Source organism: Cyanobacteria bacterium GSL.Bin1, from assembly GCA_009909085.1.
GTDB lineage: Bacteria > Cyanobacteriota > Cyanobacteriia > Cyanobacteriales > Rubidibacteraceae > Halothece.
The window spans coordinates 1-54,588 of the sequence record JAAANX010000057.1 but is presented as its reverse complement, the minus strand read 5'-3'; the positions used below and the strand labels follow the sequence as shown (position 1 = coordinate 54,588).

Genomic DNA, 54,588 nt, shown 5'->3' with positions numbered 1-54,588 from the left:
CGAATGGCTTATGTGTAGCCTAAGAAAATGTGAGTCTCAACCGCATCGAGCGGTATCGACTCACCCGCTTTCCTCCCCCACCTGTTCCGAGGTGGGGGAGTCCCACGGATCTTTTGTTGAAGATTCGGCACTCTTCAAAGACGTTCCGAAATCTTTTGAGGTTGGTCGATACCACTCCCTGTTTGCTCAGAAAGACTGTTTACCCGAGCAACTGCAAGTAACCGCACTGTCGGAAGATGGAGTAATTATGGCAATTGAACATAAAACTCACGCGATCGCTGCTGTTCAGTTCCACCCAGAATCGATCATGACCCTTGCTGGCGGAGTGGGCTTGTCAATTATTGAGAACGTGCTCCAAGCCTACGCCAAATCCACACCGACCAAGGCGGCTATATCTGCCAGCTAATGAATTTGTCGGCAGTTTGCTATCAAATGACTTCGTAGAAAAACCGTTTTTCCAACTATGCAGATTCGTCGTCAATCCCCTGACCAAGCAGTAAAAGACTACCCAATTGCAGCTCCCAATACTGAACCGCGTCATATCCTGGAAAAAATTGTTTGGCACAAAGAGCAAGAAGTGGCTCAAATGAAGGCTTCGCTTCCTCTTTCTAAGCTACAAAACCAAGTTCAGGCAACTCCGCCAGCGCGAAATTTTCTGCTCGCTTTACATTTACAGGTTTTACCGGAAAGCCCTAGCAAACCCAGCTTAATTGCTGAGGTCAAAAAGGCTTCACCCAGTAAGGGGGTCATTCGAGCCGACTTCGATCCCGTTCGTATTGCCCAAGCCTATGAAAAAGCCGGAGCTGCCTGCTTGTCGGTGCTAACGGATCGCCATTTTTTTCAGGGTAGTTTTGACAATCTGCGCTTAGTTCGCCGTAGCGTGTCCTTACCGCTGCTGTGCAAGGAGTTCATCATCGACCCCTACCAAATTTATTTAGCGCGAGCGGCGGGAGCCGATGCGGTGCTGCTCATCGTTGCTATTTTGCGCGATCGCGATCTGCAAGACTTTTTAAACACGATCCACTCTCTAGGCATGACCGCATTGATAGAAGTGCATACAGCAGCAGAACTGGATCGCGCCCTGTCTCTATCTGACTTGCGCCTGCTCGGAATCAATAACCGCGATCTAGAAAACTTTACTGTCGATCTTGAAACCACTAAGCAATTAATCCAGCAGCAGCAAGAACAAATCCAGAGTAGAGGGATAACGGTCGTCAGCGAGTCAGGTTTGTTTAACCGAGCCGATTTAGAGCGGGTGGCACAAGCGGGAGCGCAGGCTGTTCTGATTGGCGAGTCTTTAGTCAAGCAGCCGGATATAGAGCAGGCTGTTCGCAAAATTCTGAACGAAGAAAAGGAGGCAGTACAGTAAGTAACCCAATCGTACCGCCATTGTTCAAGATGCAGGAATTCAATCTTAATTCATTTCTGCAGGCGTTAATCAATATTGAAATTAACAACTAACAGCAACTCATCATACAAATGACTTCAATTTCTCAACAGTTTCAAACGTTGCGATCGCGCCAGCAGTGCGCTCTCATTCCCTTTATTACCGCTGGCGATCCAGACCTGGCAACGACAGCCGAGGCGTTACAGGTATTAGACCGCAATGGAGCTGACCTAATTGAGCTAGGGGTTCCTTACTCAGACCCGCTAGCCGACGGACCGGTGATTCAAGCAGCCGCTACCCGCGCTTTAAAGAAAGGCGTTAACCTCGAGCAGGTGCTAAAACTGGTCGAGTCTGTGAGTCCTAACCTACAGGCCCCCATAATACTCTTTACTTACTACAACCCAATTCTGAACCGGGGTATCAAGCCGTTTATGGAGCAAATCTCCCAAGTGGGAGTAAAGGGATTGGTCGTTCCCGATCTCCCAATCGACGAGTCTGCTGAGCTACTAGAAATGGCTGCCAGCGCCGGCGTTGAAGTTATTTTGTTAGTTGCTCCCACCTCTTCTAAAGAGCGGATCGAAAAGATTGCCCAAAAATCTCAGGGATTCATCTATTTAGTCAGCGTTACGGGCGTTACGGGCGTGCGGTCGCAAGTCCAGGGAAAGGTTAAAGACTCCCTAGAGCAGATGCGCCAAATAACCGATAAACCAATCGGTGTTGGCTTTGGGATCTCTAGTAGCGAACAGGCTCGTCAGGTTAAGGACTGGGGAGCCGATGGGATCATTGTTGGTAGTGCTTTCGTTAAACGGTTGGCTCAGGACACGCCAAGTGAAGGCTTGCAGGGAATTGAGTCTCTGTGTCAAGAACTGAAAGCGGCGGTTGCTCCAGAAAAGCAAGTCGTTTCCGCCTAGAAGCTTTGGTTTCCTTGATGCCAAGCCTCCCCTTTCATGCACATAGGTCTCTTACTCATAATTTTTTTACACACAAATTAGAGGATCAAAAATGGTTAGTACGCAAGATATTGAAACTGCAACATCACAACTTTATCCCGATGCAATGGGTCGATTCGGACAGTTCGGCGGTAAGTACGTGCCGGAAACGCTGATGCCTGCTCTTGCCGAGCTAGAAACTGCGTTTAAGCAGTATCGCGACGATCCGAGCTTTAACGCAGAACTACAACACCTCCTACAAGACTACGTGGGTCGTCCCAGTCCGCTTTACTTTGCCGAGCGACTCAGCGCTCACTACGCTAAACCAGATGGCAGCGGACCCCAAATCTATCTCAAGCGCGAAGACTTAAACCACACAGGGGCTCATAAAATCAACAATGCCATCGCCCAGGTCCTTCTAGCTAAACGCATGGGTAAGGAGCGCATTATTGCGGAAACCGGAGCTGGACAGCACGGAGTCGCTACTGCCACCGCCTGCGCCCGGTTTGGGTTAGAGTGCCTTGTCTACATGGGCATCCACGACATGGAGCGCCAGGCACTCAACGTATTCCGCATGAAGCTGATGGGCGCAACCGTAACTCCTGTAGAGGCAGGCACAGGAACGCTTAAAGATGCTACTTCCGAGGCAATCCGCGACTGGGTAACCAATGTAGAAAATACTCACTACATCCTTGGTTCCGTTGCTGGACCGCACCCCTATCCTCAATTGGTTCGGGAGTTCCACGCCATTATCGGTACAGAAACCCGCGCTCAGACAGAAGAAAAATGGGGAAAATTGCCGGATATTTTATTAGCCTGCGTCGGCGGCGGTTCTAATGCGATTGGACTCTTCCACGAATTTGTCAACGAACCGGGAGTGCGTCTCATCGGCGTTGAGGCAGCCGGGGAAGGCATTGAAACAGAAAAGCATGCCGCGACCCTAACCAGAGGGCGAGTTGGCATTTTGCACGGTGCCATGAGCTATCTCCTTCAAAGCGATGAGGGTCAAGTAATCGAGGCACACTCGATTAGCGCTGGACTAGACTATCCAGGCGTTGGACCCGAACATAGTTACCTGAAAGATAGCGGACGGGCTGAATATTACAGCGTCACTGACAAGCAAGCGCTAGAGGCTTTTGAGCGTCTGTCTCGGCTAGAGGGAATTATCCCGGCTTTAGAAACCGCTCATGCCTTTGCTTATTTAGAAACCCTCTGCCCGCAGTTAGAAGGAAGTCCTCGCATCGTTATTAACTGTTCCGGGCGCGGCGATAAAGATGTGCAAACAGTTGCCCAATTCTGGGATCAAACTAAGAAATAGAGGACAGCTTTGCGCTCGCATGGGCATTCCCTACCCCTCATCTCCTAACTAGAAACACAATCAGTAGTGAACGTAAGACCTATGGTAGAAACTCCCATTGCCCAAAAGCCATCTTTAACCTCTGACTCCACCATTTGGTCGAGTTTGTTGCAACAATTGCTAGCCAGACAATCGCTTTCGGTTTCCCAAGCCGCAGATTTGATGCAGGGTTGGCTGACAGAAACAATTCCGCCAGTCCTATCAGGGGCTATTCTGGCGGCGTTTCAGGCCAAAGGCCCGTCTACCGAAGAACTGATCGGCATGGTCCAAGTTTTGCACTCCCAATCAGTCCGACTCCAAAACTCTGCAACGGATACTTTGCCGTTAATTGATACCTGTGGAACAGGAGGAGATGGAGCTTCCACCTTCAATATTTCTACAGCGGTTGCTTTTGTGGCAGCAGCGTCCGGTCTTAAGGTGGCTAAGCATGGTAATCGCTCCGCCTCGAGTAAAACTGGCTCAGCAGATGTCCTGGAAGCTCTGGGCGTGAATCTTAAGGCTGAGCCAGAAAAAGTTCAGAGGGCAGTTGAAGAAGTCGGCATTACGTTTCTGTTTGCTCCGGGCTGGCACCCAGCGCTTAAGGCGGTCGCTCCCCTGCGAAAAACCCTAAAGGTCCGCACCATTTTTAATTTGCTCGGTCCGCTTGTCAATCCTCTCCAACCGACCGGACAAGTGATTGGCGTTAGCGATCCGGCATTGGTAGAAACGTTTGCAGACGTTTTATCTCAACTGGGAACCAGAGCGGTTGTGGTTCACGGTCGAGAAAGATTAGATGAAGCAGGACTAGCAGATATTAGCGATCTCGCGATCGCGACTGACCAAGTCCGTCTTATTGAATTAGACCCACAAGAACTCGGGATTAAAAGCGCTCCTACGGCTGCTCTACAAGGCGGTGACGTACAGGAAAACGCGGACATTCTCAAGGCCGTGCTTCAAGGTAGCGGCACTCAGGCACAACAGAATGTCGTTTCTTTAAACGCTGCTTTGGCCCTCTATGTAGGCGAAGTCGTTGCTGGTGAGCCTAACTCTGATACCTTTGCACGGGGTTTTGCTCAAGCTCAAGAAGTTTTGCAAAGTGGGGAAGCCTGGAGAAAGTTGGAGGAGCTAGCTCAATTTCTCAGGTAAATAAAGACCCAAAAATTGAATTGCGTTAGAGCGCACTGAATTTAAAGAATAAGCAAGAGGAATCCAAACATGATCGTTGTCGTTAAATCCGGTACTCCTGAACAAGAAATTAATCGTATTTGCTCAGAACTGAGTAACATTTGGAAGGTAACGCCAGAAAAAATTACTGGCAAGCATCAAGTCGTGATCGGCATGATTGGGGATACAGCGCATTTCGATCCCCTACTGGTGCAGGAAATCAGTCCTTGGATCGATCAAGTTCTGCGAGTCGAAAAACCCTTCAAGCGAGTCAGCCGGGAATATCGCTATGGCGAAGCCAGCGAAGTTACTGTGCCGACCCCCAATGGTACTGTTACTTTTGGGGAAAATCAACCTGTTGTAATGGTCGCGGGTCCCTGCTCGGTAGAAAACGAGTCTATGATTGTAGAAACGGCACAGCGAGTCAAGGCAGCCGGAGCTAAGTTTCTTCGGGGTGGGGCGTACAAGCCTCGCACATCCCCTTACTCCTTCCAAGGCCACGGCGAAAGCGCTTTGGGTTTACTGGCAGCAGCACGAGAAGCATCGGGACTAGGAATAATTACAGAGGTAATGGATACCGCTGATATTGACAAGGTCGCCGAAGTGGCTGATGTTCTGCAAATTGGTGCTAGAAATATGCAGAACTTCTCACTGCTGAAGAAGGTGGGAGCGCAAGATAAGCCAGTGCTGCTCAAGCGTGGTGTAGCTGCCACCATTGATGACTGGCTGATGGCAGCTGAATATATCCTGGCAGCCGGCAATGCCAACGTCATTTTATGCGAACGGGGGATTCGTACCTTTGATCGCCGCTACACTCGCAATACCTTAGACCTTTCCGTAGTGCCGGTATTGCGTTCTTTAACTCACCTACCAATCATGATCGATCCCAGCCACGGTACAGGAGTATCGACGTTAGTTCCAACGATGGCAAAAGCGGCGATCGCGGCCGGAACAGATGCTCTGATGATTGAGGTCCACCCCAACCCGGCTAAAGCACTGTCTGACGGACCGCAATGTTTGACTCCCGATCGGTTTGACCAACTGACTCAGGAACTGGCTATTGTTAGTCAAGCAGTAGATCGCGGAGAACAACTTGTCGCAGAGCTCGTTTAATAAAAAGCTAAAGGTCGATCTTGGGTTGATCGTTGGGTAGCAGGTGGGAGTTGAAGGTTGAAGGTTTAAAAAATAACCTTCCAGCGGCTCATCTGTTGCCTACAACTCAATCAGTCACTAGCTGGAACTTCCAGTGGGTGCGATACTAACTTTCAGCTTGCTTCAAGCGTTATCAGGAGAGGTAATTGCAGTGTCAGAAACCCTAGAGCAAATTGATCGCGAACTCATTAAACTGCTGGGCAAAAGAATTTCTTGTTTAACGCATTCCCAAGAAAATGGTTGTCGCGATCGCGCAGAAGTTACTCGCTTGCTTGCTCAAGCAGGCATTCCCGAATTTGTTTGGCAAAACCTAACCATCAACTGTGCTGCTGCCAGCACAGTTACCGCTTCGTCTGCGACCGTTAAGCCGCGGCGAGTGGCAGTAATTGGCGGGCATGGCCAGATGGGACGCTTTTTTGTCAAGCAGCTCTCATTATCGGGCCATCATGTAGATATTCTTGGACGGGATGGTTGGGGTAATGCTCAACAGCTACTAGGAAGAGCAGAGTTAGTAATAGTTAGTGTTCCTATAGAACAGACAGTACCCATTATTAAAAAAACTACTCAATACCTCACCGCTTCGACAGCACTACTAGACATTACTAGCATTAAAACCCCTATCGTGCAGGCAATGCTCGATTATCATCAGGGACCTGTACTTGGCTTGCATCCCATGTTTGGTCCGGGAATTGACTCATTTTTATCGCAAAATGTCGTCGTTTGTCCCGGTCGGCAGCAGCAAGCCTATCAGTGGTTTCTAGATTATATCTCCAGTAGAGGTGGCAAACTGATCTGGTGTACGCCCGAGGAACACGACCAGATGATGGCTATTGTGCAGGCAGTCAGACATTTTTCTACTTTTAGCCTGGGTGCTTTCTTCGCAGAAGAAGGAATTGATTTGTCTCGTACCCTAGAATTTGCTAGCCCTCTCTACCGGATGCAGCTTGATCTCGTTAGTCGCTTGTTTGCTCACGATGCGTCCCTGTATCTGAATGTGATATTGCAAGGGGAGCATCCCCAAGTCATTGGTCGATTAGCCGCTACCTATAGGCGTCTGGCGGAACTAGTAGAAAAAAGAGATTGCGCTGCTTTAACCAAAGAGTTTGAAGTAGCCTGTCGTTTCTTCGGACAAGAAACCTACCGTGCTTTAGAGGAAAGTAACTATATGATTGATAGTCTAAGCCGTTTCTTGGCTGCTAACGAAACCGTAGCGAAAGCAGATCAAGCCTTATTAGATGAATAGGAGTCTGTTCCTCCTGCCGCTACTTAAACAATTTAGCGATCATCCTAGTGCAGCCTGGCGAAAATAGTTGACCAGTTAGCGAATGCTCGAAGCATTGATTTTGGTTCAACTTTAGTGGTCAGTTACTTCTACCGCGCTGCACTAGCCAATTTAAACGTTTGTGTGGGGTGAAACCCGAGCTGTTTCAGGAAATGGTTTCTATAACCGTGGTCTTGAATTAGCCGGCATTTGATTCATGCAAGAGGTCTAATGTAAACTTATCTAAAGATAAGTTGTCTTTTCTATTCTAAAATAATTACGATTATTTTCAATAATAACCATAGCTCAAATGCTCTATTACACATACTCTAGGGAATCATAAAAATTTGATTTTTGTTTCGTGATATGGCTAAATTAATTATGTATTGATTCGTTGATCAACTTATAGTATATTCTAGCTCTTCTAGAGGAGCCAATAGGATGATGAGCTAAAATCACTAGATGCTGAGCTGAGCTATATTTTATAATTTCTGCCTTTAAATGAAGAGAGGAATGGATAGTGTCTTGTGCCTGTCAGCAGCGCGGTGTCTTTCTGCTCACTTCACTCAGTCTCAACTAGTTAATTGGAGGCGTAGCCTTTTATACAGTTGCCTATGTCAAGAGTTGTTAAGTTCTAAACTCCTAGCTTATGAATTTTTTAAAGATCACCAAAAATATCTAAGCTGATGAGATGTGCAAGCTATTTGGGTAATATTAAACTTAAGTAATGTTATGCAATATTTAAATTTAAAAAACATGACGCGGGGCGCTACAGAGAGTAATTTTGATGATTCATATACACTAGAACAAATGGTTTCAGTCAGTTCTGGATGGAAGGTCGTTTATCAAATCAACGAAGAAGAATACTTTGTTGAAGAAATTATAGCATATGCATTGATTAAAAACGGTCCTTATTGCGAATTGATTCCTATTACTGTCCAAGAATTACATCTTGCTCAACCCCTACAAGAGTACATCTTGAAAGATGACTATGTTGGTTTGATCACGCCTGAGAACGAGTTAATAGTCAATGAACATACTGTAGAAGATATTAAGGATTTAAACATTCAAGCGATTCAAGAAGCCTTGAGAAAAAATAGAGTTAAATTAGGTTAATTTAAGGATTAGGTTGTCAATTTTCCCTAACATTTCTTTTCCCCTAACGCCTATTTTTTAATGCTTCTTTCTCCAGGCTTGAGGGGTTGATCCCTCATATTGACGAAATTGGCGGTAGAAATGACAAGTATTTTGATATCCAACTGTCATCGCTATTTGTTCTATTGATTGATTAGTACTGTGGAGTAGGAAACGCGCTTGAGCCATACGACGTTCAATAATCCAGCGGTTTACTGTCCGTCCTGTTTGTTGCTTAACTGTGTTCGTTAAGTAAGCGGGAGAATAACCTACTGCTTTAGCGACATCGCACAAAGTAATTCCCTGATTATAGTTGGCTTCAATAAACTCAAACACTTCACTAAACTCTGGAACACTCGGAAAAAGCAAATCAGTCTCGCACTCAGAAACTGCAGAGGTTTCTGAATCTTTGAGGGATTGGCAGTTAGTAGCATAGTATTGTTGCAAGAGAGCTTGTTTTTCTAGTCGAGCCGCAACCGTTTCTAGTAACTCTTCTGCTGTAGAAGGCTTAACAAGATAATCATCAGCTCCTAGTGACATCCCCCGGCGGCGATCAGCTTTTTCTGTTCTAGCAGTAATAAAAATAAAAGGAATCGTTGCAGTCGTAGCATCTTGGCGGAGCTGGCTTAAAACTGTGTAACCATCAAGTTTAGGGATAACAAGGTCGCAAAGTACCAAATTAGGGAGATGTTGTCGTGCTTGCTCGATGCCAGCTAAACCATCTTCAGCCCCAAGAGTTTGAAACCCCTCAGCTTCTAAACAGTCCCGAAACATATCGCGAGTAAGCGCTTCGTTTTCAATAACTAAAATTTTTGACATGAGTTCGCATTTAACTTAGTAACATAGTGAAATAAATTGAGATTAAGCAGGTTTCGCGTAACTGAAACCATTACCGAGCGAACGCATATCGACCATACCTACAACTTACAATATTAAAGGATTTTTGTTAAGATTTATTTAGCGAAACTTAGTTTTGGGAACTTTTAAGACAACCGGTTTAAATCACATATTTTAATAAATAATAATCTGCATTTAATTTCGATTATCACCTCAGCGACGGCGCCCGGTTTCGGGTCTGGAAGCAGATCGCTTTCCGAATTTATCTTGGGCAAGAGTAAAGTTGCTGGGATACACTTTAGTCATACCGAGTAACCATTTTTACGGACTGATCGGCTTTTCAAATTGCCTCTTAGATTAATGATGCCTGAATCTCCAAAGCTTCTAGAAGAAGAACCGTTTTTCTCTAGATACCTTCTCAACCAGCTCCCAGATGCGGTTTTTTGTCTAGGATCAGATGCTCGGTTCCTTTACCTTAACGATGCTGCCTGCCGCCAATTTGAGTATTCTCGCCAGGAATTGCTAGCCATGAGGCTGCGGGACATAGACGTAAACTTTTCCCAAAAGAACTGGTCAGAGCAATGGCAATATCTTAGCCAGCAAGGTTCTCTTGTTGTTAAATCTCAATATCGAACTCGGAGCGGTAAAGTCTTATCAGTAGAGCTTACCCTTACCCATGTAAAAGAGCGAGATAGCGAATTTAGTTGGGCTTTTGTTTATGGAGTAGAAGAGACGAAACCTGGTCAAAATGCAAACCAGTCTGATAGCAATGGTAACACCAAGAATCTTTACCAAGAAATTTCTCAACTAAAAAAAACAGAAGCTCAACTGGCAAAAACTTTATCTTTGGTGCGCGGAACCTTAGATTCGGCTGCTTATGGTATTGTTGCTGTTAGTTATGAGGGAGAGGTTCTTAGCTACAACCAAAAATTTTTAGAGATGTGGAAAATTCCCGACTCGCTGGTTTTAGCAAAAGACTCTGATGAATGCCAAAATTTTTTCCATCGTCAGCTTAAAAATCCAGAAGTCTTTCGCCGTTCTGTTTGGGAAGTTTCTAGAGAATCTGAAGCTGAAACCTACGATATTCTAGAGCTAAAAGACGGTAGAGTGTTCGCGCAATACTCTAAGCCCCAGCGACTAGATGACAAAATCATAGGTAGAGTCTGGAGTATCTGGGATATTACCGAACTCAAACAGCAAACCCAGCAAGAACTGCAAAACAATCAAGGTGAGGTTGAGACTTCCCAGGCAATAGAAGAAGCTAAACAACTAAGCGAACTGCGATCGCGCTTTGTTTCTATGTTATGCCATCAATTTCGCTCCTCATTAAACATTGTTTCATTCTCTAATAGCTTATTAAAACGCTACATCAACAAATGGAGTGACGACAAAAAAGTACCGTATCTCGATAATATTCAAACAGGAGTCGAAGAAATCAGCAAACTATTGGATGAGTTGTTGTTTTTTGGCAAGTCAGAAGTTGGACAAATTAAGTTTGAACCCAAACCAATCGATCTAGCTGACTTTTGTCGCTCTCTCAGATCACAAATGCAGCCCCTAAGCGACGGCAAACAGCAAACTATTGAATTTTTTAGTCGTGGTAGCTGCAACGCTACTTGCATTGATGAAAATCTATTGCATCATATTCTTTCCAACTTGCTCTCGAATGCGATTAAGTATTCTCCAGACGGCAGTAAGATTGAGTTTGAAGTTTTATGCGAAAAAGAACAAGCAATGATTAAGATTAAGGATCCCGGAATTGGTATTACAGAAGCAGACCAGCAAAAAGTATTTGACCCGTTTTTCCGGGGGAAAAACGTTGACAGTATATCGGGTAGTGGTTTAGGTCTATCGATTGTAAAAAATCTTGTAGAGATACAAGGCGGCAAGATTGAAGTAGAAAGTAAAGTTGGGGTAGGTACTACGTTTTTGCTTATTCTGCCAGCTAGGAGTTTAGAAGATGGGTAGTGATAGAGACGTAATTGATCGCCCACTATGTCGAAGGCTCAGTTCGCCAAACATCTGCATGGTCGCGAATGTAGGTTTCAATAGTTCGACCTTTGCGCCCAAGAAGCATCTCTAGATCGGAAGAAACGAACGCCCCCTGACCGTAGCGAAGCAGCGTGTGCAGAATGGTTTGCACAATGATCGCTTTGAAGTGAAGTCGCCGGCGATGAAGGTGGAGGAAATACGCCGGCACGGACACGGCTTCATATCGGATCAATCGCCCAACTACTGCCGAAAGGACTTCCGTCACATGTGACCAGCTCACTGGTGCGGGTCCGGTCAAGGTGTACCCCATCCCCTGATGTCGTTTGGGGTCTTGAAACACGCTTGCGGCCACGTCTGCGACATCTCGCACATCGATCCAATTCACTTTGGCATGACCGGCTGGAAGGATAATTCGATCATCTTCATTGATATCACGCAGATAGGCATCCTGGAGGTTTTGCGCGAAAAAGCCAGGTCTGAGGTTGGTATGGGACCCCCCTTTCGCACGAAGGTATCGCTCGACTTTCGCGTGCGGCACGAACCTATTTCGTCCAGCACCGGCGACTGAGAGAAACACAATGTGCCTGATGCCGTTTTCGTAAGCTAGGTCAATAAATGGGTTGAGCGTCTTCTCAACATTTGCAATTGCTGGAGGCCGCATCAAAAAGAGGTAGTCCACTCCTTGAAGCACGGTGTGCCAAGTATCTGAATCTTGAAAATCCAACTTAAAAGTCTCGACTCCTTCTAGAATTCCGCTACTTTCCTCCGGTCGTCGCATACCTGCACGCGGCAAGAAGCCTGAACGAGCAACTGCAATGAGTACTTCGCGACCCACATTGCCGGTTGACCCAGTGACCAAGATTCGTTCACCTGACAATTGTCATCTACTCCCACTGTCTAAGTATACAGTTTAGACTATCGGGTAGTACTCAAGATGTAATGATAGAGAAGTAGAGCCTTTGTTCTTTACTCACTATGCCTGCCCTATGTGCGCATCCGCCAAAACGGTCAAGAATGGTCGCATCCACAACGGTAAACAGCGATTCAAATGCCACGACTGCGAACGACAGTTTATTAAACAACCCACTAAAAAAGTCATCGACCAAGCCACGCGGGAACTGATTGACCGCTTGCTGTTAGAGCGGATCTCTTTAGCGGGTATTGCTCGTGCTACTCAGGTTTCTGAACAATGGTTACAAACCTACGTCAACGAAAAATATGCGAAGGGGCTTCGGCAAGTGCAGGTGGCACCCAAAAAAGCGAGTGTGTAATTCTGGGGTTTCCCTACGGGGCTTTCAAGGTGCGGAAGTAATTCCGCACACAGCCCCTCCAGAATGCAAGACACACTCAAGACAGGGAGACTAACGATCCAATTTGATGAGCTTTGGTCATTCGTGGACAACAAGGGGAACAAGCAGTGGGTCTGGTTAGCACTCGATGCCAACACTCGTGAAATTGTTGGTGTTTATATTGGCGCACGCGATGAAGCCGCTGCTCGCAAATTGTGGGAATCTTTGCCGCCACTCTATCGCCAGTGTGCAATCGCCTACACTGACTGCCGACCCAGCTTGAATGCATTCAAGCTGGAAAGCGGGCTGGAGCGAGGAGCGAAGCGACGCAGTCAGGCTTGTGAGCCGGAATTCAATTCCGGCTCACAAGCCTGACCGTTGGTGAAGATGCCTTCCGCACTTTTGGGCAGCCTATGCAGCAGTTCTACCTAGCAAGCGTCATCGAGCGGTGGGTAAAGAAACCGGAAAAACCAGCTATATTGAGAAGGACACGGGGGGCGAATTCAATTCGCTCCCATAAGATGTCCGTCGATTCAACAACACATTGCGGCAAAGAGGGTCTCGGTTAGTCCGAAAAGCGGCGAGACCCCGCGTCGCCGTTAGGCGCAAGGGAATGCTCGCCAAGACACCTTGTCCTTTTCCAAATCCTTAGAGAATCACATCGGTGCTATTTGGTATTTCATCCATCACTACAGCGCATCATTACTTGTATAGCACTACCGGAAATCTTACTTTTCCTTTTTTAGATTGTTGTGCAACTATCACTCTCCTCTCCCTCTGCCAAGTAAAATTAGTTTATTGAGTTTTCGCTCAGTTGTTTTTGAAATTTATGTATGATTAAATCCGTATTTTAATAGTTCAAATCTAATTTTTTATCATTAAACCAATCTTAAGAAAAACCTCAGATAATCGTGGCGATCGCGTAAGGGACCAATCTCATGTTGCTGACGAAAATATCAGCACTGAACGATAGGAAGTTCTCCCCAAAAGATGGTGTAGCGAAAACAAACGCGCTTTCGCCTTCATCTGCCATTGTTGGTTAGTCCCAGCAATCAAGCCAATTGTTCCCGGTCTCCAGCATTAGTTAATCACATTCCTTAATGCGCGATCACGCACCTATCTTTCCAATTCATGATTCCTCCAAGCTTCACTTCACCGCCAGAACACTGTTCTCGTAAAATGTGAAAATATTCTTCTGGCGCGCGATCGCCGAGCAAGAATATTAATCCCGCTTTGAGTTAGGGCATAATTGGCAATTTGGTTATATTGGTTCTGACGATACCCCAGTTTTTTCAAATAATGGCGCGGGTAAATAGGGTGGCGATCGCGCTTCAATTTCACCAAACCGTCTCATGATCGTTGTGGGAAGCATTCTCGCTTGATTGCCGATTTTTTCAGTAAATTGGCAGTCGGAATAGAATGGACTCGTACCTTAATTCGCAAATATGGCTGACCCATCTCCTAATCAAGAGACCCAATCCTCCCCGAAACGTCGGAAATGGCTTGATTTTTTAGGGTTGTTCGGTTTGGGAATGATCCTTGTCCTGGGGATCGCGCTCGTCCAGCAAATCGGGATTGAACAAATCCGCGCTCAGGTGAAGCAGTTGGGCGTTTTAGCCCCCTTGGCCCTCTGGCTGTTGCGTTCGGTGAGTATCGCGATTCCCGCCATTCCCAGCACCGCTTATTCGGTGTTAGCAGGGACTGTGTTTGGCTTCTGGCAAGGCATTCTCGTCATCGCGATTGCAGATTTAGTCGCCTGTTCCCTGAATTTTTATCTTGCCAAACGCTACGGTCGCGGGCTTGTTCAACGGTTAGTGGGTCAACGGTTTATGGGAAAAGTGGATTCTTTTTCCTCCAACTATCTCGAAACCAATCCTTTCCTAGTGGCAGGCTTTTTGATGACAGGACTATTCGATTTTGTCTGCTATGCGGCGGGGCTGACACAAATGCAGTGGGGTAAGTTTCTGCCCGCTTTAGGTCTTGGCATTGCCGTTTCCACTCCTCCCGTTGTGGCTTTAGGGGCAGGAATCTTTACCGGCGGACAATGGCTGCTGGGCTTGGCGCTGTTGGGAATGTTCGCTTTAGCCTTGCTGAGGGGATGGTTGGATCGCCAACACTCTAAAAATCAATCATAGGGCGTTACTGAATCCGAGTATGACCGCGATTCTTGCGAAACGTAAGAATTTAGGTATGGAAGCAGAGTCGTGATGGCGCGATCGCGTCCCAAAAGTTGTTTTTTAGCTTTTTCTGAGACATCATGACAGCTTTCTCTAGTTTAAAAAACGCTGTAACCGACTCTATATAAAAGTTACAGCATTTCAAGATTTTGAATTTTGGACAATAATTCTGTAAATCTGGACAATAATTATTTAATGTACAATGTACAAGTACAAAATGACTACCAAATCGGGATGGCGGGATTCGAACCCACGGCCTCTTCGTCCCGAACGAAGCGCGCTACCAAGCTGCGCTACATCCCGATAATCTCCCCACATCATACCATAAGATTTCGGCAGGCGACATTGCTTGTCTGGGAAATGACGAGATAAGATAAGAAAGCGTAACCCAAATTCTGGAGCAAATATAGCGTGACCGTAAAGCCTGATTGGTTAAGAGTAAAAGCCCCTCAATTTGAGCGTGTCGGAAAAGTTAAAGAGACGCTACGTGAATTAAAGTTGAATACCGTTTGTGAGGAAGCTTCTTGTCCTAATATCGGCGAATGTTTTCAGAAGGGAACCGCAACCTTTTTAATTATGGGTCCGGCTTGTACCCGCGCTTGCCCCTATTGTGACATTGACTTTGAAAAAAAACCGCAAGCCCTCGATCCTTTAGAACCCTTGCACCTGGCAGAAGCAGTGGAGAAAATGGGGTTGAATCATGTAGTAATTACTTCAGTCAACCGTGATGATTTACCGGATGAGGGGGCATCCCAGTTTGTCCGTTGCATTAATGAAGTTCGTAAAGTTTCTCCCCAGACAACGATCGAGCTGTTAATTCCAGATTTGTGCGGCAATTGGGATGCGCTGGCAACTATTCTTGAAGCGCAACCCGATGTATTAAATCATAATATTGAAACGATTCCCCGCTTATATCGCCGAGTTCGTCCGCAAGGAGATTATGCGCGATCGCTGCAACTTTTACAAAAGACCCGCGAACTTGCCCCTTGGATTTATACCAAATCAGGTTTAATGGTGGGCTGGGAAGAAACAGAAGCAGAAGTGAAATCGGTTATGGATGACCTGCGTCATGTGGACTGTGATATTGTCACCATCGGACAATATCTACAGCCAACCCAAAAACATTTAGGCGTCAAACAGTTTGTTACTCCAGAAACGTTTGCCCAATGGCGTCAATATGGAGAAGCAATTGGTTTCTTACAAGTGGTTTCTTCTCCGCTGACGCGCAGTTCTTATCATGCAGAACAAGTTCAGGAATTAATGAAAGCCTATCCGCGCTCAAAACCCTGACTCAACGCTTAACCTCACTTCCTAACGACTCACTTTGATTAACCTCAGAACTAATACTGCCTTCGGCCACTGGTTCCCCTTCAATTAAAGGAGGGCGAGTGCAAAAGTAGAGTAAGGTTCCCAATAAGGGAATCCAAATCAATGTATTAAAAAAGTTAGAATCACTAATACCACGGCGACTGAGATCGGTGGTGAGAATGGCAGGAAAGAGTAAAACCAATAGGCAAAAATCTAAACTCATAACGTGAATAAAACGACTATTTTGCCACTGCGCAAAAAAGTCATTCCAATTCCCATTACTTAATCCAGGTAAAAGAATGAGTAGAAAGACAGTTGTTAATAAAATTCCAAAAACGCGAGAATCTAAAACTTTAAGTAACCAGCTTTTTTCTCCGGGAAAGGGGAGTTGAGGTTTTCTAAAAGCAAAGTAAGGTAAAAGGGCAAAGGCTCCAACCGCAAACGATAAAATCACAAATGGCGATGCCACCAGCTTTTGTCCTTTACCATCAATTAGTAAAAGTGGAGCATACATTAAAGGCAAAACGCCCATCAAATTAAATAAGGAAACAATCAGAGGATTAATTCCTTCTATTTCCATTGTTGATAGTTTTTGAATGAGCTCAGACGTATTCGGATCTTCAGGAGGAGCTAACAAAAAAGCATAGGAAATAAAACCGATCCAAACTAGTAAAAAGCCAATTTTTTTCGTCATTTAAAAGCGCACTCCTGATCATTTCAAGCTATAAATCGTAAAAAATTCCCCTCTCCTCAAACTTGGGAAGGGGAACAAGCATTCGGCTTAACTTATTCGTAAATCCATTTTTGCAAAGCAGGTTCCCAACTTGCCAGTTCGGTTTCTTCAAACCAGAGGGCAATTTCTCGTTGTGCTGTTTCCACAGCATCAGAACCATGAATTAAATTGCGACCAATGCTAATGCCATAATCACCGCGAATTGTTCCCGGTTCAGCACTAAGCGGATTCGTCGCACCAATAATTTTTCTCGCTGCAGCAACCACACCTTCTCCTTCCCAAATCATAGCAACCACTGGCGCAGAGATAATAAACTCAACGAGGTTACCAAAGAAAGGCTTGTCCCGATGAACGTCATAGTGCTTTTCTGCTAGTTCTCGTGAGACCTTGATCATTTTCATTCCAATGAGGCTAAATCCTTTCTGTTCAAGGCGTTTGATGATTTCTCCAGTCAAGCCGCGTTGGACACCATCGGGCTTGATCATAATAAATGTGCGTTCCAAAATGATCTCCTTAATTTCTTAACAAAACGATACACCAAAGACAGGTTATATCATTTTGGGGTGCTGTGGTTAGCTCAAGTGTTTAAATTTTATTCTAGAGATAGTTATTTCCTATCGCTTTAGCTCTTAATCCCAAGAAAATGGTCAAACCAGAACCGCTCTCGGTACTCATCCCAAATGGGTTTCTCATGGCATGATTAAACGGCTCATGGTACGATGACTTTCTGGTTTAGGAAATGTAGAAGACATGATCACTGTTGCTTTACCCAAAGGGGCTTTACTTGAGGAAAGTATCCGTTTATTCCAACATATTGGCTTAGATTTTAGTGCGTTTAATGACCCAAAAAATCGCGCCCTACAAATTATTGATCCGACCAATACGGCCAGAGCGTTATTAGTCAGAGCATTAGATGTTCCTGTCTATGTAGAATATGGACAAGCGCAAATGGGCATCGTTGGTTATGATGTCTTGCGAGAAAAGATGCCCAAAGTAGCTGACTTGGCAGATTTAAAGTTTGGTTATTGTCGATTATCTGTAGCGGTCAAATCGGATAGCAATTATCAGCGATCGCTAGATTTACCCGCTCATGCACGAGTGGCATCAAAGTTTGTTCAGTGTGCGCGCGAGCATTTTCATGGTTTGGATTTACCTGTCGAAATTGTCTCCTTGTATGGTTCTGTGGAATTAGGACCGATTACAGGGATGTCAGAAGCAATTGTTGATTTAGTTTCCACAGGACGCACGCTTCGTGAAAATGGTCTGGTGGAAATTGATTTGCTATTTGAAAGTACGGCTCACCTGATTGCTCATCCCTTGAGTTACCGTTTGAATCGCAATCACCTTGCCGATTATTGCCAGGGAATTCGAGAAATCATTGCTCTCAAACAGCAAGAGCTCACTGCAACCCAATAACAATAAACAATGATTTAAGTCATTCATTATTGCTAACTGCTAGAACTCCCACTAAAGACTCGTCCGAGCTGTTTGAAGTTTTCAAGAACATTTCCTGTTCCCAGAACGACGCATTTTAGAGGATCAGGAGCGACATGAGTGACAATTCCGGTTTCGTGACTGATTAAGGTATCCAGTCCACGCAGCAGCGCCCCTCCACCCGCGAGCATGATACCACGATCAATGATATCCGAAGCTAGCTCCGGTGGTGTGCGCTCTAAAGTCCGTTTCACTGCTTCGACAATTACCGATAAGGGTTCTGACATACTTTCTCGAATTTCTGGTGCTTTAATGGTGACCATACGCGGTAATCCTGAGAGCAGGTGTAATCCTCGGACGTCCATTGATAAGTTATCATCACCCTCTGTTGGATAAGCCGAGCTAACGCGAATTTTAATTTCTTCAGCGGTCCGTTCGCCAATGACTATGTTATGTACCTTTTTCATATATTGAGTAATTGCATCACTGAGTTCATCCCCAGCAACACGGACTGATTCACTGAGTACCGTTCCTTGCAAACTGAGTACAGCAACTTCTGTGGTTCCCCCTCCAATATCAATTACCATGTTTCCTGTTGGTTCGGCAACGGGTAAACCCGCTCCGATCGCAGCTGCTACCGGTTCATCAATCAAATAAACATCCCTTGCCCCAGCTTGTAGGACTGCTTCCATAACCGCTCGCCGCTCAACTTTGGTAACGCCGGAAGGAATGCCAATAACAATGCGGGGTGAAACTAAAGTTCTTCCCCCATGTACCCGCTGAATAAAATGTTTCAGCATGAGTTCAGCATTGTCAAAATCAGCAACGACGCCATCTCGTAAAGGACGTACTGCGATCACATTATCAGGAGTGCGCCCTAACATTTGTTTCGCATCTTCTCCAACAGCGAGGGCTTCTTTGCTTTCTTGATCGATCGCGACAACCGAGGGTTCTTGTAGCACAATGCCTTTCCCGGAAACATAAACTAAGGTGTTGGCTGTTCCCAGGTCAATTCCCATATCCCGTGAGAGGGATAACCGACTCCAAAAACTCACTGGTTTCTTTGCCCCCAAAGTGACATTGATTGTCCTATTTTGTTAGAGCCATACGCTCTAATTAATCTGGATTTTATTCCCTTTTTTACGGTTACGTCTACTGGAAAAACGACAGTTTCTAGAAAAAGATTGATTAAGGTTAAACTAAGAGCAGTATTTTGGGTTATTTTCTTGGACTTAAGTTTGGAGGAACAATTTATGAATCTTAATGTTATTCACCTTGTTGGTCGGGCTGGTGTGGATCCAGATGTGAAATATTTTGAAAGCGGTACGGTTTTATGTAAATTTCCGATCGCGGTTGATCGACGAAGCAAAAGGGATGATAAACCTGACTGGTTTGAACTCGAAATGTGGGGACGTACAGCAGAAGTGGCTTCTGAATACGTGCGCAAAGGAAAACAAGTGGGCATCCAAGGAAAATTAAAAATTGAGAGTTGGCAAGACCAAAATGGGAATAATCGTTCTCGTCCAGTTGTTCGTGTAGACCGCTTAGAATTACTGGGCGGCAAAGGGGATCAAGGGGGATCAGCTCCCGATTACACACCGGATGAATTTTAAATTATTACCCTAGGAATTTGGCGAGTCTTCCATAAGCCTGTAGTCTAGAACTTGTAGCATTGGAAGATTAAAAAATTATGATGAGTCGTTTTCGTCAAGCTGTCGAAGCGAAAGAATTTTTAGTAACGGCTGAGGTCACTCCCCCAAAAGGGGGGAACCCAGAACGGATGCTACGGGTAGCACAATCCTTAAAAGGGCGTGTTCATGCTGTCAATATTACAGATGGCAGTCGCGCTGTTTTGAGGATGTCTCCTCTAGCAGCATCAGCGGTTCTCTTAAGACATGAAATTGAGCCGGTTTGTCAGGTGGCCTGTCGCGATCGCAATTTGCTCGGGATTCAAGGTGATTTGATGGGGGCCCAAGCCCTGGGGATTCGTAATATCTTAGCCTTAACGGGCGATCCGGTTAAAGCCGGGGATCATCCAAAAGCCAAAGCCGTTTTTAACTTAGAGTCGGTTCGCTTATTGAAGTTAATTGCAAAACTCAATGCGGGAACAGACTTTAATGATAAGAGCCTCCCTGATGGGGCCTTAGATTTGTTTGCTGGCGCAGCCGTTGATCCTCAATCTGACAGTTGGTCCGGTTTACAAAAACGTTTTGAGCGCAAAGTTGAAGCAGGAGCACAATTTTTCCAGAGTCAGATGCTGACTGACTTTGATCGCTTAGAGAAGTTTATGAATGAGGTCGCTTCTTCAGTGAATAGACCGATCCTGGCCGGAATTTTCTTATTTAAGTCAGCGAAAAATGCGCGCTTTATTCAAAAATATGTCCCCGGGGTTCATGTTCCCGAGGAAATTATCCAACGTTTAGATAGAGCGAAAGACCCTTTGCAAGAAGGCATTAAAATCGCTGCTGAACAAGTGCAAACTGCTCGTGAACTTTGCCAAGGTGTACATATGATGGCAATCAAGAAAGAAGAAGTCATCCCAGAAATTCTAGATTTAGCTGGGGTTCAGCCAGTGGAAGATGTCAAACTTCCGACGGCAGCGCAAGTTCGCTAAACGCCGCGATTGGTGCTTGATCGCTAAAACTAGAGTGATCTCAGTTTAGTGTTAGCACTTTAAACTGTAAGCTACTCCTCGAAATCTGATTTCGGGGAGCAGTCGTCTATCCGTCTTGTCATCACTAATGACTAATGACCAGTGACGAAGAACATGAAATCCCTCGACCTTCAGGAGTGGGATGAGTTAATGTTTTTGTTTCATTTCTCCTAACTCTTGTTCGACTTCCCAATTGCGGAATTCTTCTTCTAAGGGATCGAAGGTGCGGTTATAGCTCGAAGAATAAATTGCATCTGTATTCCAACTACTCGCAACCCCTGAATTAGCTTTTTGTGACTGCTTCACTTGCTGGGCTTTGGCTTTCACTTCTTGCTGCCGCTGTCTCACTTGGTCCACTAATTCTCTCGCTTGGCGAATTTGCTCTTTAATCCCCTTCATTTGTCCCCAACGCTGATTGCCTAAGCGTAGCAAACTAGCTTCCTTTTCTTGAGCCGCTTGAGCTAAATCTTGGCGATTGGCGGCTTTTGCTTTTTCGATTCTTTGGTGCCATAGTTTAATATCTTGGGCAAGGGAAAGAATCTCATTTTCAATTTTCTTTTCTTGCTTTTGCAGATCTAAGATTAAGCGAATTGCATCTTTTTCTTGTTCTCTCAGTTGCTCTTCTAGAGCCTGTAACTCTAATTGGGGATTATTCTTTAAAAATTCATCTAGGCGCGTTTCTAAAAAGCGCGTTAAATCCTCTAATATACCCACTGAATCGTACTCCTTACTGCACTGACATTTGTTCACCAACAAACATGACTTTTTGCTGGTCTTGATTGGTAAACGTTGCTTTTTGATTGGCAACAGACACTAACTTCCAGTTACTTCCGGGAATGGTCTCTTCTAGCATAATCCTTTGGGTTGCCCCCTCAAATTTTAATAATGCTGCTGAGTGGTCTCCTAATTCTAATAATCCCACGAGAGTATGAGCAGAACGTTGAGCAGTGGTCTCGGGTGCAATCGGTTGAGTTTCAGAGGATGGGGCAGGTTCTGCTTGCGGTGCCGGCGATTGAGTCGAGGGAACGGTCTGATTTTGAGGACTGGGTTCAGGGGTTGAGGAAGGAGAAGGGCTCGGCTGAGGGGCAGGAGGGGTTGCGTTTTGTAGAGGAGGGGGCGGCGGAGGAAGCGCAGGTAGGGTCGCAATTGTTTGGGGAGGGGCTGTGTCTGCTGCTGGCGTTGGATTAATTTCAGGTGTAACAGTAGCAACGGGTTGGTTTGTTTTTTGAGCAAGATCCTTGGCTTCACCTGTCTCAGCAAGTTCTTGTTCGCGATCAATTTCGACTAATGCTCGCTCCATGTAGCGAATAAATTGAGCGTTGGTATCCACTGGGGTTGTTCCTTGAACATCAGAACTGGCGACTGCGGTTTTAATTTCTTGGAAGCTCGCTAAAGAAAACTGATGATCTTTTTCTAAGAGCAGTAAACTGCTGATTAAGAGAGAACAAGAAGAGAAAAAAATAATTTTATCGAGATGACGTTGCCAGAAAGGACAGTTTTTTGGCTCTCTGGGTTCATCAGAAGCTTCTTCTAACTCAGGGGCATCTGGGAGAGCAGAAAGCTGACTCTTAGAAAAATCACTTTTTTGGATCGCAACATCTTTCTTTTCTGTCTCTTCTACACTGTCTAAACTGCCGTTTGTTTGCAGAATTTGATCAATGTCGGTAAATAACGTGTTGATCATTAAATCAGCATTTGATTCAAGTCGTCGCGAGAGATGAGATAGTGTCATGATAGTCTCTTACCGTAACTTAGAAAATCCCTAATCATTCAGGCACATGTCTAAATAGAAGAGTGAGAATGATCTTTAGTTCCAAGTTAAGTAATTTCACTAAAAAAAGTGACCAAGACTAGACACCAATTTTACAAAATATTTTCTAATCCGTACACCAACGATTTGAGTTCTGTTACTTTACGGATCGCCAAAATGACACCGGGCATATAAGCAGCGCGATCGCTGGTGTCATGACGCAGGGTATAAGTTTGTCCGCTCGCACCAAAAATGACCTCTTGGTGAGCAATTAAACCGGGTAAACGAATGCTATGGAGATGAATGTTATTGTTAGCTAGGGCTCCTCTTGCTCCGGCTAGGGTTTCCTGTTCCTCGACTTGTGACGCGTTATAATTTTTACCACTCCCACTGAGCATTTGGGCAGTTTTAATGGCAGTTCCGCTTGGTGCATCCGCTTTTTGATTGTGGTGCAGTTCGATAATTTCGACATGATCAAAGTATTTAGACGCTTGAATTGCCGCTTGTTGCAGTAAAACAATGCCAATGGAAAAGTTGGGAACAATTAACACCCCTGTGGTTGCTTTTTCCGCAAAATCGGTCAGATCTGAAAGCTGTTTATCCGTCAAGCCAGTTGTGCCGACCACTGGGCGTACCCCATACGCGATCGCGGTGCGGGTATTTTCATAAACACTATCTGGGTGAGTGAAGTCAACCATTACGCCTTGTGTAGGATACTGCGTTGCCATCACAAGCGTTCCTTGTAATTCGTTGAGTAAAGGAACCTCTAGTGGACCACATCCCACAACTTCGCCAATATCTTGACCCACATAGGCTGGGTTTTGGTCAACAGCTCCCACTAGCGTCATTCCTTCCGCTTCGGAAACTGCTTTGATCACTTCACGACCCATTTTTCCCGCAGCGCCATTGACCACGACGGGAATTACTGATTCCTCACTCATTACTTTATTCTTCCTTTAACGACTCGTGAGCATTTTACAAGATTAGCGCTGCTGCAACCTAACGTAAGAAGCTACTGCTTAACCAAAACAGAAACAGAGCGGTTAATGCGGTAAATTGTTCTGAGGGCATTCCAGCAGCTACAACGGGCGCGAGGGCTGCGCCTAAGCCAACACCAATTAATAAACTAGCCAAACTAATCAGTAAAGAACGACCCAAACGATTTTCTTTACGGTTCAAAAGATAAGCACTCGCTGCAAACCCTAAAGCCAGCATAACCGAGGCACTCTCCCCAGAAGAAAGGGTAATCGCAACCAACAAAATAAAAATACCGGCAGCAATTAACAAATCATTTCGGGAGGGAGTGTCTAGCAGTCTCTGTAACCAAGCCGGAGAGCTCGCAGGGTTGGGCTGTTGCGGTTTGGGTTTGGCTGGTTTTGCGCGTTCCGGGAAGCGAATCCGTTCGGGAACTTTAATTTTTCCTTCTTGGCGTAAACGGAGTCGATCCATAATAATGGAATCATAGGCCGCTTCTACGGCTTCTTTCTGTCGCTGATCGTCCTCGTACTCTTTGGTTAAACGAAGCTTTGCTTCCTGTATCTCTTCAAACGATGCATCTTCTGTGACGCCAAGTTGTTCATAAGGATTTTGCTCACTCATTCTTTTCTCCTTTTGTGGGGCTGATCCAACGTCATCATAGCTTGATCCAGTAGTGCTCTCATCTATCCTTTTTAAGATCAGACGACTGTGCCCAAATTAGCCATTCACCTGAGATTGTTCTTGGTCACTCGTGGCTGTTTTTTGGGTCGATTCTCCGTTGGAGAGCGTTTCTGCTGTTGAAGAACTCGGTTCAAGTTGAGCATTCATTTTTACCGAGTCATTACTTTGTGCCTTATTGGTTTCCCGCTTAAATTCATTTTCAAATTCTTTAGACGCATCTTGAAAGCCACGAATTGCTTTACCCAGACTACTCCCAATTTCCGGTAATTTTTTCGGGCCAAAAACGAGTAAAGCGATGACGAAAATTAACGCCATTTCAGGTAAACCGATACCAAAAACATTCATGAGAAATTCTCCTATGAGGCTTGCTACTGTCTAGTGTATCTTTTCAATCTTCAGGGAGTTCGTATTGTTCAACGATTCGCTTTGCGTACTCCGGAACATGGTCTTCTAAGTGATCCGGATAGTTGCGCTTCACATATAAATAGTTGCGGGTGAAGTGAGAGTCAATGGAGAAACGAGCGTATTCTAAACCTTTCGGACCCACTTTTTCAATTACCACACCCATTAACTTGGCAGCCCACATCGGAAGGGTGACCCCTTGATCATAAGCAGGGATACTTTGCTGGACTGCTGCTTTGCGGTTCCCTTGAGAACTGACGGCTTGCGTCTCCAGTTGATCCTGAACCAGATCTAACATTTCTTTTCCAGTATCATTGCGAACAACAATCCATTGATAACCAAAGGGAGCCCCCATGTAACCAACCACTAAATCGGCAAGGGAGTTGACATAATCAAAACAACTCATGCACGATGGCGCAAACACATCTTTCAGTTCTTTTGTATTTAAGCCAAAAAAGGGAACTTTCTCAATGCTGCCATCTTCGTGTTTGAAGTGAACCCGAAAATCTTGCATAAATTCGTAGTGAACAACGGTTTCGGGAGATTTGCTTGTGGTTTCAAGAAATTTTTGTAGTCCCTCCCGGGTCACATTATCAACGCAGGGGGTGCCTAAAACATAGAGCTTTTCGAGACCCATTTTATCTTGAACCGCTCGTAGAGCTTGAATTTGGCAACCCACGCCAATGACAAGGAGACGTTTAAAACCCGATTGCTCAACTTCTTCTAGGATGGAAAGATTGGGGGAGAGGGTTGGTTTATTCACCCGTGCGGCTAACACTTCTTCCGGGGTGCGCGCTATGATTGGCATAGGTTGAAAACGATCCTCTAGGGTGTTTTGCACACAGACCACCCCTTCTACTTTCCCTTGCGTGAGCATTTCACACGCGATCGCGCTTACGATTCCGGTCCACTGGGCGCCGGCAATCGGTTCTTTTTTCCGAGCTGCCATCATTTCTTGATGAACACCAAAATAAAGGTCGTCTTCTTGGTCTAAATCGCGACTCTGTCCATGGGCTTGCGCTTCTAATTCGGCAATTTGCTCATTGAGAAACGCACAGGCTTCTTTGACATAGTGGATGTAGTAGGTATCGCACAACCCACATTCGCTACAAAGAGCTTTAGCAGGACGGGGGCTACCGGGTTTCAGAGCTTTGGCTTTACGATGGGAAGAAACAGTACTCATCCTAGGTTCTTAATCAGCTAATATTGAGAGTCCTTTCATTAGGATAATTCAGAATTGGAAAGGAAGCTAGGATAAGCAAGAGCAAAAATTAATGATTAACAATTGATAATTATTTATTGATTAGATAAGTATGTTTCAAATAAATTGAGTGTTTTCATGGTAAAAGAGAGCATCCGGATTTTATTTTTAATGGTAATCGTTGGTTTAATTAATAGTAGCTGTACTGCAAGCAAAAACAATCAATGCCGAGAAATTATTAAAATTGCTAATGAAACAGTGACTGAAGCCAAAAGTTTCACTGATGGTGGGAAAAGTACTGATCCAGAACAGGCTTTGTTGGCAGCCGATACGATGGAATTAGCTGCCGAGAAGATGGCAGATTTGGAGATTACAGATGAACAGTTAAAACAGTATCAAAAAGATTTTATTGTTATGTATCAAGAGACAGCAAGGGCAACACGAGCTTTTGTTCAAGCTTATGAAAAAACGGATCGAATGCAATTAAAACAAGCTCGACAGCGCTTGCAAAAAGCGACCGCTCCTGAGAGGAGGTTAGTGACAAAAATTAATCAATATTGCGTAGAATAGGGAAAAAGAGAATCCAGAAAAAACTTTCTTTTAAGAAGAAGCAAACGCAAAAGGTGGCATGAAAGTACAAGCAACAGACAAAACAACATTAATGTGGAGTGGCGATACGCTAGCAGTCGGGCTTTTCGTGGGTGGCGTAACCGTCACCGGGGAACTAGCGGAACTCGATGAAAAGTTAGCGGGAACCATTAAAGAACTTATTGCCGAAACGGAATTTGACGGGAAAGCTGGCAATAATGTCGTGACTCGAGTCGGTGGTGATGCGCCTATTCGTAAAATTATGTTAGTGGGGCTAGGAGAAGCGGAAGCGCTAACCTTAGATACAGTAAGGGTTGCCGCGGGCGCGATCGCGCGACTCGCTAAATCTCAACGCAGCAAAAACCTTGCGATTAGCCTCCCCATTTTCGATAATAATCCTGCTCTCACTGCCCAAGCGATTACCGAAGGCATGACCCTTGCCCTTTATGAAGACCGTCGTTTCAAATCGGAACCGGAAGAACATCCCCTCAAGCTCGAAACGGTGGCACTACTGGAGTTAGGAAACCAAGAGGCTGCCATTACCAAAGCCCAACAGATCTGTGATGGCGTCATTCTCGCCAAAGAACTCGTCGCAGCGCCCGCAAATTCCATTACCTCCGTTACTCTTGCCAATATTGTTGAAGAATTGGCAGCCGAACATGGCCTAGAGGTAGAAATTTTAGAGAAAGAAGAGTGTGAACGATTAGGCATGGGGGCTTATCTTGGCGTTGCCCAAGCCTCTGATATCCCACCGAAATTTATTCACCTTACCTACAAGCCAGAGGGAACGCCGCGGCGGAAAGTTGCCATTGTCGGCAAAGGCGTCACCTTTGACTCCGGGGGCTTAAACCTGAAAACCGGCGGCAGTGGCATTGAAACCATGAAAATGGACATGGGTGGCGCTGGTGCAACCTTTGGCGCGGCTAAAGCCATTGCTCAACTCAAGCCTGATGTGGAAGTCCACTTCATTAGTGCTGCCACAGAAAACATGATTAGCGGTCATGCCATGCACCCAGGCGATATTCTCACTGCATCCAATGGCAAAACCATCGAAGTCAACAATACCGATGCCGAAGGACGCTTAACCTTAGCGGATGCCCTCGTCTTTGCGGAAAAATTAGGGGTCGATGCGATTGTTGATCTGGCTACGCTCACTGGGGCGTGTGTCATTGCCTTGGGTAATGATATTGGTGGTTTGTGGAGTACCGATGATCTCCTTGCCGAACAACTTAAAACCGCTGCTGAAATTGCTGGGGAAAAAATCTGGCAAATGCCCCTAGAAGACAAGTATTTTGAAGGGATGAAGTCAGAAATTGCCGATATGAAAAATGTCGGACCCCGTCAGGGTGGTTCCATTACCGCCGCCTTATTCTTAAAACAATTTATTCAAGAAACGCCGTGGGCGCATTTGGATATTGCGGGAACTGCTTGGGCTGATCAAGAAAGTGGCATAAATAATCCGGGTGCAACCGGTTTCCCCGTGCGGACTTTAGTCAATTGGGTTTGCAGCTAAGCACAGTTGTGTAGTAGGCATTTAAGGATTTCGGATTAGCATTGCATTGCTTGATCCCGCCACTGAAAATCGTGTCATTAACTTATGAAAAATCACTTTCCAGTTTTAACTTGTGCCACCAAGTGAACCAGTTCGGGCAGAATCAGCTGTTCTAACCCGAGTTTAACCGCATTCCTCGAACCCGGGAGAGAAAAAACAAGCTTGCCTTGATAAACTCCAGCAACTGCCCGTGACGCGATCGCGCGCGAACCAATCTCTTGATAACTCAAATACCGAAACAATTCCCCGAACCCAGGTAAGGTTTTCTCTAAAAGACTCGCTATTGCATCATAGGTGGTGTCTCGCGGGGCAATTCCCGTTCCCCCATTGCAGAGAATGACATCTAATTCCTGAACCGTTCCGAGAGTAGAAAGTTGATCAATAATCTGTTTTGGGTCATCAGGAAGAATGACATAATCTAGAATCTGATGACCCCTTTCTTGCAACTGACTTTGCATGAATTGACCGCTGCGATCTGTTTCTGGGGTGCGGGTATCACTCACGGTAATCACAGCGCAACGAAGAGAAATAAATTCTTGATCGGGATGAGGTTGAGACATTTTTAAGAGGGGGAGAATGATTGTTAGGTCAGATGTCTTACTTTGTCGATGAAGATCGGGGAGGGGGTGACAAGGTGAACCTAAATGACTAATGACTAATGACCAATGACTAATCATTAATCAATTCCTTCTAAATAGGTCGTTAATGTTAACTCGTAACCTTGCCACAAGATGGGAAAATTCAAATTAACCGGAGGTAAGGGCTCTTGACAATCACTTTCTGCACTTAGCAAACGGGCTTTCACTAATGCTAAATCAAACCGACACGCGAGTTCAGAAAACTGAGGATACGCAGACAAAAACATTTGTGCCGTGCGATAGAGTTTCCTTTGCTTTTGCGGGGTAATCGCACAAAGACCATCAGCATCCCAATTCTTGCTTTGGCGGGTTTTCACCTCCACAAAAATCAATCCCGTAGTCGGATGGTAAGCGACGAGATCTAACTCTCCCCAACGACAACGCCAGCGGGAAGCCAAAATGTCCCAACCTTGATGTTGCAACCACTGGGCTGTTACTTGTTCTCCCAACTCGCCAAGACTCACCATTGTTAGGTTTAAGTAACTGTGGAAGAGTCCAACGCCATTTTCATCAAGGTTTCATGGGTGCTGATCACTTCATCATCATCGTCCGGTTTTCTTTGGACATAATGTCCGTCAGCCTGCAGTTCCCAAGCTTGACGGTTATCAGCCAGCATGAGATCTAAAATTTCCTTTAACTCTTGGAAGATCTGAGGATCTTCAATGGGAACCACCGCTTCAATACGACGATCTAAATTCCGTTGCATCCAGTCTGCACTACCAATATAAATTTCTGCTTCCCCTTGGTTGTAGAAGTAGAAAATGCGGGAATGCTCAAGAAAACGACCAATGACGCTGACCACTCGGATATTATCGCTGATGCCTTTTAAGCCGGGACGTAAACAACAAATGCCGCGGATAATCAAATCAATTTCAACCCCCGCTTGGGAGGCTTCGTAAAGATTTTGAATGATTGTGGGATCAACGAGGGCGTTCATTTTAGCAATAATATAAGCTTTTTCGCCTTTTTGAGCGCGATCGCGCTCCCTCTGGATTAAAACAATCATTCGATCGCGCAAACTCACCGGTGCCACTAATAATTTGCGATAAGACCGTTGACGAGAGTGACCCGTGAGAAAATTGAATAAATCCGTTAAATCAGCCCCCAAGGCTTCCCGACAACTAAATAGCCCTAAATCCGTGTACAAGTTAGCCGTTTTGGGATTATAGTTTCCCGTTCCAATATGAACGTAGCGATGAATTTTATCCTCTTCTTGGCGCACCACTAATGCTGTTTTCGTATGCGTTTTTAAGCCCACAATGCCATAAACCACATGCACCCCTGATTTTTCTAGCTTGCGCGCCCAAACAATATTATTCTCTTCATCAAAGCGTGCCTTTAATTCCACTAAAACTGCCACTTGTTTGCCATTCTCCGCCGCATTAATTAGGGCGTTAATAATGGGAGAATCGCCGGAAGTACGATACAGGGTCAGCTTAATCGCTAAGACTTTCGGGTCTACAGCAGCCAGTTCAATGAACTCTTGTACCGTTGCGGTAAAAGAATGATAAGGATGATGGACTAATAAATCGGACTGACGAATCTCCCCAAAGAAGCTCTCACTTTTTTCCTCTACCGAAAGCACAGTGTCCTCATTTTCGGAGTCTCGATACCGTTGAAACGGCGGGGGCACAATTGGCGTCCATTTTGGTTCTTTCAACTCCGGTAAAGGAAGAGACATAAACGACATCAAATCTCCTAAACCGAGTAACCCTGTAATTTGATGCACATCGGGTTCTTCTAACTTCATCTCCCGCATCAACATCCCCCGCACGTGATCCGGCGCTGAGTGATCAATTTCCATCCGTACCACTGATCCCCCCATGCGACGTTTCCGCAGTTCTTTTTGAATTGCAAGTAACAAATCATCTGCTTCGTCTTCTTCTACTGCAATATCGGCATTGCGAGTAATCCGAAACGGATAACATTCCTGAATCGTCATTCCCGGAAAAAGCGCTTCGAGATGATGAGCAATAATTTGTTCGAGAGGAACCCCAGTCCAGATTGCCGGTTTACCTTTTTCATCATAAACCCCTAACTCTTTCGGAAACTGGACAAAGCGCGGTAACACTTTTGGCACTTTAATCCGCGCAAACCGTTCGTCCTCGGTAGTGGGTTCTTGTACCACCACCGCTAAATTTAAGCTCAAATTAGAAATATAAGGAAAGGGATGCCCCGGATCAACCGCTAACGGCGTGAGTACGGGAAAGACATGATCCTCATAAAAATGCTGAAGGTAGGTTCGCTGTTCAACATTTAAATCCGTATAATTAAGTAAGTGAATGCTCTCTTTAGCGAGTAAGTCCCGCAACACGTCCTCAAAGTGCTGATCTTGTTTGGTAATCATGGGACGCAATCGCTCACTAATATCAGTGAGTTGTTGTGCCGGATCTCTACCATCAGCAGTTAATTTGTTAACGTTAGCTTCCACTTGTTGCTTCAAACCAGCAACCCGTACCATATAGAATTCGTCCAAATTTGAGCTGAAAATAGCCATAAACTTGAGACGTTCTAAAAGGGGGGTACGGGAATCGAGGGCTTGATGAAGAACACGATTGTTAAATTCTAACCAACTCAATTCACGGTTAAAGTAATATTCGGGATCTTTGAGGTCAATGGTGGAGGTGTCGGTCTTGGATTTTGACATGATGACATCGCTGGGTCAGTGGGAACGCGCTTTGATTTTATCGTATCTGTTTGCTTGAGAAAGACACACAATCCCTTCTGACTCATCGGATTTAATTGTGCATAGAAGGAATTCGCTCAACCTGAAAATCTTCAATATTATCTTCAAATCGATTAAATACTAATCTGATTTCATCATACTCTCGGGCAATTGATACCCCCTGTGCTGTGGGACATTTAACTTGCAGCATGGTTTGAAATCCACCATAGTTGCGATTCAAATAAAATGTTTTAAGACAAGTAGGACTAATAAATCCTTCAATGGCGAGTTGATTCAGAGCAGCAATGCCTAATGGACTATTCAAAATATAAGTCCAGGCTTGTTCTTCTTCTTCTTCCGTCATTAATCGCCACTCCTGAGACAGATCCATATTGGTCTCTTGATCTTTAGAGGGTTGGCTCACTTGGCTGGCTTCAGTTTTTAGAGAGTGGCTTACCGAACAACTGGTCACTGCTAAACTAACGATGATGACAAGCCAGCCAATAAATTGACTGGCTTGTCCCCATTGAGGCATGAGTAATCTTAGATTTGCGAATTTCATTCTTGCGATGCCTATTTTCGCCTCTTAGTCCACTAACATTAAATGTTGTACCATTTTTGGCGCCAATTGAAGAAATCTTGATCGGTCGGCCAGATCAATACAGGACAAGTTGTTCTCGCAGACCCAGAAGACGCCGGTTGATCAGGAAGAGGACTCCGTGAAACGCGACGATGAATATCAATTTTGTCGGGAGTGAGATTGTACTTAATCAGCAAATGGTTAATTTGTTGTACCACAAGTTTTTCTTGAGCTTCTGTCATTCCTCTTTGATGATTAGCGCATTCGATTTCAATTCCAATCGAGCACCGATTCCATCGACGACTCCCAGCGTGCCAAGCCGCATCGTTTTCATTCACTAAGGCAGCGATTTCCGCGCCACTGCGTGGAATGACTAAATGCGCTGAGGCACCTGATTGTGGGTTGCAAAGCCAAGAAACTGCACCCGCAAAGCTACCAGCTGTGTTATGAAGGATGATGTATTCGATTCCACTCTCTCCTCTGGAACTCTTATTGGGAGAGCGACGCCAGAAATAGGGAGGCTCCTCAGCAGAAATATCGTTCCAAGGATTGCGCCGTGATTCAGGATTAGGGATCCCTGGCTCATAAACTGGAATGTCAGTAAGATCCATTTCTGTGTCGCAATGGACATTCAGCGCATCAGGGAATATTTCTAGCAGCTTATCAGAAACCTCTCGCAGCGTTGCCAGCTTATGATCCGCTACCGAATATTTGAATATTGGATCTCCTCCACTCATAGCGACAAAGAACTTTTTACCTTCCGATTCCACTAAACGATACCACCCGTGTTCTTGTTCTCTGGGTTCAAAAATGCGGTGGTAATGGTATTGAAGCTTTTGGAAGTATTGTGCATCCATCGCCCATGTTCCTGCTAACCCTTCCCAAGTGGTTGAGCGATTGAGAATAATAGCTTTAACCTCTCTGGTTCGGTTCGCTATCAGTTCATGCTCGGGAATATCAACACCGGCATAACAGGCAAGATGCTGGATTTGGGCTTTAACGCCATCTGAGATATTTTGAAAGCTTTCCCCTGGGTTTCCATCTCCTGTTGCGCCGATCCCAGCAAAATTATTTTGTTCGGGTTGGACATCACCGCCAAACTCAAAGTATCCCGTCTCGTGACAGGCTTGAGCGAACGCCCAATCCCAGCGAATTCCATAATACTCTCCCTGTTCTTGATAGAATTCGATGATGTTGTGATATTGATTTGGCAAATTTCTGCTTGACCAAGATAAGGCTTGATCGAGACAAACTGAAGGTACATTTCCTCGAATATCCATACGACCTCCTGAAAGTTGACACTTCCCTGATAAGTTGTCAAAATCGAAGACTTTAGTGGTAAATGCGATTTCTCATCAGTTAAAAACTGATTAATTTTGTTCTTGTAGCAACCCCAGATGGTTTGAGAGAAAGATCAAAGCTCACTCCCTATAGGATTACTCTATAATTCATCAAACACAGTATCTTTCTTGAGCGTTGATCTCTTCTCTAGAAAGCTGAACTGCACGCTGCCCCATTTCTATTATTAGATCATTATTTGATATACATCTGTTATGGAAAATAAAAATTAATATTTTTACACCATAAAATTATCAACTGTTCAGCAACAAAGCCATATTTTATTCTCTCCTTATACCAATTTTGGGGTTAGTGCAGTTCTGGCTTCATTTTTGTTATCCATTCCTGAATTTTACTCTCAGTCTCGCTAAAAGCTAATGCCGTTAGTTCAAACTCCAGTAATTTAAAAACACAATCAATTATCAATTAAGGTTCATCTGACTCTGATTTCCCGCGTACCCCTTGGACAATGCGAGAAAGTTCTGATTTTTCATCAGCAGAAATGCGAGTGGGGGCGCCGCTAATAATCCGTTCATAGTTGCGGAAAGAGGCTTTAATTTCGGGTCCTTCTTCGGCAATAATATACTCACGAATCCCTTTATCATGCCACGATCCTCGCATCTTAAAGACATTGATGGCTCGTGACATTTCGCCCCGAATTTCAACGTATTGGAGCATAATAATGGTATCGGTAATGGTGGAAATATGAGAATCGGTAATGGAATGCGAACCCATAAATTGATCGGTTGTATTGGTAAAGAAACCGGTAATTTCTTCTTGTTTAGCGTATCCGGTTACACCAATCACAAACTGCCGAAAAGCATTTTCGGTAACGCCTCTGGCTAAAGCGGAAAGGGAATCAATGGCAATGCGCGAGGGTTTAAAGTCTTCAATTTCCGATTTGATCGCTTGTAAATGATCTTCTAATCCGGCTGACTCAGGATAGGTGCAGAGTAATTTTAATAATCCTTGTGCTTCCAATTCTTCAAAATCAATGCCCCAGGAATAAGCATTCCGAGATAATTGGGCACGAGATTCTTCATAAGCAAATAAAATGGCACGTTCGCCTCGTAAACAGCCTTCTTCCAAAAACTGACTGACTAGTAGGGTTTTACCAGTTCCAGTTGCCCCAGTCGCTAGAATAATCGAGTCTTTGAAAAAGCCGCCGCCGCACATTTCATCAAGGGTACTAATCCCAGAAGAAACCCGTTCATTGGACGATCGCTGCGTTAAACGCATCGCCCCTAAGGGGAAGATATTAATGCCATCTCGGGTAATGGTAAAGGGATACTCCCCTTTCATGTGAGTGGTTCCTCGTAATTTCAGAATTTCTGCCGTCCGACGACGCCGTTCTCCTTCTAAAACATTGCGCATAATCACCACATTATCGGAGACAAATTCTTCAACGCCAAATCGGGCAACGGGACCATATTCTTCTTCGCGTTCGGTGGTCATAATGGAACTGACCCCCACTTGTTTCAAACGGGCAGCGAGACGGAAAATTTCTCGACGAATTAAGCCAACGCCATCATACTGTTGGAAAATCGCCGTGACAGAATCAATCGAAACCCGTTTTGCTTTATATTTCCGAATCGCATACTGAATCCGTTCAATGAGTGCTGAAAGGTCAAAATTTCCCACCACTTCTTGCCCTTCTGGATCGGGAGAGGCATCCAAAATAAAGAGTTTTCCTTGTTCAATTAATGCCTGTAAATCCCAGCCAAAACTATAGGCATTGATAATAATATCAGCAGGAGATTCTTCAAAGGTGACAAAAACACCTGGCTCATCAAATTGTTGAATCCCATTGTATAAAAATTGAATGGCAAGGAGGGTTTTCCCTGTTCCGGATGTGCCACTGACTAAGGTGGTTCGACCCACAGGAATGCCACCATGACTAATTTCATCAAACCCTTCAATCATGGTTTTGAGTTTTTGGACACTCCGGGCTAATTTTTCTGATTTTTGTTGTTCTTGTTCAGTCATGCTAATCCTTAACAATCAATTCTTGATTTTTTTTCGTTCTATTCAGGAAATTCTTCTTCGTAATCATTACCAATTTCTTCATAAAGGAGGTCTAAGCCAATTAAGACTTTTTCGCGATCTGAGAGATCGCCAATAATTTTCCTCACCGGTGGGGGTAAAACTTTGGCAAGAGTTGGAGTAGCGAGAATTTTATCTTCTTCTGCAAGTTGTGGATTCTTTAAAACATCAATTACTTTCAGCGCATAAACCCCCTGAAAGTCTTTTTCTAAAATGGTTTTTAGGGTATTGAGAGCCCGGACTGACTCAGGGGTATTTCCGGCAACATAAAGTTTTAAGACATAAGTTTTTTTAGAAGATGTATTCATAAGAAATACCAAGCCATCGCGACGATTGCATTTGAATTTTAATTATAACTTAATTTTGTTGATTATTTCGCAGTTTTTATGGGAATAGAACGGCGATACATTTCACAAAGGTGAGCAACAATATCAATCAAGGTTAGACGATAATCTAATAAGATTTCATCACTGCGACCTTCTAGTTTTAATTGTTGGGAGAATTGATCCATTAAATCCATGTGAATCTCCATCAGTTGCGAAACAGAAAGATCAGCTAAAAAAGCCTTAGTAACAAACTGATCAATTTTTGAATTGACTTCTGTTGCTTTGTTAAAATATTCTAAAAGAATGAGACGGTATTCTTCGGTAAGTTCAGAAAGTAAATGATTTCTTTCCTCAGCGGTGAGGTTGCGAAAAAAATCCTGCAGATTTCGTTTATAGTACACTCCTTTGTATCCCAGTCGCTCTTGTAATTTTTCTGTTAAACGATGTTGCTTGATTGTTAAAAATTCATTAATCTGTTCAATCTCAAATTGCGGTCTGACATCGGGAGTGAGTTTAAGGAAATCCGCGATCGCGCCTTCAATGACGCCGGGAATTTTTGCTAACGCTTCCGTGGCAAGATAGGTTTGAGCAGGGTGATAAACTAGGCTTTGACGATCAGATTCTGTAGTTAAAATGACGGCAGGTAAAAGTTTACCTTCATTCCGTAAGGAGGTCACTACCGCTTCTATCCCCTGACCCTGGTGTAAGATTAGGCAGTCAATCTGCTCGGTTTGATCGAGAACATAGTCTAAAACGGCGTCTGAGGAGTCAAAAACACGCAAATGATAAGGGTCATTGCCCAAAATCTCCTGGAGAGATTGGGCGAGATCAGGGCGGGTTGTAAATAAACAGAGAAACAGTTGAGCAGACAAAGTCTTAGATAATTATTAATTTAGGAAGACACGGCAGAATTGGGTCAGTTATGCGATGATGAGTAGTCGCAGGAAACACGGGATGCCAACCCCGGTGTCATCTGCGACAGAAACCACTCAAATCCGAATGGGAAACTCATGCGGGTGTAAAAACCCTGGCAAGATCGTCCCTTAGCTATTGCGACTGTGGGTCACTCAAGGAATGCCAGTCATCGCAGCCAAAGTACACCCCTTTATAAAAATTTAACATTTTCGCACTAACAAAAAGACAAAAAGGAGTTTGATCAAATATGGATTATCTGCGACTTCTCAAGCGAGCACAAACTGCATCCTAAGTTCCCGAAGTATCCTATGTCTAATTGCGATTCGACGTTAGAACAATTTATCAAGTCCGTTCCCTATTGTCAGTCCGAGCAGACACTGGAAACCATCATCCCCTCTTTTCGAGATGACAACAGTGATTTTTTAGTCGTTGTTAATGCGGCTCACTTTCCTTTGGGGATTATTTCTGCGGGAACCGCTTTACAAGGAATCACGGATAAAATGGCGGCGGATGCATCTCTCATGTCTTTCTTATCGCCTGTTGCGACTGTTTCAGAACACATCAGCTTACAACAGTTATTGCCTTATTTAGAAAATGGGGGCGATGACGAAAAAATTTTGGTAGTGGATCGCAAGGGAAAATTACGAGGGGAGTTAGATACAGAAAGCATTTTACAAGTTCTGTTGCGAGAGCAACAACAGCCATCGCCTCCAACTCAATGGCATCTGCAGCCCTTACTGGACTTTTTGGAGAAACTGCCCCTCCCTTTAATGCTACAAACTAACGAGGGAAAACTGTTACATCAAAATGCAAAATGGCGGGAAAAAATTTGCACTCACACCGAAAATTGTTGTTTATCTAGCGGTGATACCTCGGTGGAAGAGAAACAATGGTGTAACATCATTGCGCAACCGTCAGCGACGACATCCCAAAAGGTCGCAAGCAAGAAAACCCATTGTCCTTTGTTTCCTTTATCAGCTGATCCGAAGGAAAAGACAACCACCAAAACCTCAGGAGTCTGGCAATTTATCACCCTCAGTCTTCCCGACAGTCAGTTTGGTTCCCTCTGGGTGGTTATTGCCACAGACATTACAGAACAGCGACAACTGTGTAAAGAACTAGCGGCGAAAAATGCAGATTTAGTCCAGTTAAATCGTCTCAAAGATGAGTTTTTAGCTTGCATTACCCACGAACTAAAAAGCCCGCTAACCGCAATTGTTGGCTTATCCAACTTACTCGGTGAAAAAAGCCTTGGCGATCTCAATCAACGTCAACAACGATATGTCAACCAAATTTATCAAAGTGGTCGTCAATTGATGAATTTGGTGAATGATTTGCTAGACTTAGCGCGTTTAGAAACTGGGCAATTACAGTTACATCCGGAAGTCGTTTATCTTAAGCAAGTGTGCGATCGCGCTTATCAAGAAGCCGAACAACAAACCCCCGATTCGCCCACAGAATTTACTCTTAACTTGGAAGAAGGTTTAGAAACCATCATCGCCGATGAACTCCGCTTACGTCAGATGCTGGTACATTTACTCTCGAATGCCCGCAAATTCACCGCAGAGAGTGGAGAAATGGGGTTAGACGTGAGTCAGTGGGAAGGGTGGATTGCCTTTACGGTTTGGGATACTGGGATTGGGATCCCCGAATCGTCTCAACACTTGATTTTCCAGAAATTCCAGCAGCTAGAAGATCCGATGACCCGGCAATTTTCGGGGACTGGCTTAGGATTGGTCTTAACGCAACGTTTAGCCCATGCCCATGGCGGAGATGTCTCGTTTATTTCTGAAGCAGGGAAAGGCTCTCAATTTACCTTATTGCTGCCTCCCATGCCACCGCCGAAACCCTTTCATCCCCAGGCGCATTCTCACCAAATTGCCGGAAAACTGGTATTGGTGGTAGAAGCGGTTCCCCAATATTTGAATCAGATAACCCAACAACTGCGAGAATTAGGATATCGGGTCGCGATCGCGCGATCGGGGACAGAAGCCCTTTTAAAAGCCCGGACCTTTCAACCTTGCACGATTCTCCTGAACCCGGTTTTACCGATGCTTTCCGGTTGGGATGTGCTCACCTTACTCAAATCTCATCCTAGCAGTAGCAATTTGCCCATCGTTGTGACAGGAACGCGCGGCGAAAAACAAGAAGCCATGAGTAATGGGGCAGATTCCTTTCTCTCCTTACCCGTAGAAAAGAACAGTCTCCAAGATGCCTTAGCTGCTTGTGCTTCCCCTCGTTCGACTTATCGTAAATCTTTAACCGTCTTACGATTACACTATTCTGGGGTAACCGCCCCGCCGAAGCGAGATCCGGTTACAGAAATTTTAAGCACTCCCCCGCAAACTCAGCAGAAAAACCTCAACTATCGCATTTTAGAAGCCGATGATCCCCAACAAGGGGAACTCTTACAACGCATCTGGCATCCGGATGTCTTACTCCTCACGGGTGAAAAAATCCCACGCCACTTTATTCAAGAACTCAGTGAACAAGACACGCTGTGTAACTTACCCATTGTCTGTCTCGATGCAGAAACGGCTCGCTTAGCGCATCAAATCGGGAAATTATCCGTTTATCCTTGTCTGAATCTTGATCCTGGGGAATCTCAAAATTCTCTGTGGTCAGTGTTACAGTTTGCAGCCGGCATCAATCCCCCCCCGAGGCATATTGCTCCTTATGTGGTTGTGGTAGATGGGAAAAGACTGAAAACCCCTTGCCATAATGTTGGTTCAGAATGGTTAAATGCTTTCATTCAATACTTAGCCACGGCAGGTTATCGCAGTTCCCTTGCTCATTCTTGGGGAGAAGTTTATCAACAGGTGCAGCAGCAAGGGGCGGATCTCTTATTATTAGATTTGGAAGGAATCGAAGCCGATTCTGAGATCATCGAAGGCTTAAGGCAACTCAGCGTGATTAAAAATTTACCCATTCTCGCTATTGCAGGTCCCCAACAGTTACTGCAACAAAAGACGCTTCACGATCTCCTCAAAGAAGTCGCGACTAAAATTTTACCGGGTCATCCCCAGTCGATGCAGGAACTGTTATCCAGTTTAAAAGAACAATTAAGCTGGGCAGAATGAGGGAGAAAGACCCTCTTATGTTCCTAATTGCAAAAATGATGTTCAATCGCTATTTGCTCTTATCGGTTGTTAGCAGTTTTCTCTTGACCTTAAGTAGTTGTAGGGGTCAGAATCAGACCACTGAAATGATTCGCCCACAACCGCTTCCTCAAGATCCGTTGATTCAAGCTTACTTTAATCACAATTATGCTCAAGGAGCGAACTATACTGATCCCTATCGGCAACAAGAACGCCCAGGAGATAACTTAGAACAAATTATTATTGAGGAAATTTCATCTGCCCAGGAAAGTATTGTGGTGGCAGTACAAGAATTTCGTCTCCCGAAAATTGCTCAGGCTTTAGCGGAAAAACAGCGGGAAGGAGTTGAGGTGCGGGTGCTGGTGGAAAATAACTATCGTCGTCCTTGGAGTCGTTATTCTCAAAGTGAAGTTGCTCAGATGACGCAACGGAATCAAAGTCGCTATCAGGCAGGATTTGACTTTATTGATCTTAACCAAGATGGAACGCTCACCCCAACCGAAATTGAAGCCCGTGATGCCTTAATTATTTTAGAGAACGCAGGAATTCCGATTCTGGATGATACAGCAGATGGCAGTAAAGGCAGTGGTTTAATGCACCACAAGTTTATGGTTATTGATGAAACAATGCTGGTGGCAACGTCTGCCAACTTTACGTTGAGTGGGATCCATGGCGATTTAAATAACCTCGATACGCAAGGGAATGCCAATAATTTATTAACGATTAAAAGTGAGCCTCTCGCCAAAATCTTCTTAGAAGAATTTAATTTAATGTGGGGGGATGGTGTGGGGGGAAACCAAGATAGTCAGTTTGGTTTAAATAAAAAAATCCGCGAATTTTCTTCCTTACAAGTGGGTGATAGCACAGTAGAAGTTCATTTTTCACCGCTTTCGGAAACGCAGCCCTGGATCAAAAGTAGTAATGGTTTCATTAGCCAACAATTAGCAGAGGCGGAAACAACTGTGAATTTGGCTTTATTTGTTTTTACTGATCAGAAAATAGTGAATACTTTGGCACAAGTCCATCAAAAGGGCGCGATGGTTCAGGGATTAATTGATTCTGGATTTGCCTATCGCTACTACAGTGAAGGTTTAGATATGTTAGGAGTGGCTTTATTACGAAATTGCCAAGAAGAAGCCAATAATCAGCCTTGGTCGTCTCCGATTTCTACAGTAGGCGTTTCTGAACTTGCTAAAGGCGATAAATTACACCATAAATTTGCAGTGATTGACCAAAAAATAGTTGTTACCGGTTCCCATAATTGGTCAGCCTCAGCCAACCATAAAAATGATGAATTTGTTCTAGTGATTCAGAATCCTACGGTTGCTGCCCATTATGAACGAGAATTCAAACAATTGTATGATCGCGCTATCTTAGGAATTCCTCAACGGGTTCAGCAACGGATTAACTCTCAAAAACAATCCTGTGGCAAGCAGTAAGCAATGCAATTATTAACCTTGTAATTGTTGCGCCCATTTTTCATGAATGGCTTCCACTTTTTCTTGCAATTGCGGTTGTTTTTCCTCTGCCAAATTCAGAGCTTCATTATACGCTTCTAGTGCTGCTTGATATTGACCTTTTTGAGTCAGGGCATCTCCCCGCTGTTCCCAAGCTAAGGGTTGCTGACCATCAATAGCAATGGCTTGATCATAAAGCGCGATCGCGCGATCATAGTTGCCCTTTTCTAAGGCTTCATTGCCCCGTAAGGTCCACGCTTGATAATGAGCAGCACGCGAGAGCAATTGCTGGTTATCCCGATTCACGGCTTCCGTTGTTGTTTCGTTTGCCATTACGCCTAATTGTGGGGTAATTAGCACGCCAAGACTAAATAAAAAGGGAATAAATCGTTTCATTGCGACCTCCAGCAGTCGTCTTGCTTCGCTTATAAACCCAGCATAAGTGACTCATTCGCGAACCAACTTCCCTCAATTTGTAGGGATTATACTCTCTCAGATGACAGAGATAAAGTCTATTTTGGTCAAGTGCAATTGACTGTAATTCAATTGTATTTTTTTAGTAAATAGCATGACAAAATACTTGTCGAATCTCAAATCTAGCCAGAATAGTTGATTTTATCCGTAGTTTTCTCTTGATCTGAGTTTAGTCCCAATCAATACGACTGCTCACACCTTAGATAGAATAGGAAAGAAAAACGTTATACAACAAGCTACAAGCTAACCCGGAAATGTCCCCAGTCGAAACTCCTACAGAAACTGATCGCGCTCAAGAAAACTATCTGAATGAAATCCCGAATGAAACCGAGATGTCGATTTTTGACCATCTCGAAGAACTCCGCTGGCGGATCTTTTATTCCTTGATTGCAGTGGGTGTCGGGATTATTGGCTGCTTTATTTTTGTACGACCGATTGTGGAAGCCTTACAAGTTCCCGCGCAAGGGGTAAAATTTTTGCAACTGGCGCCCGGTGAATACTTTTTTGTGTCAATCAAAGTTGCCGGTTACAGTGGCTTACTGGTAGCAAGCCCGTTTATTGTTTATCAAATTCTGTTATTTATTATTCCCGGCTTGACACGAAAAGAACGTCGTCTCCTGGTTCCGGTGATGGTCGGGTCAACTTTACTCTTCGGCGTGGGCTTAGTCTTTGCTTATTATGCTTTAGTTCCTGCTGCATTGAAGTTCTTTATTAACTACGGTGAGGATGTTGTTGACCAAATGTGGTCGATTGATAAATATTTTCGCTTCGTTCTCTTGTTGCTGTTTAGTACCGCTTTGGCATTTCAAATTCCGATTATTCAAGTGCTGTTAGGACTCTTAAGAATTGTCTCTTCCCAAACCATGATTTCCGGATGGCGGTATATTGTCCTAGGTTCGGTGGTACTCGGTGCAATTTTGACTCCTTCAACTGATCCAATGACTCAATCTCTCCTGGCTGGGGCTGTTTTAGGCTTATACTTCGGCGGCATTGGTGTTGTCAAACTCCTCGGAAGATAAGCGAAAGCGCAACGACAATCATGACTTGCGCTTATCTACATCAATATGTATATATTGGCAATTCTTTCATCGTTTAATTCACAATAGCAAGGAAAAACACTAGGTACAAACTAATCGGGAAATATCTCTAGCCCAATCCTTGCTAGCAGGGGCTATGTTAGGCTTATAGTTTGATAGCCTTGGCAAAAGTAAAACTGCTCGGACAATGACGGAAAGCGCAAACTACGCGATTGATTTTGGAACTAGCAACACGGTGATTACTCGTTGGAATGCAACGACAGAACAAGCAGAAGTCGTTCTCCTCTCAGGAATTTCTCAACAGTTACCGAATAACCCGCCGTTAATTCCAAGTTTGCTGTATGTGGAAGATGCAAACCAAGAACAAGTTGTCGTCGGTCAAGCGGTGCGCGATCGCGCTCTCGATGTGAAATCCGATCCCCGTTTTTTCCGTGGGTTTAAGCGGGGAATTGCGGCGCCAGTGCAAGGGTTTCTCCCGGAATTAGATGGAAAAACCGTTGATTTTGAACAGGCGGGGGAATGGTTTTTGCAATGTTTAACCCAGCAGCTGCAAGCGGAAGCGAAAACGAATATCGAGTCGTTGGTGTTAACGGTTCCCGTAGATAGTTTTGAAGCGTATCGCAATTGGTTAACGCAAGTTTGCGCCCATCTTGAAGCGAAACAAGTCCGTTTGCTAGATGAACCCACTGCTGCAGCCTTAGGCTATGGAACCACTCAGGATGATGTTTTACTAGTGATTGACTTTGGCGGCGGAACCGTTGATTTCTCTCTTGTTCAACTTAATCTGGGAGAAGAAGGGAAACAACCCCTCGGCTTTATCTTGAAATGGGGAGATAAGTTACTGGGAGAAAAGTCCTCGCAGAAGGTAAAAACGGCGCGAGTCTACGGGAAAGCAGGGGCAAATTTAGGCGGCGGGGATATTGATGATTGGTTGGTGGATTATTTTGCCAAGACACAGGGAATTGAGAAGTCAGCGTTAACGACACGGTTGGCGGAACGTTTGAAAGTCCAATTATCCTCTCAAGAACACGCCGAAGAAGTCTATTTTGATGAAGTAACTCTAGATACCCTGGAATTAAAATTAGAGCGCGATCGCTTTGAGGAAATTTTACGGGAGAATCAGTTTTTTGAGCAACTAGATGATTTGATGACCCAAGTGTTGCAACAAGGGCGACGCAATGGGATTGAAGTGGCAGAAATTCAGTCCGTGTTGCTAGTTGGGGGAACGGTACAAATTCCCGCACTACAACAATGGTTAGAACAGTATTTTAACCCGAGTAAAATTAAATGTGATCGTCCCTTTAGCGCGATCGCGTCTGGTGCGTTACAACTGGCCCAAGGGTTTCAACTGCAAGATTTTCTCTATCACAGCTATGGCATTCGTTACTGGAACTATCGCGAAAATAAACACAGTTGGCATCCCATTATTAAAGCCGGACAACCTTATCCCATGGCAACCCCTGTGGAATTAACCCTTGGGGCTTCGGTTGAAAATCAGCCCAGTCTTGAACTCATTATCGGGGAACTGGGGTCAGAAAGTAGTGGACGCACCGAAGTCTATTTTGATGGCAATCGTCTCGTTACACGAACCTTAGATGACTCGGAAACTAATGTCATTCCTTTAAATGAAGATGCCAAAACGATTGCGAATTTAAATCCAGCAGGAAGTCCAGGGCGCGATCGCGTTAAAATTCAATTTTGGGTCGATCAGCAGCGATCGTTACGCATTACCGTTGAAGATTTGCTCACCGAACAAGTTTTATTACAAGAACGAGTTGTGACAGAATTAAGTTAATTAGCCATGCTATCTCTCTGTCTTTAAGAAAGGCTTTTTATTTTAATGACTCACCAACTATGTTAATTCGCTTTCGCGCAGAAAATCTATATTCATTCAAAGAGGAAATAGAGTTTAGTATGATTCCATCTCCAGAAAAGAATCATGCTCATCACATTTTTCCAAAGAAAAAGAAGAATGACATTAGATTAAATCGCTTTGCTACCATATACGGGGCGAATGCTGGGGGAAAATCGAACCTAGTAAAAGTTATTAAATTTGCTCAAGATATGGTTTTAGAAGGAGTCAAACCAAAAGCAATGATTCCGATCCAACGTTTTCGTCTAAGCCAAGATTGTCTTAACTTTCCTGCTAAATTTGCAATTGAATTTAAAGTAGGAAAGCAAATGTATGAGTATGGATTTGAACTTGATTCACGCTTGATTTATAAAGAATGGTTAATTAACTTTACACGTCATTCAGAACATCAATTATTTGAGCGTACTACAGATTCTAATGGTAAAGCAAAGTTTAACTTTGGTTCATTCTTTAAAAAACTTGATAAAAAAGCACAACTACTGCTTGAAGTTTTCGGAGAAGGAACACTACCCAATCAACTTTTTTTAAATCAAAGTATTGAACAAAATATTAGTTATTTTCAACCTGCTTATGAATGGTTTCGTAGAGTTCTTACTATTATTGAGCCAATGGAACCATATATTCCTGTAGAATTTCAAATGGATCAGCATGAGACATTTCAAGATTTTCTTGGTAAGATTTTACGCGATGCTGATACTGGTATTACGTCTATCGAAACTGAAGAAATTAGTCTTGATGATTCCAATGATTTTCCTGAAGATGCAGAAGAATTAATTAAAGAAAGATTATCAGATGCAGATGGTTTTTTCGTGAAAGCACCAAAATTTAGATTTGCAGCAATAAAAAAAGATGAGCAAATTCATATTTTAAAACTAGTACCTATTCACACCATTTCTAATCAAAGAGGAAAAGTATCATTTGAGTTTTACGAAGAATCTGATGGAACTCAGAGATTAATAGATTTATCTCCTATTTTATATGAGTTGTTATTATCAGGAGAAGATGATGAACGTGTTTTTATCGTCGATGAGTTTGATCGTAGTTTACATCCTCAACTCTCTCGAATGATTGTTGAACTTCATCTTGATGAGGAAAATTCTACTCATCCTAGTCAGTTGATTGTCACAACACATCAAACGAATATTCTGGACTTAGATTTATTACGTCGAGACGAAATTTGGTTTGTAGAGAAAAAGCCAGAAACAGGTTCAACAGACCTTTACTCTTTATATGATTTCCAACCTTCTCAAAGTAAAAATATACGGAAAGATTATCTTTATGGAAGATATGGAGCAATTCCTTTCTTAGGAAACATTCGTGCTTTACAATTACCAGTTAAGAAATAATCTTAAGTGATAGTCAGTTATCAAAGTTAGATGGCTAAGCAGCAAAGAGCTTTTACTAGAAAATCTAAAAAACGAAAAATAAATAAAGTTTACCTAATTGCAACAGAAGGTGAGAAAACAGAAGAGATATATTTCAACATTTTTAAAAGTCCAGAATATAGAAAGAATGTTCAAATCAAAATACTACGAACAAAAAAAGGAAATTCTTCTCCACAAGCTGTTATGAAACGTCTTTACAATGAAGTAAGTAAGAAGAATCTTGATCTCAAGTTAGGAGATGAGTTATGGGTTATTATTGATCATGATGCAATTCATCCAGATGGGCATACTAAGGAACAACTTCAAGAAATTATTGATCAGTGTAATAAAAGAGAAAACTATTTTTGTGCAATTAGCAATCCTTCCTTTGAACTCTGGCTTCTCCTACATCAGGAAACGCCTAAAACACCTCCTCAGACTAAATTGTGTGAAAAAGAGTTAACTAAGTTATTGGGAAAAGAATATGATAAAGCCAAGTATGACGTGAGTAAATTAGAACCCCACATTCAAGACGCAATCAATCATGCAAAACAGTTAGATACTTGTCAACTTCCAACTACAACAGGTACTGGAGTCTATAGATTAGTAGAGAAACTCATTCAAAATTAAATATGCAAGAAACCTTAACCAGTATCTAGAAATACTGAAACTGTTTGCTCTTTCCTTTTATGACAAGGCTGTGTTAGGAAGATTGTCTCAAGAACCAGTTGTTATGCCATGAACTTGGTAAAGTTATAACAACATTGGATTGTAGGTTTGTGAGTGAGGAGTGATTCATGGTCTTAAGTCAAAATGGTGTTAAGGTGTCCTCTCAGTCATCCTTAAACACCGATCGCGCTTGGGTAGAAATTAATGAAACCGCCTTATCCCATAATGTAAAAGCGATCAAACAATTATTATCCCCAGACACCCGCTTGATGGCGGTGGTGAAAGCTGATGCGTATGGTCATGGTGCGGTAAAAGTGGCAAAAACTGTAATCAATGCGGGAGGAGATGCCTTTGCTGTAGCAACCTTACAAGAAGGAATTGATCTCCGTCTAGCTGAGATTACTGCACCCATTCTCGTCTTAGGGGCGATTAATACAGTAGAAGAGATTCAAGCCCTCAGTCGTTGGCATTTAGAACCCACTTTGTGTTCCCCGCAACAAGGGCGTTTTTTCGCGGAAACTTTACGAAAAATGGGAAAAACCTTACCCGTCCATTTAAAGTTAGACACAGGAATGTCGCGTTTAGGGGTACTGTGGGAAGATGCCGTTTCTTTTGTCTCTTCGATTCGAGGATATCCAGAATTAGAAATCAAGAGTCTTTACTCTCATTTAGCGACCGCCGATGAAAAAGATGATACGTTTATGCGGTTACAGCGGGAACGATTTGAAAGCGCGATCGCGCAATTAAAAACCATTAACTTTACGCCACCCTGTCTCCATCTTGCCAACTCTGCTGCCACTTTACGAGATGCCCGTTTTCACTATGATTTAGTGCGCATCGGCTTAGCCCTTTATGGCTTGTCTCCTTCCCCAGAATTAGCAGGAATTACCCGCCTCAAACCCGCTTTACAAGTTAAAGCTCGTATTACCCAAATTAAAGACCTCCCTGCGGGTGCTGGGGTTAGCTATGGACATCAATTTGTTACGGATCGCCCCTGTCGCATTGCGGTTGTGGGAATTGGCTATGCCGACGGTGTTCCTCGCAATCTGTCTAACCGTTTAAAAGTGCTTTTAAAGGAAAAAAGAGTGTCCCAAATTGGTGCAATTACAATGGATCAATTAATGTTAGATGTGACTCATTGTGACAATGTCCAACCGGGAGATATGGTGACTTTAATTGGAGAAGAAGGTCAAGATCGGATTACAGCAGAAGACTGGGCACAAGCGTTGGGAACCATTTCTTGGGAAATTTTATGCGGGTTTAAACATCGCCTCCCTCGGATTATTACGTCAGTTACTGATTCAGATTGAATATTGTCGATTACTTAATTAAATAGGAGCAGACCTTTCAAGGTCTTGTGATTTTTCCCAAATTGTAGTTCATTAAGGAAATCAATTTTCAGCATTTGGGAAATCGTCATTATGGTTTTTGGTCAAGTCCTTGAGCGTTTTATAGAGGAAAGCCCCGTATCAGTCATGGTTCGTGGACTGATGGAAAAATTTTTATCTCCCCAAAAACTTGATCAGCTATTTGAGAGAAATAGCGGGATTGCCTCACACAAAGGATTTTTTATCATTCGAGAGGATAAATGTCTTCCTTGGCATGGAGCTGGGAAGTTTCGCGACATTGGTTCGGTTGAGGGGGGAAAGGTTTTTGAACAAACGATGTCGAAAACGCACTCGTCGTGCTAATCGACCTCATGTTTCTACTGCTAAGATTTTATCCCAAAATTAAGACCACAAAATTCACACCTTGAAAGGGCTGGTTCTAAAGTATTGGTGTCAGAATTCTATATTGGCTGTTGACACAAAGATTGCAACAGCGGACTCAAGGTTGGTTGCAGTAATCTTGAAACGTCTCACATTGTTTCGTGTTGATTCAAAAGTCGCTCTCAGCAGGAGTTGAAATTGAAGGAATGCTCGATGATTTGCAAGCACTGGGGCTGAAGGTAGAACCTTTTACTGCAGAGGATGGGGAACTGGCTGTAATCATCAGCTTTTCTCTTGTCAATTATTATCACTTAATGAGAAACGGGAAGAATTGACCTTGATTCTCCCCCTCAAATTTGGTGGTGGAATTAATCAATTTCCTCTATTGGTATCGCTAAACCGACGATGTGACAGTTGAGGGTGCGGAATGTGGGGTATAAGCTAAGCTGTGAAGAGAACACTGATGTCCAAGATACACGCAAAACACAAGAGGAGTCCCATGCAACCCCAAATCAACTGCGCAGAAGCCTGTGTGAATGGCTGCGTCTTAGGCGATCAATGCCCGCACAAAGAATATGCTGCAGAAGCCTCTCAATTTATTAACAATACCTCCCTCGACCAAATGCTAGACATGGCCGAAGAAGCCGTGAGAAAGAAACGCGCCCAACCCCCAGAACCCACCCAATGGGTAATACCAGACGATATTTAATTGCGCATTAAACGGTCAATAATGCGGCTGGCTTGGGAACCGTAACCGCCACCAAAGAGATTGAAGTGGTTGAGGATGTGATAAAGATTGTAGAGTTCTTTCCGTTGTTTGTAACCGGCATCCAGTTCCCAAGCCACATTGTAGCCTTGATAAAACCCTGCGGGAAAGCCGCCAAATAATTCGCTCATGGCAATATCGACTTCGCGATCGCCGTAATAAGTTGCCGGATCAAGAATGACTGGTTCCCCATCTTTCGTCACGGCAGCATTACCACCCCACAAGTCGCCATGCACCAGCGACGGTTGCGGTTGATGATCCGCTAACACCTCCCGCACCTTCTCCACAACTTTTTTCGTATCGGGATAGTTTCCGCCTCGTCGTTTCGCTAATCGCACCTGATAGCCAATGCGATGTTCAGCAAAGAAGTCTGCCCAATTATCCAGCCAAGTATTAATTTGCGGGGTAGAACCAATCGTATTATTGCGATGCCAACCAAATTGTTCCGCGATGCCTTTCCGGTGCATCTCGGCGAGTTGTTTTCCCATGGTCTCCCAAACTTGAGAACCGCCACCGCGTCCAAATTCAAGCCATTCCATAACAATATAGGCTGCATTGTCTGTGGTGCCCCAACAGATGGGCTGTGGAATCCGAATCGTGTGGGTGTCATACATTTCTTTTAATCCCACTGCTTCGGCGGCAAACATTTCGTACTCGGAAGCGCTGTTAAACTTCAGAAAATAAGTGTCGGTACCATCTGTAATGGCATAACTTTGATTAATCGAACCGCCCCCAACCGAATGACGGTCTTTAATCGCAAAGGGTTTTCCAGTTGCTTGGGCAATTTCTTGGGCAATCTCTGTCCACATGAGTTTTTATCCTTGTCTGGCGTGCGAGATCATAAAAATAACTTCTGGTCTCCCACCCCTCTCCCCTCAATCTCGCATTACTCCCTAATAATGAACAATTCTTTGCTCTGTGTCAAAAAGATGAGGCACTACACTAATACTGCCTTGAGGAGTGAGATAAGTTAGAGACTGTTGGTTCGCATGTCTTGCCAAATCCTTCGATATTGTTCTTTGGTTTGAGGAGATAAAGGCAATAAGAATTCACTTTTTTCCAACAAAGTGGGTTGCGGAATCCGTAAAGCATCTTGTTGTAAGGTTTTAGGTAACTTTTCACGCTTGGTATTGAGTAAAATTGGCGAAGAAGCATTGGTAAATAGTCCAATTTGACTTGCCGCTTCCATTTCCCAGCAAAAGTTAATCCATTGCGACATGGGTTCAGAAAGACTTTGCTGACTCGAAGGTTGAACCCACACATCTGCCCAAAGTGCCGTTCCAGAAGTCGGGATAACCGCTTCGATATCCGGATAACGAGTTTGTAACTGGAGAACATCGCTCGACCAACCGACTGCTAACCAGGTATCCGCTAAAACCAAGGGCTGAAGGTAGGCTTGAGAACTATAAAATTTAATTTGTTGATGTAAGGTGGCTAATTCTGTTTTTAAATTGGGAACTTTGTCCAAATCGGTTGTGTTATAAGAGTATCCCAGTTTTTTTAGCGTTAATCCAATTACTTCTCGGGGTTGATCGAGTAAAGAAACGCGATCGCGCAATTCTTCCCGCCACAAATCTTGCCAATCGGTTGGCAGATTATATCCAGCTTCACGAAACTTATCTTTTCGGTAAGCAAGTACTGTACTTCCCCAGCGATAGGGTGCTCCCCAAATTTGACCTGTTTGATCAACATTGCCTTGTGCATCTCGTCGCACTAACTGTTGCCAAGAAGGCGGCAACCTTTGCCAATTGTTCACGGAAGCGACACTTAAAGGTTGAATTAAGTTTTCATTAATAGCTTTTTGCAGCCAAATATCACCTAATGTCACCAAATTTGCCGTTTTTTTACTTTCTTCTTGCGCTAACTTTTCTAGAAATTCATAAAGACTTTCTAGCTGCGATACCGGTTTTATATCTAACTGTCGGTTGAGTTGAAATTGCTTGTGAAAGTTACCTAAAAGTTGGGATGGAATTGAGTCTTTTAACACTCGGATCGTCAGGGAATTGTTGCCAACACTACAAGATTCCAAAATCGGGGCAATGGTGGCAAATAGAGCCATTAATAAAAATTTACGACGGTTTAACATAAAGCTGAAAAATTAAATGAATCCGTAATATTCAGACATATATTGATCAAGGGAATAACATAGTCAAAGAGCAGGTCGATTACTGCCTGTAATAGTAGAACAATTCCCCTTGGTATCATTGATGGATCGACTGGAAAATCATATTATCACCCTCGAACAAAAAATAGATCGCCTCTATGCGGTCGTTGAGCATCTCACTAACCGTTTAGATGAGAGTTTGCAAATGCCTCAAAGCACAAGCAACTACTCCGATCATGCTGCTGTGCCTGACTCTTCCGAAGAAAAACTGGACTCCCATCACCGTGGTTTTAGTGCCATGATGGGACACAAAGACGTTTTACTTGATGATGACGTGAATACTTCTCGAACAACGGCTTCCGACGGAGAAGAGGTATCGCCAGAAATCCAAATTCGTCGTCTCAATACCCAACTGACAGCAGCTTATAATCGCATTGCTGCCCTAGAAGAACAACTGTTGGCTCAACGGATTCACTTTTAATGAGTGCCTACTCTCATTAGTGAGTGTCTGCTCTCATTTTGATTCAATAAAAACAGGTACTAGCGAAAGGCGCGATCGCGCCCTAGCAAATACCAATTTGGGCATGAAGATTTGAATTAACAATCAAGTAGGGATTTGCCCCCCGAATCAAGGCTCGCTCAGGGAAAAGACTCGGGGTTGGCATCAGGAATGAGTTTCCATGCTAGCTAGAGCTTCCCATCGCAGCGAGAATCGTACTCTGTTTCCGCGATCGCGCTGATTGAAGGAAAAATTGTTGGTTCAGCTCGGTTACGCTTATTTGAAAAGGGGGTAGGAAGCATTGGTAACAACTTAAGGAAATGGGAAAAAAGTCAATAGCCCTCAAAAATCATGTGAAACTCAATCTAGATCAGTAGTGAGCGTGATTAAGTATAGTTATTAATTAAGAGAGGTCACAGCCTCCCACTATACCATTTGCAAAACTTTTTTAATAGTCAAAAATTAATTGCACCCGTTTTATCGGTTGAGTAACTGTCTGTTAAGACACCGGAGGAGACGAGGTTCTGCTGAATGAAGGAAAAAGTGATTCCCGGGAAAAGTTTGAGTGCATCCCAGTTATGCAATGAGCATAAATGCTCAGGTTTAAAGCAGTGAGAAAAGCGTTATGCTTTGAGCATTACCCGCTCGCCGACGAGGAGTGTCCTATGGATGCCGATAAACAGACCAAGATAGCCGCTCATGCTCGCGCGATGCGCCTCCGGCGCCGGCGAAGCCATCGCTGCCTTGCTCGATGAAGAAAGTGAACGAACAGCTCACGTGGGGCAATTCAGTTGCCCCACCGTGTCCTCCCCAGAACAGGTGAAAACTCTTTCTGGCATAGAAGAAGCGGTGCGAGGGCATCTCCTCGAATACGTCAATCCAGAAATTGCCAGTTTTTGATCCAGACAAGTAGTGGTACCTGTACTGGTCGAGGGCGGCAGATCCATAGCATCCTGGGACAGCTCGAACTGACGGCAAAACAGGGGCAGCGACTGCAAGTTAAAAGTCATACGCGATGGAGTCCCGATCTGGAGAAGTGCTGTCTCTTGCTGAGTGCCAATGGCTCTTATGAACGTGCTTCAGAAGACATCAAAGTGCTGAGTGGGATAGTTGTTTCTGCCAGTACCCAACAGCCCCTGGTACATCGACAGGACTTTGAGCCACCGAGGGTCGAAGCCACCGTTGATGAAATAAGTGTCGATGGCAGCAAAGTCCGTTTAAGAACGCCGCTGGGTGAGAAGTGCGAATGGCGCGACGACAAAGCTGTCAATCTGCACGAGCAAGCTGTCAATGTCTTCTTTCAGGACAACGACAGTTTGGTGAAGTGGGTGAACCAGCAACCGCTAACTTTGCCGTTGACCGGCTTGGGCGATGGTCATGATGGCATCTGGAAGATTTATGGGAAAATTGGCAGCGATGAACAACGACGAGAGATTTTAGACGGGTACCATCTCGTCGAGAATCTGGGCAAAGTTGGCGGTTCCCAACCCCGGTTAGACCGGGTGGAAGCCCTGTTGTAGCAGGGTCAGATCAATCTGGCAATCGCGCAGTTTGACGATTGGCAACATGAGGGAGTTGACCGATTTGTGACCTACCTCAATAAGCATCGAGCGCGAATTGTCAACTACGACTACTATCGCTCAGAAGGCATCTCCATTGGCTCAGGTTTTATCGAATCGACCGTTAAGCAAGGATGGCATTTTATTAAAAAGTGACTTTGATGAAAAAATAGTTTATTTTCTTTTACCATCAATGGCTGCTTTAAGTCAAGATTCAGTCAGGTTTAGGGGGATATCACTTTATATGATTGTCTCTATTTTTCTTTTTTAATTGGTATTAACTTATCATACTCACTCTAGAAGAGCCAGAAAAGTTAAGCAAGTTCTGACAAAAAATAGTAACTTTTTAGTCGGCTTACATGGTCAAGTTTGGATAATTGCCCAAACTTTTGTCCAAGATGGGATAGGCTGACACGCATTTAAGAAGTAAAATATGACTTTGAGAACGAATTAACTCGCGTCTAACTTCATATCCCGCCTACTCGATATTCATCTTAAAATCAGGCAAGACATCCTCTCCTGAGAGCGTAGCAGGGAAGTTGAGTATCTCGACATCCTGATTGGGTCGATAGATTTCAACAGTTTGATCTTGAGGATTAATCAGCCATCCCAACTGTAGTCCACTGGCAAGATATTCTTGCATTTTTTCTTGAAGCGGTGGCAAGCGATCACTTTCAGACCGTAGTTCAATGACAAAATCAGGACACAGGGGTGGGAACTTTTTCTGCTGTTCTTGTGTTAACTGATGCCAACGTTCAAGTTTGACCCAAGCTGCATCAGGAGAGCGATCGCCGCCATTAGGAAGTTTGAAGACAGTTGAGGAACTGAACACCTTACCCAGTTTTGTCTGGCGATTCCAATTACCTAAATCGATGATATAGTCTGCTTCGCGTTCTCCACTTTCACCGCCAACGGGGGACATAATAATCAATTCTCCAGTTGCACTGCGTTCCATTGCAATATCTTGATTCGCCATGCACAGTTCATAAAATTGCTCATGGGTCAAATTCTGAACGAGAGGTTCCAAGTTCAAGTGAATTGTATTCATTGCAAGTGACTTAATTAATCCGTTAATCTGTGTTGCTTTCATTTTAGACTTTTGTAGCGCAATCGCCAGACAAAACAGTAAAAGATGACGGCATAGTGACTTAATCGTAACCCAGATTTAATTCTTGGGCTTGTGCGGTCAGCTTATCAAGAGTCTCCATGCGTTGCTGGTCAATGCTTTCCTTGTACTCCATTAAATCCTCAAAACGGACACGACGATGATTTCCCACCTTGTGAAATGGGATTTTTCCTGTTTCCAAGAGCTTCACTAAATGGGGACGAGAGACATTAAGTAAATTAGCAGCTTCTTGTGTCGTTAGTTCCGTATGAATGGAAAGCAATGTGACAGCATTTCCTTGCCCCATTTGACTAAGCATCTCGGTTAGTAAATTGACATACTCCCCCACTAAGCTGACGCTATAGTGGGGGATTCTGGGAAATCAGTTACCTGACCTCCTATCCACTCAAACAACGAAAGTTGTTTAGGGT

General features: G+C 44.1%; 52 protein-coding genes, 1 tRNA gene and 4 pseudogenes. 32 read left to right on the top strand and 25 right to left on the bottom strand.

The window, feature by feature from the left end:
- From GVY04_06370 to GVY04_06335, 8 genes are all read left to right on the top strand, one after another.
- Nucleotides 1-406 (top strand): hypothetical protein (locus GVY04_06370; GenBank protein ID NBD15771.1); only part of this gene is annotated, 406 nt, incomplete at its 5' end.
- Between the two features lie 57 nt (nt 407-463).
- On the top strand, nt 464-1,369 hold the full coding sequence (trpC, locus tag GVY04_06365; protein ID NBD15770.1) for an indole-3-glycerol phosphate synthase TrpC: 906 nt from the start codon (nt 464-466) through the stop codon (nt 1,367-1,369).
- Nucleotides 1,370-1,479: 110 nt separating this feature from the next.
- Nucleotides 1,480-2,298, top strand: a complete 819-nt coding sequence (gene trpA / locus GVY04_06360) for a tryptophan synthase subunit alpha (protein NBD15769.1) — start codon at nt 1,480-1,482, stop codon at nt 2,296-2,298.
- Nucleotides 2,299-2,389: 91 nt separating this feature from the next.
- The gene (trpB, locus tag GVY04_06355; protein NBD15768.1) at nt 2,390-3,634 is read left to right on the top strand and encodes a tryptophan synthase subunit beta; all 1,245 of its coding nucleotides are present in this window, start codon (nt 2,390-2,392) and stop codon (nt 3,632-3,634) included.
- Between the two features lie 81 nt (nt 3,635-3,715).
- Nucleotides 3,716-4,798, top strand: a complete 1,083-nt coding sequence (trpD, locus tag GVY04_06350; GenBank protein NBD15767.1) for an anthranilate phosphoribosyltransferase — start codon at nt 3,716-3,718, stop codon at nt 4,796-4,798.
- 69 nt (nt 4,799-4,867) lie between these two features.
- Nucleotides 4,868-5,929: a 3-deoxy-7-phosphoheptulonate synthase gene (gene aroF / locus GVY04_06345; GenBank protein NBD15766.1), complete on the top strand. Its 1,062-nt coding sequence runs from the start codon at nt 4,868-4,870 to the stop codon at nt 5,927-5,929.
- Nucleotides 5,930-6,119: 190 nt separating this feature from the next.
- Nucleotides 6,120-7,211 (top strand): bifunctional chorismate mutase/prephenate dehydrogenase, encoded by a 1,092-nt coding sequence (tyrA, locus tag GVY04_06340; protein NBD15765.1) that lies wholly within the window; start codon nt 6,120-6,122, stop codon nt 7,209-7,211.
- 774 nt (nt 7,212-7,985) lie between these two features.
- Nucleotides 7,986-8,345 (top strand): hypothetical protein, encoded by a 360-nt coding sequence (locus GVY04_06335; GenBank protein NBD15764.1) that lies wholly within the window; start codon nt 7,986-7,988, stop codon nt 8,343-8,345.
- A gap of 57 nt (nt 8,346-8,402) precedes the next feature.
- Here the strand turns inward: GVY04_06335 and GVY04_06330 are convergent, their stop codons facing one another.
- On the bottom strand, nt 8,403-9,182 hold the full coding sequence (locus GVY04_06330) for a response regulator (protein ID NBD15763.1): 780 nt from the start codon (nt 9,180-9,182) through the stop codon (nt 8,403-8,405).
- A 381-nt stretch (nt 9,183-9,563) separates the two neighbouring features.
- Here GVY04_06330 and GVY04_06325 point away from each other — a divergent pair, with 381 nt between their 5' ends.
- On the top strand, nt 9,564-11,168 hold the full coding sequence (locus GVY04_06325; GenBank protein NBD15762.1) for a PAS domain S-box protein: 1,605 nt from the start codon (nt 9,564-9,566) through the stop codon (nt 11,166-11,168).
- A 25-nt stretch (nt 11,169-11,193) separates the two neighbouring features.
- Here GVY04_06325 and GVY04_06320 read toward each other — a convergent pair whose 3' ends face one another.
- Nucleotides 11,194-12,069: an NmrA family NAD(P)-binding protein gene (locus tag GVY04_06320; protein ID NBD15761.1), complete on the bottom strand. Its 876-nt coding sequence runs from the start codon at nt 12,067-12,069 to the stop codon at nt 11,194-11,196.
- Nucleotides 12,070-12,178: 109 nt separating this feature from the next.
- Here GVY04_06320 and GVY04_06315 point away from each other — a divergent pair, with 109 nt between their 5' ends.
- The 4 genes and pseudogenes from GVY04_06315 to GVY04_06300 all read left to right on the top strand — a co-directional run bounded on the left by GVY04_06315 (nt 12,179) and on the right by GVY04_06300 (nt 14,616).
- Nucleotides 12,179-12,463 (top strand): hypothetical protein, encoded by a 285-nt coding sequence (locus GVY04_06315; GenBank protein NBD15760.1) that lies wholly within the window; start codon nt 12,179-12,181, stop codon nt 12,461-12,463.
- Between the two features lie 63 nt (nt 12,464-12,526).
- The gene (locus GVY04_06310) at nt 12,527-12,856 is read left to right on the top strand and encodes a hypothetical protein (GenBank protein NBD15759.1); all 330 of its coding nucleotides are present in this window, start codon (nt 12,527-12,529) and stop codon (nt 12,854-12,856) included.
- Nucleotides 12,857-12,881: 25 nt separating this feature from the next.
- Nucleotides 12,882-13,195, top strand: a pseudogene (locus GVY04_06305) (hypothetical protein).
- Between the two features lie 731 nt (nt 13,196-13,926).
- Nucleotides 13,927-14,616: a TVP38/TMEM64 family protein gene (locus tag GVY04_06300; protein ID NBD15758.1), complete on the top strand. Its 690-nt coding sequence runs from the start codon at nt 13,927-13,929 to the stop codon at nt 14,614-14,616.
- Nucleotides 14,617-14,887: 271 nt separating this feature from the next.
- Here GVY04_06300 and GVY04_06295 read toward each other — a convergent pair.
- Nucleotides 14,888-14,961, bottom strand: a tRNA-Pro gene (locus GVY04_06295).
- Between the two features lie 108 nt (nt 14,962-15,069).
- Between GVY04_06295 and lipA the strand changes: the two genes are divergently transcribed.
- Entirely contained in the window at nt 15,070-15,948 is an 879-nt protein-coding gene (gene lipA, locus GVY04_06290) for a lipoyl synthase (protein NBD15757.1), read from the top strand.
- Between the two features lie 79 nt (nt 15,949-16,027).
- On the opposite strand, the pseudogene GVY04_06285 reads toward lipA, so the two are convergent.
- Both GVY04_06285 and GVY04_06280 read right to left on the bottom strand, forming a co-directional pair.
- Nucleotides 16,028-16,660 (bottom strand): annotated as a pseudogene (locus GVY04_06285) (DUF2834 domain-containing protein).
- A gap of 92 nt (nt 16,661-16,752) precedes the next feature.
- Nucleotides 16,753-17,202 (bottom strand): nucleoside-diphosphate kinase, encoded by a 450-nt coding sequence (locus GVY04_06280; protein NBD15756.1) that lies wholly within the window; start codon nt 17,200-17,202, stop codon nt 16,753-16,755.
- A 247-nt stretch (nt 17,203-17,449) separates the two neighbouring features.
- On the opposite strand from GVY04_06280, the gene GVY04_06275 reads away from it, so the two are divergent.
- On the top strand, nt 17,450-18,115 hold the full coding sequence (locus tag GVY04_06275) for an ATP phosphoribosyltransferase (GenBank protein NBD15755.1): 666 nt from the start codon (nt 17,450-17,452) through the stop codon (nt 18,113-18,115).
- Between the two features lie 32 nt (nt 18,116-18,147).
- Here GVY04_06275 and GVY04_06270 read toward each other — a convergent pair whose 3' ends face one another.
- Nucleotides 18,148-19,152, bottom strand: coding sequence for an MreB/Mrl family cell shape determining protein (locus GVY04_06270; protein ID NBD15754.1), 1,005 nt, complete (start codon nt 19,150-19,152; stop codon nt 18,148-18,150).
- A 234-nt stretch (nt 19,153-19,386) separates the two neighbouring features.
- On the opposite strand from GVY04_06270, the gene GVY04_06265 reads away from it, so the two are divergent.
- Nucleotides 19,387-19,746, top strand: a complete 360-nt coding sequence (locus GVY04_06265; protein NBD15753.1) for a single-stranded DNA-binding protein — start codon at nt 19,387-19,389, stop codon at nt 19,744-19,746.
- A gap of 77 nt (nt 19,747-19,823) precedes the next feature.
- On the top strand, nt 19,824-20,747 hold the full coding sequence (locus tag GVY04_06260; protein ID NBD15752.1) for a methylenetetrahydrofolate reductase: 924 nt from the start codon (nt 19,824-19,826) through the stop codon (nt 20,745-20,747).
- A 186-nt stretch (nt 20,748-20,933) separates the two neighbouring features.
- Here the strand turns inward: GVY04_06260 and GVY04_06255 are convergent, their stop codons facing one another.
- The 6 genes from GVY04_06255 to GVY04_06230 all read right to left on the bottom strand — a co-directional run bounded on the left by GVY04_06255 (nt 20,934) and on the right by GVY04_06230 (nt 25,780).
- Nucleotides 20,934-21,500, bottom strand: coding sequence for a TIGR04376 family protein (locus GVY04_06255; protein NBD15751.1), 567 nt, complete (start codon nt 21,498-21,500; stop codon nt 20,934-20,936).
- 13 nt (nt 21,501-21,513) lie between these two features.
- A complete protein-coding gene (locus tag GVY04_06250; protein NBD15750.1) occupies nt 21,514-22,518 on the bottom strand; it encodes a hypothetical protein in 1,005 nt (334 codons plus the stop codon).
- A gap of 131 nt (nt 22,519-22,649) precedes the next feature.
- Nucleotides 22,650-23,477: a 4-hydroxy-tetrahydrodipicolinate reductase gene (locus tag GVY04_06245; GenBank protein NBD15749.1), complete on the bottom strand. Its 828-nt coding sequence runs from the start codon at nt 23,475-23,477 to the stop codon at nt 22,650-22,652.
- Between the two features lie 58 nt (nt 23,478-23,535).
- A complete protein-coding gene (locus tag GVY04_06240) occupies nt 23,536-24,135 on the bottom strand; it encodes a molecular chaperone DnaJ (GenBank protein NBD15748.1) in 600 nt (199 codons plus the stop codon).
- A gap of 96 nt (nt 24,136-24,231) precedes the next feature.
- On the bottom strand, nt 24,232-24,540 hold the full coding sequence (locus GVY04_06235; protein ID NBD15747.1) for a TatA/E family twin arginine-targeting protein translocase: 309 nt from the start codon (nt 24,538-24,540) through the stop codon (nt 24,232-24,234).
- 43 nt (nt 24,541-24,583) lie between these two features.
- The gene (locus tag GVY04_06230) at nt 24,584-25,780 is read right to left on the bottom strand and encodes a hypothetical protein (GenBank protein NBD15746.1); all 1,197 of its coding nucleotides are present in this window, start codon (nt 25,778-25,780) and stop codon (nt 24,584-24,586) included.
- 156 nt (nt 25,781-25,936) lie between these two features.
- On the opposite strand from GVY04_06230, the gene GVY04_06225 reads away from it, so the two are divergent.
- Nucleotides 25,937-26,368: a hypothetical protein gene (locus GVY04_06225; protein ID NBD15745.1), complete on the top strand. Its 432-nt coding sequence runs from the start codon at nt 25,937-25,939 to the stop codon at nt 26,366-26,368.
- A gap of 58 nt (nt 26,369-26,426) precedes the next feature.
- A complete protein-coding gene (locus GVY04_06220; GenBank protein ID NBD15744.1) occupies nt 26,427-27,899 on the top strand; it encodes a leucyl aminopeptidase in 1,473 nt (490 codons plus the stop codon).
- Between the two features lie 92 nt (nt 27,900-27,991).
- Here the strand turns inward: GVY04_06220 and GVY04_06215 are convergent, their stop codons facing one another.
- The 8 genes and pseudogenes from GVY04_06215 to GVY04_06180 all read right to left on the bottom strand — a co-directional run bounded on the left by GVY04_06215 (nt 27,992) and on the right by GVY04_06180 (nt 36,400).
- A complete protein-coding gene (locus GVY04_06215) occupies nt 27,992-28,498 on the bottom strand; it encodes a molybdenum cofactor biosynthesis protein (GenBank protein NBD15743.1) in 507 nt (168 codons plus the stop codon).
- A 116-nt stretch (nt 28,499-28,614) separates the two neighbouring features.
- Nucleotides 28,615-29,043 (bottom strand): YraN family protein, encoded by a 429-nt coding sequence (locus GVY04_06210; GenBank protein ID NBD15742.1) that lies wholly within the window; start codon nt 29,041-29,043, stop codon nt 28,615-28,617.
- A gap of 8 nt (nt 29,044-29,051) precedes the next feature.
- Complete coding sequence (gene ppk1 / locus GVY04_06205; GenBank protein ID NBD15741.1) at nt 29,052-31,223, bottom strand: polyphosphate kinase 1; 2,172 nt, start codon at nt 31,221-31,223, stop codon at nt 29,052-29,054.
- A 91-nt stretch (nt 31,224-31,314) separates the two neighbouring features.
- Nucleotides 31,315-31,614 (bottom strand): annotated as a pseudogene (locus tag GVY04_06200) (hypothetical protein).
- Nucleotides 31,615-31,841: 227 nt separating this feature from the next.
- Nucleotides 31,842-33,101, bottom strand: a complete 1,260-nt coding sequence (locus tag GVY04_06195; protein ID NBD15740.1) for a hypothetical protein — start codon at nt 33,099-33,101, stop codon at nt 31,842-31,844.
- A gap of 484 nt (nt 33,102-33,585) precedes the next feature.
- Nucleotides 33,586-35,145, bottom strand: coding sequence for a circadian clock protein KaiC (kaiC, locus tag GVY04_06190; GenBank protein NBD15739.1), 1,560 nt, complete (start codon nt 35,143-35,145; stop codon nt 33,586-33,588).
- 38 nt (nt 35,146-35,183) lie between these two features.
- Nucleotides 35,184-35,510: a circadian clock protein KaiB gene (kaiB, locus tag GVY04_06185; protein ID NBD15738.1), complete on the bottom strand. Its 327-nt coding sequence runs from the start codon at nt 35,508-35,510 to the stop codon at nt 35,184-35,186.
- Nucleotides 35,511-35,572: 62 nt separating this feature from the next.
- Nucleotides 35,573-36,400 (bottom strand): circadian clock protein KaiA, encoded by an 828-nt coding sequence (locus GVY04_06180; GenBank protein ID NBD15737.1) that lies wholly within the window; start codon nt 36,398-36,400, stop codon nt 35,573-35,575.
- A 351-nt stretch (nt 36,401-36,751) separates the two neighbouring features.
- Between GVY04_06180 and GVY04_06175 the strand changes: the two genes are divergently transcribed.
- Nucleotides 36,752-39,523: a response regulator gene (locus GVY04_06175; GenBank protein NBD15736.1), complete on the top strand. Its 2,772-nt coding sequence runs from the start codon at nt 36,752-36,754 to the stop codon at nt 39,521-39,523.
- A gap of 38 nt (nt 39,524-39,561) precedes the next feature.
- A complete protein-coding gene (locus tag GVY04_06170) occupies nt 39,562-40,980 on the top strand; it encodes a DUF1669 domain-containing protein (GenBank protein ID NBD15735.1) in 1,419 nt (472 codons plus the stop codon).
- Between the two features lie 12 nt (nt 40,981-40,992).
- Here GVY04_06170 and GVY04_06165 read toward each other — a convergent pair whose 3' ends face one another.
- Nucleotides 40,993-41,394: a tetratricopeptide repeat protein gene (locus GVY04_06165; protein ID NBD15734.1), complete on the bottom strand. Its 402-nt coding sequence runs from the start codon at nt 41,392-41,394 to the stop codon at nt 40,993-40,995.
- 332 nt (nt 41,395-41,726) lie between these two features.
- Between GVY04_06165 and tatC the strand changes: the two genes are divergently transcribed.
- The 8 genes and pseudogenes from tatC to GVY04_06125 all read left to right on the top strand — a co-directional run bounded on the left by tatC (nt 41,727) and on the right by GVY04_06125 (nt 48,833).
- A complete protein-coding gene (gene tatC, locus GVY04_06160) occupies nt 41,727-42,491 on the top strand; it encodes a twin-arginine translocase subunit TatC (protein ID NBD15733.1) in 765 nt (254 codons plus the stop codon).
- 205 nt (nt 42,492-42,696) lie between these two features.
- Nucleotides 42,697-44,304 carry an Hsp70 family protein gene (locus GVY04_06155; GenBank protein ID NBD15732.1) on the top strand — a complete coding sequence of 536 codons (1,608 nt, stop codon included), beginning with the start codon at nt 42,697-42,699 and terminating at the stop codon, nt 44,302-44,304.
- A gap of 59 nt (nt 44,305-44,363) precedes the next feature.
- On the top strand, nt 44,364-45,728 hold the full coding sequence (locus GVY04_06150; protein NBD15731.1) for an AAA family ATPase: 1,365 nt from the start codon (nt 44,364-44,366) through the stop codon (nt 45,726-45,728).
- Between the two features lie 30 nt (nt 45,729-45,758).
- Nucleotides 45,759-46,376: an RloB domain-containing protein gene (locus tag GVY04_06145; protein NBD15730.1), complete on the top strand. Its 618-nt coding sequence runs from the start codon at nt 45,759-45,761 to the stop codon at nt 46,374-46,376.
- Between the two features lie 167 nt (nt 46,377-46,543).
- Nucleotides 46,544-47,725 (top strand): alanine racemase, encoded by a 1,182-nt coding sequence (locus GVY04_06140; protein NBD15729.1) that lies wholly within the window; start codon nt 46,544-46,546, stop codon nt 47,723-47,725.
- Nucleotides 47,726-47,836: 111 nt separating this feature from the next.
- A complete protein-coding gene (locus GVY04_06135; GenBank protein ID NBD15728.1) occupies nt 47,837-48,106 on the top strand; it encodes a hypothetical protein in 270 nt (89 codons plus the stop codon).
- 182 nt (nt 48,107-48,288) lie between these two features.
- Nucleotides 48,289-48,396: pseudogene (locus tag GVY04_06130) on the top strand (PIN domain nuclease).
- A 227-nt stretch (nt 48,397-48,623) separates the two neighbouring features.
- The gene (locus GVY04_06125) at nt 48,624-48,833 is read left to right on the top strand and encodes a hypothetical protein (protein NBD15727.1); all 210 of its coding nucleotides are present in this window, start codon (nt 48,624-48,626) and stop codon (nt 48,831-48,833) included.
- Here GVY04_06125 and GVY04_06120 read toward each other — a convergent pair.
- Nucleotides 48,830-49,699 (bottom strand): phosphotransferase, encoded by an 870-nt coding sequence (locus tag GVY04_06120; protein NBD15726.1) that lies wholly within the window; start codon nt 49,697-49,699, stop codon nt 48,830-48,832. The genes GVY04_06125 and GVY04_06120 overlap by 4 nt on opposite strands.
- A 161-nt stretch (nt 49,700-49,860) precedes the next feature.
- A complete protein-coding gene (locus tag GVY04_06115; protein ID NBD15725.1) occupies nt 49,861-50,976 on the bottom strand; it encodes an extracellular solute-binding protein in 1,116 nt (371 codons plus the stop codon).
- A gap of 121 nt (nt 50,977-51,097) precedes the next feature.
- Here GVY04_06115 and GVY04_06110 point away from each other — a divergent pair, with 121 nt between their 5' ends.
- From GVY04_06110 to GVY04_06100, 3 genes are all read left to right on the top strand, one after another.
- Nucleotides 51,098-51,475 (top strand): hypothetical protein, encoded by a 378-nt coding sequence (locus GVY04_06110; GenBank protein NBD15724.1) that lies wholly within the window; start codon nt 51,098-51,100, stop codon nt 51,473-51,475.
- 717 nt (nt 51,476-52,192) lie between these two features.
- Nucleotides 52,193-52,393 carry a hypothetical protein gene (locus GVY04_06105; GenBank protein NBD15723.1) on the top strand — a complete coding sequence of 67 codons (201 nt, stop codon included), beginning with the start codon at nt 52,193-52,195 and terminating at the stop codon, nt 52,391-52,393.
- Nucleotides 52,390-53,013, top strand: coding sequence for a hypothetical protein (locus GVY04_06100; GenBank protein NBD15722.1), 624 nt, complete (start codon nt 52,390-52,392; stop codon nt 53,011-53,013). Before GVY04_06105 ends, GVY04_06100 begins: the two co-directional genes overlap by 4 nt.
- Before the next feature lie 517 nt (nt 53,014-53,530).
- Here the strand turns inward: GVY04_06100 and GVY04_06095 are convergent.
- Nucleotides 53,531-54,100 (bottom strand): Uma2 family endonuclease, encoded by a 570-nt coding sequence (locus GVY04_06095; GenBank protein NBD15721.1) that lies wholly within the window; start codon nt 54,098-54,100, stop codon nt 53,531-53,533.
- Between the two features lie 100 nt (nt 54,101-54,200).
- Nucleotides 54,201-54,530 (bottom strand): excisionase family DNA-binding protein, encoded by a 330-nt coding sequence (locus GVY04_06090; protein ID NBD15720.1) that lies wholly within the window; start codon nt 54,528-54,530, stop codon nt 54,201-54,203.
- Between the last annotated feature and the right edge of the window lie 58 nt (nt 54,531-54,588).

Bases quoted from the DNA above. Each gene is read 5' to 3' on its own strand.
- kaiB (NBD15738.1), bottom strand. From the start codon at position 35,510: ATGAATACATCTTCTAAAAAAACTTATGTCTTAAAACTTTATGTTGCC.
- GVY04_06095 (NBD15721.1), bottom strand. From the start codon at position 54,100: ATGAATACAATTCACTTGAACTTGGAACCTCTCGTTCAGAATTTGACC.
- trpC (NBD15770.1), top strand. From the start codon at position 464: ATGCAGATTCGTCGTCAATCCCCTGACCAAGCAGTAAAAGACTACCCA.
- GVY04_06135 (NBD15728.1), top strand. From the start codon at position 47,837: ATGGTTTTTGGTCAAGTCCTTGAGCGTTTTATAGAGGAAAGCCCCGTA.
- GVY04_06275 (NBD15755.1), top strand. From the start codon at position 17,450: ATGATCACTGTTGCTTTACCCAAAGGGGCTTTACTTGAGGAAAGTATC.
- trpD (NBD15767.1), top strand. From the start codon at position 3,716: ATGGTAGAAACTCCCATTGCCCAAAAGCCATCTTTAACCTCTGACTCC.
- tatC (NBD15733.1), top strand. From the start codon at position 41,727: ATGTCCCCAGTCGAAACTCCTACAGAAACTGATCGCGCTCAAGAAAAC.
- GVY04_06250 (NBD15750.1), bottom strand. From the start codon at position 22,518: ATGACACTATCTCATCTCTCGCGACGACTTGAATCAAATGCTGATTTA.
- GVY04_06260 (NBD15752.1), top strand. From the start codon at position 19,824: ATGATGAGTCGTTTTCGTCAAGCTGTCGAAGCGAAAGAATTTTTAGTA.
- kaiC (NBD15739.1), bottom strand. From the start codon at position 35,145: ATGACTGAACAAGAACAACAAAAATCAGAAAAATTAGCCCGGAGTGTC.
- GVY04_06230 (NBD15746.1), bottom strand. From the start codon at position 25,780: ATGAGTACTGTTTCTTCCCATCGTAAAGCCAAAGCTCTGAAACCCGGT.
- GVY04_06265 (NBD15753.1), top strand. From the start codon at position 19,387: ATGAATCTTAATGTTATTCACCTTGTTGGTCGGGCTGGTGTGGATCCA.
- GVY04_06315 (NBD15760.1), top strand. From the start codon at position 12,179: ATGTGCGCATCCGCCAAAACGGTCAAGAATGGTCGCATCCACAACGGT.
- ppk1 (NBD15741.1), bottom strand. From the start codon at position 31,223: ATGTCAAAATCCAAGACCGACACCTCCACCATTGACCTCAAAGATCCC.
- aroF (NBD15766.1), top strand. From the start codon at position 4,868: ATGATCGTTGTCGTTAAATCCGGTACTCCTGAACAAGAAATTAATCGT.
- GVY04_06125 (NBD15727.1), top strand. From the start codon at position 48,624: ATGCAACCCCAAATCAACTGCGCAGAAGCCTGTGTGAATGGCTGCGTC.
- GVY04_06235 (NBD15747.1), bottom strand. From the start codon at position 24,540: ATGAATGTTTTTGGTATCGGTTTACCTGAAATGGCGTTAATTTTCGTC.
- GVY04_06330 (NBD15763.1), bottom strand. From the start codon at position 9,182: ATGTCAAAAATTTTAGTTATTGAAAACGAAGCGCTTACTCGCGATATG.
- GVY04_06110 (NBD15724.1), top strand. From the start codon at position 51,098: ATGGATCGACTGGAAAATCATATTATCACCCTCGAACAAAAAATAGAT.
- GVY04_06240 (NBD15748.1), bottom strand. From the start codon at position 24,135: ATGAGTGAGCAAAATCCTTATGAACAACTTGGCGTCACAGAAGATGCA.
- GVY04_06210 (NBD15742.1), bottom strand. From the start codon at position 29,043: ATGGTGAGTCTTGGCGAGTTGGGAGAACAAGTAACAGCCCAGTGGTTG.
- GVY04_06215 (NBD15743.1), bottom strand. From the start codon at position 28,498: ATGTCTCAACCTCATCCCGATCAAGAATTTATTTCTCTTCGTTGCGCT.
- GVY04_06310 (NBD15759.1), top strand. From the start codon at position 12,527: ATGCAAGACACACTCAAGACAGGGAGACTAACGATCCAATTTGATGAG.
- trpB (NBD15768.1), top strand. From the start codon at position 2,390: ATGGTTAGTACGCAAGATATTGAAACTGCAACATCACAACTTTATCCC.
- GVY04_06170 (NBD15735.1), top strand. From the start codon at position 39,562: ATGTTCAATCGCTATTTGCTCTTATCGGTTGTTAGCAGTTTTCTCTTG.
- GVY04_06115 (NBD15725.1), bottom strand. From the start codon at position 50,976: ATGTTAAACCGTCGTAAATTTTTATTAATGGCTCTATTTGCCACCATT.
- trpA (NBD15769.1), top strand. From the start codon at position 1,480: ATGACTTCAATTTCTCAACAGTTTCAAACGTTGCGATCGCGCCAGCAG.
- GVY04_06245 (NBD15749.1), bottom strand. From the start codon at position 23,477: ATGAGTGAGGAATCAGTAATTCCCGTCGTGGTCAATGGCGCTGCGGGA.
- GVY04_06105 (NBD15723.1), top strand. From the start codon at position 52,193: ATGCTCGCGCGATGCGCCTCCGGCGCCGGCGAAGCCATCGCTGCCTTG.
- GVY04_06165 (NBD15734.1), bottom strand. From the start codon at position 41,394: ATGAAACGATTTATTCCCTTTTTATTTAGTCTTGGCGTGCTAATTACC.
- GVY04_06335 (NBD15764.1), top strand. From the start codon at position 7,986: ATGACGCGGGGCGCTACAGAGAGTAATTTTGATGATTCATATACACTA.
- GVY04_06300 (NBD15758.1), top strand. From the start codon at position 13,927: ATGGCTGACCCATCTCCTAATCAAGAGACCCAATCCTCCCCGAAACGT.
- GVY04_06325 (NBD15762.1), top strand. From the start codon at position 9,564: ATGCCTGAATCTCCAAAGCTTCTAGAAGAAGAACCGTTTTTCTCTAGA.
- GVY04_06225 (NBD15745.1), top strand. From the start codon at position 25,937: ATGGTAAAAGAGAGCATCCGGATTTTATTTTTAATGGTAATCGTTGGT.
- GVY04_06150 (NBD15731.1), top strand. From the start codon at position 44,364: ATGTTAATTCGCTTTCGCGCAGAAAATCTATATTCATTCAAAGAGGAA.
- GVY04_06145 (NBD15730.1), top strand. From the start codon at position 45,759: ATGGCTAAGCAGCAAAGAGCTTTTACTAGAAAATCTAAAAAACGAAAA.
- GVY04_06120 (NBD15726.1), bottom strand. From the start codon at position 49,699: ATGTGGACAGAGATTGCCCAAGAAATTGCCCAAGCAACTGGAAAACCC.
- GVY04_06270 (NBD15754.1), bottom strand. From the start codon at position 19,152: ATGGGAATTGACCTGGGAACAGCCAACACCTTAGTTTATGTTTCCGGG.
- GVY04_06155 (NBD15732.1), top strand. From the start codon at position 42,697: ATGACGGAAAGCGCAAACTACGCGATTGATTTTGGAACTAGCAACACG.
- GVY04_06220 (NBD15744.1), top strand. From the start codon at position 26,427: ATGAAAGTACAAGCAACAGACAAAACAACATTAATGTGGAGTGGCGAT.
- GVY04_06140 (NBD15729.1), top strand. From the start codon at position 46,544: ATGGTCTTAAGTCAAAATGGTGTTAAGGTGTCCTCTCAGTCATCCTTA.
- GVY04_06175 (NBD15736.1), top strand. From the start codon at position 36,752: ATGTCTAATTGCGATTCGACGTTAGAACAATTTATCAAGTCCGTTCCC.
- GVY04_06195 (NBD15740.1), bottom strand. From the start codon at position 33,101: ATGGATATTCGAGGAAATGTACCTTCAGTTTGTCTCGATCAAGCCTTA.